This window comes from Rhodococcus xishaensis, assembly GCF_004011825.1.
Taxonomy (GTDB): Bacteria; Actinomycetota; Actinomycetes; order Mycobacteriales; family Mycobacteriaceae; genus Prescottella; species Prescottella xishaensis.
Genome location: NZ_RKLO01000001.1, coordinates 1 through 54,729, shown reverse-complemented (window position 1 = coordinate 54,729; position 54,729 = coordinate 1). Strand labels below are relative to the sequence as shown.

Here is a 54,729-nt window from a genome sequence, read left to right as displayed (position 1 = left end):
CGGGAATCGGTGCTGTACTCGCTCTGTCGGTGCTGGTAATCAATCCACTGGTCGGGGGCATACGCTACGTCTTCGTCGGCGAAGACGGCAATTACGAGTCCTTGGCGATCCTGATCGCTGCTGTCGCGGGCGTCACGGCAGCGACCGCGGGGTGGCTCGTCGCGCGGCGGACGCGTCGGGCGTGCCTGCGGGTCCTTCCACTGGCTGCGGTCCTCACCTTGGCCATGTATCTACTGATCGAATCCATCCGATCCGGCGCATTTGGCTACTCGAACGGGTTGGGCCAGGCGACCTTCGTGATACCCGCAGTGATCACCGCGTGGATCGCAGTCGCATACGACCGCCGGTTCGGCGAGGCAGCCGCCGCGGCGGAGCCCCCGGGTCCACCGACCCGAGCCTGAAGTCACGTTCTCGGACGCCTACTGCAGGAGTCAGCGAGCCCCGGGTCCGGTCACCCACTCCCACGTCGCGGTCCGAACGTCCGACCCCGGCTCACGGCGGAGTCGTACGCGTAGATGCCGCTCCGCAAGGTGCTCGACGATGCCCTCTCCCCACTCGACAACGACCACCGCACCGGCGAGGTCGGTGTCGATATCGAGGGCGTCGAGCTGGTCGTGCATGTCCACGGCACCGCCTCCACCGGCCTCGCCCAGCCGATAGGCATCTACATGGACAAGGGCGACCGGGGCGCCGCCGTCGGGTCGGGCGCCCGGACGGTGCTCACGGGCGATGATGAAGGTCGGTGACGTCACGCGCCCCTCCACACCGAGCCCCGCCGCGATCCCCCGGGTCAACGCGGTCTTCCCAGCCCCGAGCGGCCCGTCGAGCACGACGAGATCCCCCGCGACGAGGTCGCGGGCCAGTGTTCGTCCCAGCGCCTCGGTGTCCTCGGTGGTCGGTAGCGTGGCACTGCCTCGCGCGGTACCAGGGTCAGACGGCATCGGTCCGCTCCAATTCACCTGCCGGCGTGGCATTTTCTCGATCCTTGCGGCGCGACACAGCCCGCTGGACCAGCCGATCGATCTCATCGGAGGTTGCCTGCGGGAACTCGAGCTCGACCATATGGCCGGCACCGCGGACTCGCACCAACTCGGCCCGCGGCAGCCGCGCCGCGAGCGACCTCGAACTCGGGAACGGGATGACCATGTCGGCGTCACCGGACAACACCAGTGCCGGGGTGTCGGCGAGCACGGGCAGTGCCTCGGACTCGTCGTGCAGTTCCAGCGATTCGAGGAAGTTGACGATAGTCACCACGGACACTGTGTTGAGCATGCCCTCGGAGAACGCGACGAGCCGCGGGCACACCTCGGTGCCATACGATGCGGCGCGCAGGATCGGCGAGATGATCGCGCGCGCGGCGCCGCGCGCCCGCTGCACAACTTCCGGCGCGGTACGCACGGCAAGCCGGAACGCGTCGATCACGGGGTTGTCGAGATTGCGACCGAGCCCGGATTTGTTCAGGCCGGCTGCCGTCGTCGCGAGCAGACCGACGCCGATCACCTTGTCGTCGAACAATTCTGGGAACTGACGCGCCATCGCCAGAATCGTCATACCGCCGATCGAGTGCCCCACTAGCACCACCGGACCGGTCGGCGCGACGGCGTCGATCACCGCCTCGAGATCGCGCCCCAACTGTGCAATGGTGCAACTCTCGGCGGTCGGCATCCCCGACCCGCCATGCCCACGCTGGTCGTAGAACACCATCCGTACCGAGTCGCCCCACATCCGTTCGAGTTGCTTGCGCTGGAAGTGCCACGACTCCATGCGCAGGCAGTACCCGTGCACGAAGATCACGGTCAGCGGAGCGTCCGAGGGACCGACCTCGCGGACCAGCAGCGGAACATCGTCCTCCGTCATGACGACCCGGCTCCGGTCGCCGCTCATGAGTTCGAAGTCCTCGGATCCGTAGATCTCCGGTCCCTGGCGCTTCGTCACGGACTTCACAACCTCGAACCCCGCGAGTGTGCTTATCGCGGCGACGCCCACAACGCCGCCGAACAAGCCGAGCCTGTTCACGAGGTTCATGACGGACCGTCCGGCCCTCCGACGAAGGTTCGGACCGTCCGTCCGCGCACTGATGTCACCACCTCGTAGTGGATGGTGTCGAGCGCCTCGGCCCACTCCTGCGCGTGTGGCACACCGCGCTCTCCGTTCCCGAAGAACACCGCGATGTCACCTTCCCTGACGCCCGCCCCGTCCGGACCGAGGTCGACAACGACCTGGTCCATCGAGACCCGGCCGATGCCCGGACGTCGGTCGTCCCCGAGCCACACATCGAACCTCCCACTGAGCGCGCGCGGGATACCGTCCGCATAGCCGACCGGCAGCAACGCCACGATCGTGTCGTGCGGCGCAATCCAGGTGTGGCCGTAGGACACGCCCTCCCCTGCTGCAACCTTCTTCACCAGAGCCACCCTCGATCGGAACGTCATGACCGGTCTCAGGTCGAAGGTGCCCATCCGCGGCACCGGCGACAGCCCGTATATCGCAATTCCCGGCCGAACCATCTCAAACCGCAGGTCGGTGCGGGTGAGCGTGGCCGCCGAGTTCGCCATGTGCGCGGCCTCCGGCACAAGACCAGCGTGCTTGGCGTCATCGAGTGCTCGCGTGAACCGCTCGCATTGATCGTCGATCACCGGGTGGTGGGGTTCGTCGGCGTGCGCAAGATGCGAGAACATGCCCTTGACACGGATCGCGCGCTCGGCTTCCGCGCGAGCGAGATCCACCAGGAAGTCGTCCCATTCTTCGTGTGACACACCGTTGCGGTTGAGGCCGGTTTCGATCTTTACCGATACGGTGGCGGTCTCACCCACTCGGCGTGCCGCGTCAACAACCGCAGCGAGGTGGCGCGGCGACGACAGCCCCAGTTCCACCCCCGCCGTGATGGCGGGTGCGTAGTCGGCGTCGGACGTGTGCAGCCACGAGAGGACGGGTGCGGTGATGCCCGCGTGCTTGAGTTCGAGGCCTTCTTCGAGGGTCGCTACGCCAAGTTCACGTGCACCGGCGGCAAGGGCCGCCCGAGCCACCGGAACGGCACCGTGGCTGTACGCGTCGGCCTTGACCACCGCCATAACGGAGGCATCGCCGGCGTGCTCGTTCAAGATGCGAATGTTGTGCGCCACGGCGTCGAGATCGATCACCGCTTCCGCCTGAGGCGCTACCGCTGATGACGGGGACGCGACCACTGAGGACGGGGCTTCCGGGGCGGAGGCGGCGCGCGCGGTCTCCGGTTCGGTGTCAGGCTCCTGCGCGGTAGAGGTCACGGCGTTCGATCCTGCCACTGACCAAGACGGACGAAACTCGCGGGTACACCCCACGAGCTACGACATGGCTGCATATCCGCGAAGTATCCGGATCGCGGACCGCAGATGGGAAAGCAAGACCGACGCGGAGATCGGCGCGAGACCGCCGTCTCCGACTTCTTCGGAGCCTTCCTGCGCACCCAAATTGGCCGCGAGCGAGTGGGCCCGCGCTCCCACCGCCGCGGCGACGGCCGGTTCGAGGCCCGTCGCCATCAGTGCTCCGACGATGCCGGACAGGACGTCGCCCGACCCGGCCGTTGCCGCCCACGAACCGCCCGCCTCGTTGACGTGGACACCATCGTGCGGGTCGGCGATGACGGTGGCCCGGCCCTTGAGGAGAACCGTGACGCCCCACTGCTCGGCAAGCTCCCGGGTCGCCGCGACCCGGTCGGGTGCGGGCGCAAACCGGGCGAGACGTTCGAACTCGCCCGCGTGCGGTGTCAGCAGGGTCGGGGCATTCCGGCCCCGTAGCAGCTCGGGGCGAGCGGCGAGGAGGTTGAGCCCATCGGCATCGACCAGCACCGGAAGATCCGAGGCGAGAACGGTGCACAATTCGTCGAGGGCGTCGGCGTCCGTGCCGATCCCCGGGCCGACGACCCAGGACTGCACGCGTCCCGCCTCACGGGGCGAGGGCGCCGCGACGACTTCCGGCCAATGGTTGAGCACCTCCGTCGCCGCCCGGCCCGCGTACCGGACCATGCCGGCCGTGGCGGTGACCGCCGCACCCGACGACAAGACCGCCGCTCCCGGATATCGCGAGCTGCCTGCGACGACTCCGACGACTCCTTGGGTGTACTTGTCGTCCGCGGCACCGGGAACCGGCCATAGCCGGCCCACGTCCGTCGCGTCGAGCGCGACCAGGTCAGGCTCCGGCAGGTCCAAGCCGATCGGCACCAACTCGACCCGCCCACACCGTGCGGCCGCGAGGACGTGGACCGGTTTCAGCGCACCGAACGCGACCGTGACCGCTGCAGTCACCGCAGGACCATCGACTGCTCCGGTGTCGGGGTCGACGCCGCTGGGCAGGTCCACCGCCACGATCGGCGCGTCGAGCCGCGCGACGATCGCGGCGGCCGCAGGACGCAACGAGCCCTTACCTGAGGTACCCACGATGCCGTCGAGCACCAGATCCGGGTTCCCGGGATCCGGTGACACGCGCCCGCCCGCGGCCAACAGTGCAGCCAGGCCGGCGGAGTGGGCGCGTGCCGGGTTCAGCAGCACCGCGATGACCGCCGCACCGCGACGTCGCAGCATGGCCCCGGCCCACAGCGCGTCGCCTCCGTTGTCGCCCGAACCCACCAGAAGCGTCACCCGGCGTCCGACGATGCCCCCGGTGCGTGAGCGCAACTCGTCGGCCGCGATCCGTGCGAGGCCGTAGGCGGCTCGGCGCATCAGCGTGCCTTCGGGCAAACTCGCCAGCAGCGGCGCCTCGGCCGCTTTGACGTGTGCTGTCGAGTAGTAGGGCCGCATCTCTAGCCGTTCACTGTCCGGCCGGGTTGCGACCAATCGTCGACGCGGATCCCCGCAAGGCCGTCGCTACCGAACCTACCTGTCGAATAACGGGATTCGTCGGTGTCGCTCAGCGTCGCGACCACAGTTGTACCGACGTCGGAAGCCCGCGGATCGATCGTGCATTGGGTGCCGTCGGGTGCGGACTCACGGGTCGACATGGCGTTGAGACTACGCTCAATCCCATGAAGAAATCCGCCGGCGCGCTTATTGCCGGAATCGCTTTGATCGCAACTATTTCCGGGTGCACGACCGCCGCCACGGTCGACCGTCCGACCGACTCGGACAAAGCACCCCCGGTCGAGGTCACGAACATGTCGTTCTCGCCGTCATCGATCACCATCACGGCCGGCGAGACCGTGACGTGGGTCTTCGACGACCGTGGCGCCCCGCACGACGTCGTCGGCCTCGGCGACGCCGAATCGGTCCTGCGCAGCCCACTACTGACCTCGGGCACGTGGCAGTTCACGTTCACCGAACCGGGGACCTACGACTACACGTGCTCACTGCACCCGGACATGCGTGGAGTCGTCGTCGTGCAGTGACGCCGTTGCGGCGCAGTGGCGCCGACTCCACGAGCGAGCTGCCTCGACTGCTCGAGCTACTCGACGGTGACGGACTTCGCGAGGTTGCGTGGCTTGTCCACATCCAGTCCGCGAGCCTGAGCGACCTCAGCAGCGAAAACCTGTAGCGGCACCGTCGACAGCAACGGCTGCAGCAGCGTCGGTGCCGCCGGGAGCTCTATGAGGTGATCGGCGTGCGCACGCACCGCTTCGTCACCCTCCTCGGCAATCACGATCGTCGTCGCACCGCGCGCCTTGATTTCCTGGATGTTCGAAACCAGCTTCGAGTGCAGTACCGCCCGCCCCTTGGGCGACGGCATGATCACGATGACGGGCAGCCCATCCTGGATCAGCGCAATCGGGCCATGCTTCAACTCGCCGGCGGCGAAGCCCTCTGCGTGCATGTAGGCAAGCTCCTTGAGCTTGAGCGCACCCTCGAGCGCCACCGGGTAGGCCACATGACGGCCCAGGAACAGCACCGCCGGTGACTGCGCGAACTTGCGCGCAAGTTCCCGCACCGATTCCACCGTCTCGAGCACGCGGGACACCAACTCCGGCATCGCGGCCAAGTCGGCGTACTCGCGCGCAACCTCGTCCGGGTACTTCGTACCCCGCGCCTGCGCCAAGGCCAGTCCCACAAGGTAGTTCGCGGTCACCTGGGCAAGAAAGGCTTTGGTCGAAGCGACCGCGATCTCCGGGCCGGCGCGCGTGTACAGGACCGCATCGGCCTCGCGCGGGATCTGCGCGCCGTTGGTGTTGCAGATCGCCAGCACACGGGCCTTCTGGTCCTTGGCATGCTTGACAGCCTCGAGTGTGTCCGCGGTCTCACCCGACTGCGAGATCGCGACGACGAGCGTGGACCTGTCCAACACCGGGTCGCGGTAACGGAACTCGCTCGCAAGTTCGACCTCGACCGGCAGCCGAGTCCAGTGCTCGATCGCGTACTTCGCGAGCAGACCCGAATGGTAGGCGCTGCCACACGCAACGACGAAGACCTTGTCGACATCACGTAGCTCTTGGTCGGACAGACGCTGCTCGTCGAGGACGATGCTCTGGTCGACGAGGTGACCGCGCAGGGTGTCGGCGACTGCTGCCGGCTGCTCCTCGATCTCCTTGAGCATGAAGTAGTCGTGGCCGCCCTTCTCGGCGGCCTGCAGGTCCCAGTCGATCCTGAAGGGCCGGGTCGGGACGCCCGGATTCCCGAAGAAGTCGGTGACCGAGTACCCGTCGGCCGTGATGACCACTACCTGGTCCTGGCCCAGTTCGATCGCGTCCCGGGTGTGTTCGATGAAGGCCGCGACGTCCGAACCGACGAACATCTCACGCTCACCGACGCCGACGACCAGCGGCGTCGACCGGCGCGCCGCGATGATCATGTCGGGGTCGTCTGCGTGAGCGAACACGAGCGTGAACGCGCCCTCGAGACGGCGCAGCACCGACAACGCGCTCTGCAGGAAGTTGCCCTTCGTGGGCCCCTCTTCGAACGCGCGGGCCACAAGATGGACCGCGACCTCGGTATCCGTGTCGCTGAGCAGGTCGACTCCGGCCGACTCGAGCTCGCCGCGCAGCGTCGCGAAGTTCTCGATGATGCCGTTGTGCACCACCGCGAACTTGTCCGTTTTGTCCCGATGCGGATGCGCGTTACGGTCGGTCGGCTTACCGTGCGTCGCCCACCGGGTGTGCCCCATGCCGGCGGTACCGACGAACGTGTCCCGTCCGGCGTCGTCGAGCTCGGCCTGCAGGTTGGCCAGGCGTCCGGCCTTGCGTTCCGTCTTCAACGTGCCGTCGCCGTCGAGGATCGCGATGCCGGCGGAGTCGTAACCGCGGTACTCCATTCGCTGCAACGCTTCGGCCACGACATCCAGAGCCTGGCGGTGGCCGACGTAACCCACGATTCCGCACATGGTTAATCAGCGTACTTGGACGGCCGTGCGGAGCGAACTCGGTTCTCGATCAGATACCGTCACAACCGTGGCGCAGACACCTAAGTCCTTGGCATCCAAGCTGTCCAAGCGCGGCCCGCACCGGGTGCTGCGTGGCGACTTGGCTTTAGCAGGTCAACCCGGCGTGGTCTACACCCCGGCGGAGGGCTTCAACCTGCCCGCGGTCGCCTTCGCCCACGACTGGATGACCACCGCCGCGAACTATGCCGGCACGCTCGAGCACCTCGCCTCGTGGGGAATCGTCGCCGCGGCCCCGAGCACCGAAAGAGGACCGGTACCGTCGCACCTCGGCCTGGCCGCGGATCTGCGCACCACACTCGACATCTGCACCGGGGTACGGCTCGGCCCCGGTCGGATCAGCGTCCACCCCGACCGTCTCGCGTACGCCGGGCACGGGATGGGTGCAGGTGTCGCCGTCCTCGCCGCCTCGCAGGAGAGTCGCGCGAAGGCGGTCGCCGCCCTGTTCCCCGCCCCGATCACACCGTCCGCAGTAGTAGCTGCAGCCGGCATCGAGGTTCCCGGGCTGATCCTCGCCGGCGCGAAGGACATCGACTCTCTGGGCAGCGATGCCCTGGCGCTCGACGACGAGTGGAGGGCGGAGAGCCTGCTTCGGGTGGTTGACAAGGGTTCGAGCAATGGGCTCGTCGAGGGGCGGCGGATCCTCGGGTTCCTCGGTGTAGGCGGGACCGAGCGTCACACTCAGCACGTGGCACGTGCGCTACTTACCGGATTTCTGCTGCGACACCTCACCGACGACCGGGACTACGCAGTGTTCTCGGATCCAGACGCCCACTTCCCCGGCACTCATCCTGTGACGAGGGAAGAAACCGAGCACCTGGACCTGCGTGACGCGGCCGCTCACCGCATGGGCGCAAAGATCGGCCATCTCCTCGGGCGTTAGCGTTGGTCACAGCGGCCCGGCCTCGGCGAGAACAGGCGATTCACCGAGGGCCGATTCGTGGCGGCCCTCCGGCTCCGATCCGGCTTCCGCGAGGACCGGCCCTGACGATCTGCCTCCGCCCGCTGCGGGCTGTGACTCGAGTACTCGATGGGCAGACGGCGTGACCGTCGGCTCACCCACCCGTTCATCTGCGGGCGCCGGCGCGGGCGCGCAGTAGGTCGCCGGGGCATCCCTATCGGGAGCAGGCAGCCCAGGCTCGAGCCGGGAATCGGGATGAAGGCCGGACACTGTCTCGGGGTTCTCGTCCGCCAATCCGCCCCCGGGTTCGGGCGATGCAGGAGCTGTGGGTTCCGCCGGCTCTGAGATTTCCACCTGCTCTGTGGGTTCCGCACAGTCACAACACGATTCCGGCTCGACGTGCTGACTGCATCCCACCCCTGTGGATTCCCCTGTCGATTTCGACGGCTCCGACGTTTCCGTTTCGGCGACCTCGCGCACCATCTCCCCGACCGCGCCCACGATTTCGAGAGCGGCATCTGCGGCGGCACTCGCGATCGCGCCGGCCGCCCGCACCACCCCCTCGACGGCGGCGCCGTCGAGCGGGGGCGATCCGCCGCTCACCGACGGTCTGCGGACCACCGAATCCTCGATGTCGAGCAGCTTCGGCGGAACGGTCGCTCCACCGGCAACGGGAGGCACTTCGAAGCGGGTGAGAGCGGTTGCCTCGGCGGCTTCGGGCGCTACGGCCTGCGACACTCCGAACGCCGACGACGTCTGTACTCGACTCCGCTCGTGCCCAGCGACGAGTGCATCCGGGGTGGGAAATGCACTGTGGTCGATTCCGGCGAACGTGCAGGCCAGGTCTCGGTAGATGTCGTCGACAGCGGTCTGCGTTTCGTCGCACAGCGAGACGAACCGAGAAACTGTATCGCGCACGTGTGGCAAGAACATCGAGGTGAGCCGGTCGTCGCACGTGCTCTCGATGATCAGGCGATCGATCTCGTCCGGAGTGAGGGTCCCGGCCACCGACACGTCGAGATCGGCCACCCAGCCCGCCTTACGGGCCGCGGCGTCGCGCAGCGCCTCGGACGCCCCGATCAGCGCGCGCCGAACATCACGCACGCTGCGGCGCACGTCCTCCGCGCGGGCGAGATGGCTGGTCAGGTGCTCGCCAACCCGGTCCGCGGCGGTGCCGGTCCAAGATTGCTCGAGAATTCGCGCCATGCTCTCCTGATCGTCGAACTGGCGGTCCAGATCGGCGGCAACCTGGGTCAGAGTCTCGACGTCCGAGTCCAGCGCGCTCAGATCAATGCCCTGTTGTTCAAAGTAGCGAGCCTGAAGATCACAGTAGGCAGGGAACCGGCCGCACCCGAGCCGGTCGGCTACGGCCGCCGCACGGGGCAGGTACAGCGCGAAATAGCGCAGGCCCGCCGAACCGGCGTCGAGGATCGATTGCACTATCGCTCGTTCCACGCGGCGACTTCGCTCATGGCCGCCGAATCCTGCCGCGCGTAAGCATCGGCGGTGTCACCGAGGGCGCGTCCGGTGGCATCCGACGCAGACACCCAGGCGCCGATTGCGAGGGCCAACCGCAGATAGCCCTCGCGAATCCCCTGCTCGTGTGCGGGGTCGACACCGCCGGACGGCGGCGCGCCGAACTCGCATCCGCCGACAGTCGCGGCGGCTCGGTCGAGGGGTTCGACGCTCGCGCTCAACGCGCCTGCCGCCGCTCGTACTCTCGCGACATTGATCGAGACCACCTCTGCCATTGCTCCACCCTCCGCGCTGTCGATTCTGAGTCTTTGTCCTCTTCGACGCACGTGAAGGACCTGCGGTTCCCCTGGCGGTTCGGCGGGTCGACCGCCGGGTCTACGTGGACGCCACCTTCTCCGCCAAAGTCTCGGCGATACGCCGGGCCGTCTCGGGATTGGCGGCCTCGACCATGACCCGCACGAGCTGCTCGGTTCCAGATGGGCGCAGCAGCACCCGCCCGGTGTCGCCGAGTTCCGACTCAGCGGCGACGACCGCGTCCTGCACGTGCGCGGCGGCCGCGACGGCGGCCTTGTCCGTCACCCGGACATTGATCAGGATCTGCGGCAGCGAGGTCATCGCGCCTGCCAACTCGGCCAGCGACTTGCCGGTCGCCGCCATCCGCCCCATCAGGAGCAGGCCCGTCAGGACACCGTCACCGGTCGTTCCGTGGCCAGGGAGCACGACATGCCCGGATTGCTCACCGCCGAGGCTGAAGCCACCCGCGCGGAGTTCCTCGAGCACGTAGCGGTCGCCGACCGCCGTCGTGCGCACCTTGATACCGGCTTCCCGCATTGCGATGTGAAGACCGAGATTGCTCATCACAGTCGCGACGAGGGTGTCGTCCGCGAGTTCGCCGGATTCGCGCATACCGATCGCGAGGACGGTCAAGATCGCGTCCCCGTCGACGACGGCGCCGCTCGCGTCTACTGCGAGGCAGCGGTCGGCGTCGCCGTCGTGGGCGAGGCCGAGGTCGGCTCCGTGCTCGACGACCGCACGCTGCAGTGCCTCAAGGTGGGTGGATCCGCACCCGTCGTTGATGTTGAGGCCGTTCGGGTCCGCATTGATCGCGATGACGGTGGCGCCGGCCGCCCGGTAGGCGTCGGGTGCCACAGCCGATGCGGCGCCGTGCGCGCAGTCGACCACGACAGTGAGCCCGTGGAGTCGGGCGTCCAGCGCACCCGCGAGGTGGGCGAGATACCGGCTGGTGGCGTCGGATGCGACCTCGACCCGGCCGATGCCGACACCGGTCGGCCGACGTGTGGGGCCGGCCTCGATCGCGGACTCGATCCGCTCCTCGACCTCGTCGTCGAGCTTGTGCCCACCTGCGGCGAAGACCTTGATGCCGTTGTCGGGCATCGGGTTGTGCGAGGCGGAGATCATCACGCCGAGCGCGGCGCCGTACGAACCGGTCAGGAAAGCGACCGCGGGCGTGGGCACGACGCCGACCAGGATCACGTCGACGCCGGCCGCGGTCAGTCCGGCTGTGACGGCGGCTTCGAGCATCTCGCCGCTCGCGCGGGGGTCCCGTCCGACGACCGCGGTGGGCCGCGCAGACTCAACCGCGGCGGGTTTCTGCTTGTCGGAGCCCCGCGGCGCGAGCACCTCGGCTGCCGCGGAGGCTACCTGCAACGCCAGTTCCGCGGTCAGCTCTGCGTTCGCCAAACCACGCACACCGTCCGTGCCGAACATACGACCCATGTGAATCCGATCCCTCGTAATCCGGGTAGGCGATCCGGGTAAGTATCCCGGTAAAGCACAAGAGCAGGCGTCCGGTAGCGAAGATCTCTACGAACGCCTGCTCTCGGGGATGAACAGGTGCCGGAACCGGTACTGGTACCGATTCCGGCGACACATCAGCGCTTGGAGTACTGAGATGCCTTGCGGGCCTTCTTCAGGCCGTACTTCTTGCGCTCGACGGCGCGAGCGTCACGGGTCAGGAAGCCGGCACGCTTGAGGGCCGGTCGATCCTCGGCGGTGACCTCGACCAGAGCGCGGGCAATGGCGAGACGCAGGGCGCCGGCCTGGCCCGACGGGCCGCCACCGGTCAGGATGGCGGTGATGTCGAACGACTCGGTGCGCTCGACCGTGACCAGCGGAGCCTTGATCAGCTGCTGGTGCACCTTGTTCGGGAAGTAGGCCTCGAGGGTGCGGCCGTTGAGCTTGAACTCACCGGTGCCCGGCGTCAGGCGGACGCGGACAACAGCCTCCTTCCGACGGCCGACAGTCTGGATCGGACGATCGATGACGATCGGCGCCTGCGGAGCAGCCTCGTGCACCTCGGCGACCTCGGTCTCGGTGGAGTACTCCGAGATCTCGCCTTCCGCGATCTCGACGGCCTCGTTGAAGTCTTCGTTGCTCACTGGGCGACCTGCTTGATCTCGAACGGAACCGGCTGCTGCGCGGCGTGGGGATGGGTCGGGCCTGCGTAGACCTTCAGCTTGCCCGCGATGGCGCGGCCCAGCTTGTTCTTGGGGAGCATGCCGACGACGGCCTTCTCCACGAGGCGAGCGGGGTTCTTCTCGAGAACCTCGCCGACCGAACGAGCCTTCAGGCCACCCGGATGTCCGGAGTGGTGGTACAGGAACTTGTTCTCACGCTTGTTGCCGCTGATGGCGACCTTGTCGGCGTTGATGATGACGACGAAGTCGCCGCCGTCAACGTGCGGTGCAAAGGTGGGCTTGTGCTTGCCGCGGAGCAGGTTGGCTGCCTGCACGGCAAGGCGACCGAGCACCACGTCTGTGGCGTCGATGACGTGCCAGGTACGGGTCACGTCTCCGGCCTTCGGGGAATACGTAGGCACAGAACTTCCTCGTCTGTTCGTTTCTGCTGCTGGCCGGGCGTGCAGCACACACGGTTCCCGGCGGCCAGTTGAGACCCGGGAGCCACCTCCCACCGCACACGAGGGCCAGGTGGGGACGGCACGCCGACGTAGAACGATACCGGCTGGGGTCGACGAGGGTCAAAAGCGCCCGCTACCCGGCCAACGCATCGGCGAGGCGTTCGACGGCCCAGGTCAGGTCGTCCCGGCTGATCACGAGCGGCGGAGCGATCCGGATCGTGCCCTCGTGCGCATCCTTCGCCAGAACCCGCCGGGCAAGCAGCCGCTCGCAGATCACCCGCGCCGACGGCTGCCCCGGCGCCAACTCGACGCCGGCCCACAGGCCCCTGCCGCGAACCTCCGCGACGCGGTCAGGCGGCAATTGCCCGAGCAATTCGTGCAGGTACGCCCCGAGTTCGCGACTGCGCCGCTGGTATTCGCCGGTTTCGAGGAGCCGGACAACGGCACTGCCGACCACGCATGCAAGCGGGTTGCCGCCGAAGGTGCTGCCGTGCTCGCCGGGATGGATGACATCCATCACGTGGCGGTCCGCGACGACCGCCGACACCGGAAGGATCCCACCGCCGAGCGCCTTGCCCAGGATGTAGATGTCCGGCACCACGTCCTCGTGCTCACACGCGAACGTGTCACCGGTGCGGCCCAGGCCGCTCTGGATCTCGTCGGCGACCAGCAGGATGCGGTGTTCATCGCACAGTCTGCGCACGCCCGCGAGATAGCCGTCCGGGGGCACCAGGACGCCCGCCTCCCCCTGGATAGGTTCGACGAGGACCGCGACTGTGTTCTCGGTGATCGCGGCCGCCAACGCGTCGAGGCTGCCGTACTCGACCGACGGGAAACCCGGCGGGAAGGGACCGAAACCGCCCCGGGCGTCCGGATCCGTCGAGAATCCGACGATCCCGATCGTTCGACCGTGGAAGTTGCCTGCGCACGTAATGATCTCCGCCCGGCCGTCGGGCACACCTTTGACGTCGTATCCCCATTTCCGCGACAGCTTGAGCGCGGTCTCCACGGCCTCGGCACCAGTGTTCATCGGCAATACCGCGTCCTTGCCGCACAACCGCGCAACATCGGCGCAGAACGCGGCGTACCGGTCATGTTGGAATGCACGGCTGGTGAGGGTGAGCCGGCCGATCTGCTCGCGGGCGGTCGCGACCAGTTCCGGGTGCGCGTGTCCGAAATTGAGCGCCGAGTAGCCGGCGAGGACGTCGAGGTAGTCGACACCGTCGATCGCGCGCACCCATGCGCCGGATCCCGATGCGATGACGACCGGGAGCGGATCGTAGTTGTGTGCGCTGTGCTCGTCGGCCCGAGCGAGTTCGGCCACCGTCTCGGCCGTCACCGGAACCAGCGAGTCGGGCTGCTGTCCTACCGTCACGATCCGCCTCCCGGTCCGGCGCTTGTGCGCCACCGTATTCGGATCCCGCCAGTATCCGCCCCCCGACAGTCAGCGGCAATCGCTTCCGCGCCGTCGTAACCCGATCGGTGGCGACGCCACGGACGTCCGGATCCCCGGGTGCCCCGACGGCTCTCCTCCATCGGGGCACCCGTTCGGGCGTACCGGACCTACGCCCAGCTGTTGGCAGCGGCGGTGTTCACCTGCTGCATGTCCGCGTTGCCCTGGCCCACGACGCGACCGATCGCATCGAGGATCTGGTTGAGTTCGAGCGCGCTGGCGTCCCACTTGGCCTGCTCCGCCTGGTAGGCCTCTGCTGCCGAACCCTCCCACTCCGCGACCATCGGTGCGATGTGGGCCTTGAGGTCGTCGAGCTTGCCGTTCATCTCAGCCTGGATCGAGTCGATCCGCACTTTGAGCGCTTCGATCTGCCCGAACGAGTAACGCATGGTCATGACTGCTCCTGTCCGTACTGTTGGTTTGGGGCTCGTGGGATCGGGATCAGATGTTGAGGCTGTTCGCCACACCGCTGATCGAGCTCGTGTGATCCTGCTGTGCGACGTCGAACGAGACGCTGTTCGACTTGATACGCTCGCCGATCGATTCGAGCGCCCGGTTGAGGTTGTTTGCGCTGGCGTCCCACCGCTCCATGAGATTCTGGAACGCCATCGCCGCGGAGCCCTCCCAGCCGCCGCGGATACCGTCCACCTCGCCCCTGAGGGTGCTCAGCAGGCCCTGGATCTCAGCCCGCACATCGCTGACGCGACGCGAGGTGGCCTCCATGGTCTCGACGGTGGTCCTCATCTGATCGCTCACTTCGACTCCTTCTGGATGCACTCGGATGTGGATGCATTCGGACGCACTCCGCATCGTTGTCCCATTTTCCGCGTCCCGCCCACCGACCCCCCCGGGGGGCCCGCTGCTGCCAGTTCGCGCCTACATCTGGTTGGACGTATGCATGGGCTGATTCGGTTCCACCGATCCCGAAACCTTCACCGGGACGCCTCTGTTCAGTTCGATGTGACTGTTCAGTTCGACGCGACCTCGATACTGCGGACAGCTTGCTCGCAATCGGCAGCGAGCGACTCCCACTCCCCTTCTCGGAACTGACAGCCCACGCTCATCTGCAAGTCGTTCTCGACGAGGACGTGCCACCGCACGCTTGACTGGTCGTCGGGGGTCTCGAGGTAGGAGACCCCGACCCGTCCGGCGAACTCCTTCTCCGGATCGAACCCGGAGAAGGGCCCGTCCGGACCGCGTTCGACGATCCGCCGCTCGAGGGTACGAGCAATCGCGACCCGGTCGGAGCCGGCAGCGACATCGACCGAAATCACGACGATTCGACGCCCACTCACCCCGTCAGGCACCAGCTCGAGCCGTCCCGGTTCCGCCGCTCGCACTCCCCACTCTTCTGGTAGGTGCATGCTCGCGGACCCGATCTCGAAGCGTTCCAACGGTTCTGTCCGGCCCGATACGTCCGGCGCCCGGACCGGCCACAACGCGACGGCGACGGCGACGGCGACGCCGATAGTGGCGGCCACAACCACCGCGACTGTCGCCGGCGGAACATGCCACCGTCGATGCGGTGGCGCCGGGGTGCGCGTGGGGCCGGGGCTGACCCACGAGGCAGTGCGATCCTGCTGGTCGGTGGGCTGTGCTTCCGACCGTCTTTCGACCATCGTGGCCGGTGGGACCGACACGACCGTGGATCCGATTCCGGTAGTGAGGATTCCGAGGACGTCATCGGCTGCCGTGCCGATCACGTACACGGCCTCGATCGAACGCCCATCCGCGGCGTCACGCACCAACCGGTCGATCACCGTGACCTGAGCGGGGTCTTCGCTGAGGTCGAGAGTCCCTGTTTCCGGGGCTAGTGCACACGAGACGACATTCGGCGCTCCGTGCCGATCCAATTCGACCACAGTGGCGGTGGTCGACAGCGCAGCGCATTCGAGCACAATCCACCGTGTACCACTGCTCGGGACCGGCACCACCAGGGCGGCGGGCACCATGGCCACGTCGTCGGCACAGCGCCGCGCCGCCGCCTCGAACACACCCCGGCGTGGCATGCCCCAGTGCGAAGGGTGCGCGACCGTCAGTTCCGGAACGAATTCGGTTCCTCCCGAGACGGTTCCGATCGCACGATGGATGGCCGCCGCGAGGACGTCGACAGTCGCGAGGATCTGCGCTCCGAGGAGCAGGGTGTCGTCGTCGATACAGTCGAGACAATGCCGCACCGGGTCGTCGGGCACCCGAATGGCCCCGGAAGGCCCCTGCACCCAGACGACATCGTCCGCGAGGTACAGGATCGGCCGAATCACAGCGGCGGCAGCCACGCAAGCTGGACCAACGACGTCCCGGAGCGTGCGACGTAGGTGCCCCGACCGGACGGCATCTCGCTGGGGCGAACGGTCCCGATCAGGTTGCCCTCCTCCCGGCTGCCGCTCATCACCAGTGCCGCCGGGGCCAGGTCGCGCACCCGGGCGATCACCGGTTCGTACAGTGCGCGTGACGCACCCCCGGACCGCCGCGCGATGATCAAGTGGAAACCGACGTCCTTCGCGTGCGCGAGATAGTCGAGCAGGGGCGCCAGCGGGTTGCCGCTCGACGTCGCGACGAGGTCGTAGTCGTCGACGACGACGTAGATCTCCGGCCCCGACCACCAGGATCGCTCACGCAGCTGCTGCTGTGTGGCGTCGGGTCCGGGCATTCGACTCTCGAGGATGCTCGCGAGGTCGTTCATCATCGTCGCGAACGTAGTTGCCGACGCGGAATACCCGGCCAGATGATCGCCCTCGACGACGCCGAGCAGGGTGCGCCGGTAGTCGCCGATGATCAGTTTGGCCTGCTTCGGGGTGTTGGATTCCATCAACCCGAGACAGATTCCGCGGAGCAGGGTCGTCTTGCCGCACGCGCTGTCGCCGAACACGAGGAAGTGTGGCTGGTCCGCGAAGTCGAGGTACACCGGCGCGAGTTCGGCCTCGTCGATCCCGATCGGCACCGATAGGCACGCCCCGTTCGACATGGCGGGCACCGGCCAGTGCCCCGTGGCGGCGGCCACCACGTCCTCCCGCGGGACCCGATCGGGCAACATCCGCACCGGCGGCGCCGGCGGGCCGGAGCGCACCGCACCGAGGCGGGCGACGGCGTCGGCGACGCCGGCGCCGAGGTCGTCGCTACGACCGACGCCGTCCAATCGTGGCAACGCGACGAGCAGGTGCAGCCCCTCGCGGGTGATACCGCGCCCCGGCCGCCCGGACGGGACGGTCATGGCCTTGGCGCGACCGACGTCGGAATCCGTCGGATCACCCAGCCGTAGTTCGATTCTGGTGCCCAGTTGGTCCTTGAGGGCCGGGCGGATGTCGGCCCAGCGCGGGGACGCGATGATCACGTGGACGCCGAACGACAAGCCCTGCCCGGCCAGCGCGCCGATCTGGGCCTCGAGGGCCTCGAAGTCCTGGCGAATGCCCGGCCAGCCGTCGATGACGAGGAAGACGTCTCCGAACGGATCCTCGGCCGCGCCCGCCGCCGCAGACCCCTCGCCCCCCGTTCCGCGCAGCCGCCGGAACTCCGCCATCGACGCGATGCCGAGGTCGCGGAAGCGTCGCTCCCGCTGTCGCACGAGGGTCGTCATCTCGGCAACCGTGCGCCGCACCAGGTCGACGTCGAGTCGGTTCGCGACCGACCCGACGTGCGGCAACTGCGCCAGTCCGGACAACGTTCCGCCGCCGAAGTCGAGGCAGTAGAACTGCACCTGCTGCGGCGAATGTGTCGTGGCCATCGACATGATCAGGGTGCGCAGCAGCGTCGACTTGCCGGACTGGGGGCCGCCGACGACGGCCACGTTGCCGGTCGACCCGGCCAGATCGGCGACCAGAAGATCCCGCCGCTGGTCGAATGGCCGGTCGACCACACCGATCGGGGCCTGCAGCGAACTCACGTCGGCAACGGCTTCCGTGAACGTGGACGCCGGGACGATCTGGTCGAGGGTGGGAGCGACGTCGAGCGGTGGCAACCAAACCTCGTGGGCGGCGGGGCCACGCCCACGGATGCGGTCGACGAGGACCTCCAGGACCGAACGGGAGTCGACGTCACCTTCTTGATCCGGTTCCGGTTCGATCGGGACGACAGGTTCAGGCAGCACGGGAAGCGCGACGGGTGTCGCTGTGAACGGACGCGGACTCACATCGATGGCCGGTGCACTCCCGCCCGTGATCCGTTGGCTTCGTTCGCGCTGGTACGGGCCGGAGACGTAGGACGCCTGGAACCGCACGATCTCCGCCGAATCGCACTTGAGGTATCCGGCGCCGGGTGCCGCAGGCAGATGGTAGGCGTCCGGCACCCCGAGGACCGAACGGGACTCGTTGGCCGAGAATGTCTTCAGGCCGATCCGATAGGACAGATGGCTGTCGAGGCCGCGTAGCTTGCCCTCCTCGAGTCGCTGACTGGCGAGCAGGAGATGCATGTGCAACGAACGTCCGAGACGACCGATCGCGACGAACAGTTCTGCGAATTCCGGCTGTTGGCTGAGCAGTTCGGAGAACTCGTCGACCACGATGAACAATGCCGGCATCGGCGCGAGATCCGCGCCCGCGCCGCGGGCCTTCTCGTACTCGGTGACGTTCGCGAAATTCCCCGCGGCACGGAGCAACTCTTGGCGGCGGTTCATCTCACCGGCGAGTGCGTCCCTCATGCGGTCGACCATCGCCAGCTCCTCGGCGAGGTTCGTGATGACCGCGGCGACGTGGGGTGCATCCTCCAAGCCCAAGAACGTGGCGCCACCCTTGAAGTCGACGAGCACCAGGTTCAGAGCCTCCGGTGAATGAGTCGCGACGAGGCCGAGCACCAACGTGCGCAGAAACTCCGACTTGCCGGAACCGGTTGCGCCGATACACAGGCCGTGCGGTCCCATGCCGTTCTGCGCGGCCTCCTTGAGGTCCAGCTCGACGGGACCGCCGTCCGTCCCCACGCCGATCGGGACCCGGAGCCGATCTCGTCCGTGCCGAGGCATCCACGCGTGAACGGGATCGAACCCGCCGACATCACCGATGCCGAGCAGTCGACTCCAGCCGGCCGCGACGGGCGCGCCGTCGACCGCCTCATCCGCCTCCGTCTGGGCAGCAATCCGGTATGGGGCCAATCTCCGGGAACCCGACAACGCCTGCTGCGCGGTCAGCTCGTCGACAGTCGCGAACGTCTCGATCCCGGCACTGCTGCGTGCACCGAGCGAGCCGCTGTCAGTGACGAGCTGCAGGCCTCGGGTGGCCGTGAGCCGCGGGCAGTACCCGCTGAGGTCGAGCAGTGTCACCGAGTCCAGCCCCCCGTCGGTGACGACACGACTGTCACCCTCGAGGATGCCTCCGTCGACGACGACTACGATCTGCGGCACCCCGGCGGTGGGAGGCGCGCTCCGCGAAAACTGCCCCCGCATCGAGAATTGCTGTCCCAGAGCCGACTCGAGTTCGAGTACCGACCCGTAGACCATCCGTGCGGTGCCCACGCCGTCGACCGATTCCGGATGCTGCGCGTGCGGAAGCCACTTGATCCACTCCCATTCGGGCGCCGTGTCGGGCCCGCAGACGACTGCAACCTGCAACTGATCAGGCCCGTGGAACGAACACAGTTGCATCAACATCGCCCGGACCAATCCACGGGCACTCGATCGGTCTCCATCCACGGAGATCGCCGCGAATCCGCGCAACGAAAGGGCCGTCGGCAGCTCCGGGACCACCGAGTAGGCCCGAACGAATCGCCGCAGCGCCACCGCGGACACAGGCTCGAGGTCCTCGACCGGCCCGGTCTCCGGCGCGACGAGACGTGTTGCCAGACGTTGACTCCCCCGCCCGATCCGCACGTGGAGGTAGTCCGGATCGGTGGTTCGCCGCTCCCACATGCGAACCGTTCCCGTCAGCGTCCACAGCACCGACGGATCGGGATGGCTCCATTCGAGAGCAGTGCGTTGCTGTCTTCCGGTGTCGAGGGCGTCGCGACGCAACCGGTCGAGATAGCGCAGGTAGTCCTTGCGGTCCTCGTTCGACTCGGCCGCCTTGGCTCCGCCACCGCGGCTCGAGCCGGCCACCATGCCGAGCACGGACACGAGCATCATCACAGGGAACAGCAGCGACATGGGGTTCGCGGCCATGCCGGAAGTGAACATCAGTGCGACCATGCCGACCATGGCGGCAACCATGACGATCGGCAGCAGCTTGGTCATCAAGTTGCCGGGTGTGATACGTGGAATCTCTGGCGGCGTCTGAAGACTCACCTCACCGCCTGGCGTACGCGGAACTCCCCGACGTGCCCGACGCACGAAATGGATCGTGCCCATGCTGCCACCCCCAGAAGAAGCCAGCCCTGGAACGGACCGGTCACGTCGACCAAGCGGAGTCGCCCCCACGGGCTCCTGACTCGCGATTCGAGAAACTACCGCACGCACTCACGACACACACGGTGGAGGGGCAACCAGGAAGCCGGGTACAGTGCCGATGGTTTCCAAGCAGGCGGTCCGGACGGGGATCCCAACCACACAGTTCGGGGGGATGATCGTGACAGTTCTCGAAGCCGACTACACGGCCGGCGATAGTGCGCGGCGGCGGGGTCCGGCCGACATGGTCAGGTTGACCATTCTCGCGCCGCACACCCAGATCGACCTGGCGCTACCGAGTACGGTACCCGTCGAACTGCTCGTTCCGAGCATCGCCGATCTCGTGCAGAAGCACAGCTCCGCCAACGACTTCGACGCATCGGAGGAGCGCACCGAACCGGCCCGGTGGACCCTGTCACGACTTGGAACGCCTCCGCTGGCGCCCGCGCTGAGCCTGCAGGAGCACGGCGTACTCGATGGTGAGCTCCTCGTTTTCGACAGCGCGGAGGCCAGCGCGCCCCCTCCGCTGTTCGACGACATCATGTACAACGTCGCGATCGCCGACAAGGGCCATACTCGCCCGTGGACGCCGCAGATGGCGCGACTGACCGGGTCCGCGCTCGCAATCGCGGCAGCCGCAGCGGGTTCCTTCGCCTTGCTGCAGGTCGATGGTTCCGTCGCGTCGCTCGTCGGGGCGGGATGCGCGTTGCTGACCCTCGTGCTGTTCCTCGTCGCGGGAGCTGTCGGCAGTCGCGTCTACGGCGACACCGCTGCAGCCGTCACTTTGGGTGCCGCGGCGCTGCCTGTGGCGTTCGCGTCCGGTGTGCTGCTGGTGCCGGGCGAGCGGGATGCACCGCATGTACTGCTGGGATTGGTCATGGTCGGAGCCACGGCGGTGCTAGCTCTGCGCGCGTCTGGCGTCGGGCACACCGTCTTCACCACTGCGACCGCGGTGTCGCTGTTCGGTGCTACCGCCGCGCTCGCCGCGACGCTCACCGAACAGTCCGTGCGAACGGTGGGCGCGCTCCTCGCCGCCGCAGCCCTGATCGGGCTCGCGAGCGCACCACGCATCGCGATGTTGCTCGCTAGGCTCCCCCTTCCCCCGGTGCCGGCTCCGGGCACGTCCGTCGACCCCGCTGAAGACGACCCCGACGACGCGCGCAGCGTTCCGTCGTTCGAATCCGTTGAGGCACGTACAGACCGAGCACGACGATTCCTCACCGGTTTGGTGTGCGCGATGACTCTGCTCACCGGGTTCGGCGTACTCGCCGCATCCGTCCCGGTGACCGACTCCGGGATCTACTGGCCGGGGACCGCGCTCGCCGTCGCCGCCGCGACGGTGCTGCTCTTCCGCGGCCGTACTTACAGCTCGGCTGAGCAGGCTGTGCCGCTGATCGGCGGCGGAGGCACGATCCTCGTACTCCTCTGTGCCGCAACCGCACTTGCCGTCCCGGTCGCCGCACTCGGTCTGTTCGCAGTCGCGGCACTGGCTGTCGGTGCTGCGCTCGCACTCGGGATCCTCGCGCCGGAAAGAACCTTCTCGCCGGTGCAGCGGCGTGCCTCCGAACTGGTCGACTACGCCGCGATCGCGGCTGTCGTACCGCTCGTGTGCTGGGTCTCCGGCATCTTTGCGGCCGTCCGAGGGCTGTGAGCGTCATCGTGACCGGTCGGACTGCCACCCGCCGACTGCTGCGGGTGTCGGTGGCCGCGGCACTGGTTGCGCTCACCGCCTCTCTCGGTCCAGGTGTCGGGGGAGCCGTCGTCCCTGCGCCGATCGACCCGGCACGCTTGCCCCCGAACTCGGATCCAGCCCCATTGGCACCGACCGAGCAGCGCAACGCTTGTGCGGTGGCGGTACCCATGGGTGCCGACCCGGAGGTGCCTCAGGCGCAGCGCACGATGAACTTTGCGTCGGTGTGGCCGATCACCCGAGGACAGGGCCAACTCGTGGCGATCATCGACACCGGCGTCGCGGGTCATCCCCGGCTTCCGGGTCTGCGGCCCGGTGGTGACTACGTTTCCAACGGTGACGGCATCGGCGACTGCGATGCCCACGGCACCGTGGTCGCCGGACTCATCGCCGCGGCACCGATCCCCGGTTCTGGCTTCGCAGGTGGCGCCCCCGACGCCCAGATAATCTCCATCCGCCAGTCGAGCGCGAACTTCTCCGAAGCCAGGCGGCAGGACGACCCGAACGACGTACAGAACTCGACCGGCTACGGCAACACTCAGACGATGGCAATGGCCATTCGGCGTGCCGCAGAGATGGACGCGAAGGTCATCAACATCTCCGAGGTGGCGTGCCGATCTGCCGCTGACGGCATCGACGACGGGTCCCTCGGGGCTGCAGTCCAATACGCAGCACTCGTGCATGACGCAGTCGTGGTCGCTGCCGCCGGGAACTACGGGTCGGGTGGGTGCATGATCCAGAATCCACCCCTCGACCCCCTGAACCCTTCTGCCGACCAATGGGCTTCGGTTTCGATGATCGCGACGCCGGCCTGGTACGACGACTACGTGCTGACGGTCGGGTCGGTGAACCCGGACGGGTCCCCGTCGGAGTTCAGCCTTGGCGGCCCGTGGGTGGATGTGGCGGCTCCGGGCACCGGGATCGTCTCCCTCAGCCCCGATGGGCGCAGCCAGACTCAGCAGTGGGTCACCTCGCAGGGAGAGTCGCGTTCGTTCGACGGAACCAGTTTCGCTGCACCACTGGTCACCGCGACCGTGGCGCTGGTGCGCGCCCGCTATCCGCACCTGACTGCACAGCAGGTGATCTCGCGCATCGAATCCACGGCGCACGCCCCGGCCGAAGGGTGGAATCCATACGTGGGACACGGAGTGGTCGACCCGGTCGCGGCGGTGACCGCAGACCTGCCGCTGGACGGCGTTGCCTCCGACGCCGCCCGCTCCGTGCCTGTCGCGGCGCCTACGCCGGCTCCGACACCGGACACCCGACCGCGCACAGTGGCGCTGGCCGCGACGGGCGGGATCGCCGCGGTCGTGGTGCTCAGTGTGCTCGCGTCGTATCCGCTACGGCGCCGCCGCAAAATGTGACTGCGGCGGTGCCGCTCGACGTGACTGCGGCGGTGCTGCCGAATGTGACTACGACAATGGCGGAGCGGATTCAGTTCCCAGCCGCAACTGGTGCAGCCTTCTCGTCGGGGGCGACACCGTCGTGGGCGACGAGCGCTTCTTCCTTGCCGAGTGAGGGCCCGGGTGCGAGGAGTTCGACGATCCGCCACGGCGCGGGCGCGCCGGGCACCTCGAATCCCAGTGCCTTGGCGGCGTCGGCGTTCTTGACGCCGTACCGAACCCCGGTGTCCGCGATGAAGAACATCCCGCCCCTGCGGGAGCTGCCCGACTCGAGGCCGGTCGTCTGCACGAATCCGCTACCGCCGCTTCGCACGTAGACGGCATCGGCATTGTCGCCGGGACCGTCCGCTTGTGCCAGTCGGACGGTGCGAGCATCGCTGGGGACAGGGAGCCCGCGACCGGCCGACACCGCCAGCGTGGCGTCGACCCGACCGGAGTCGTCGCCCTCCACTGATCCGTGTGGGGTCCAAGTCAGGCAACTGACGGGCTCGTCCGCATCGCTGACGAGTCGCGGCGGGGCGCTCGGGAACGTCGCCACGTCCAATCCGCGCGAGGTGGGCGCCTGCCCGAGCGCGTCGGGAGCGACGGTGGGCACCTCGGCCTGTCCCTGGGAATCCGAGAAGTGAACCAGCACGGCGGTGGCCTCACTTACCTCCTGGACGCCGTCCCGCAGCACCACGTAGTACCGGGCGTCGTCTCCTCGCTTGACCTTGACGACGGATCCCACTGTTCTCCCCGCGATCTCGTAGTCAGGCACAGATCCCGCCCCGTCGATGTCGGGCGCCGCGATCGGCAGAGCCTCGGGGATCGCGTTCAGCATCCCTCGACTGATCGGACGCGGCTGCGCCCCTTCGAGTCCCAGTGCACGGGTGACTGCCTGGTCCCCCAAATCGATGGGAGCACGGTGTCCGTCGTACAGCAGGAACGTCTTGTCCGACTGCGACACCAGCAGCGCCTCCCCGGAGTCGAGTTGCCCGACCCGGTCATCCCATGCGGGTTCTCCGACGACGACTGTCGTTGTGACCGATCGCAGTCCGTCAGATGAGACGGTGTCGCACACCGTCCACGGTTGCCCTTCGGTGCCACCGCCCGCCGGGAGCGCCGACGGCGCACCGGGAATGCCGACAAGTGCCCCACGGGGCCTGGTGTCGATCTCAGATTCGTTGACCATCACTGGTTTCGCCGATTCCCCGACGATCAGCCGTGCCGACGCAAGGTTGAGCACCGGGTGCAGTGCGCCGTCCATGACGACGAACATCGCGCCCGAGTCCTTGCCGACGACGATCGACGCGTTGCCGATCTTGTCCTGTGGTCGGAACAGCGCGAGCGCAGCGGCGGCCGCCAGCCCGAGACATGCGATGGCCACTCCCACTCCGAGCGCCCGCGACTGTGACCGCATCGGGTCGCTGAGCATCCGCACGTCGCGCCGGACGAGCGCATGTTCCATTCGCCGAACGAGAAACCGGTATCCGCTGACCTGCCACCGTGTCGTCGGCTGTGCCGCCACGTTTCCTCCCCCATCCGGCGCCCGATACGACCCCACACAGTACAGTTCGCGAGAACGCACTCACGACGGGCGAGGTCCGTCTGGTTCAGGCATCGGGGAGGGACCGTGGACCGAATCCGTGCCGGACGCCGTCCGCACACGAGCACTGTCACCGTGGCCACCATCGTCATGGCGCAACTGCTGGCCGTTGCGGTCGGCCTGGTCGGGCTCTGGGCAGGCCTGCCGTTGTGGGCGGCCGCAGCCGTCGCTGTGCCGATCGGTGCGCTGCTGTTCGTTCGGGTGGATGGGCGTCTGCCAGTGTCGTGGGCGGAGGCCTCGTGGCACTACCTCCGTAAACGTCGACCCGGTATCGGGAAGGGTGCGGATTTTCACTCACCGACGGAGACGGTGGGGCTGCACTGGATCGACGGGCAGGTGTTGGCCGTGGTCGAGTTGCTGCCGCCAACGAAGAGCCGGACCCGGATAACCCCGGAGTTCGACGACTCTCCAGACCGACTGCCGCTGTCGGCACTCGCGGGCTGCCTCGCGCAGAACGACGTGGCCCTCAGTGGCATTGACATCGTCAGCCACGGCAGCCGTGCGGTCGCCGGAACACCCGCCGCGGAGGTCTACGACGCCCTCATCGGCCCACTGCCTGCCACTGCTCATCGGATCGTGTGGGTGGTACTACGTTTCGACGCCTCGGCGAACGCGGTGTCTGTAACTCGTCGCGGTGGCGGCGCCGAAGGCACGTCGCGCACACTTGCCGTTGCTGCACGCCGAGTGGTTCGCACCCTCACCGACGCCGGTTGCCGCGCCCGGATCTTGTCTGCGGCTGAGATCGACTCGGCCTGTGCCCGCGTCTGCCGCGGCGTGCACCCTGACGCGATGGATCAGGAATGGGATCACGTGCCGTTGGCCGGTGCCCACAACGTGGGCAACGTCTTGGACACACGCAAACTCTCACGCAAGCTGCTGACCGGGCTGTGGACCATGCCGAGCCTGGGCACTACCGTCGCGGTGCGCCTGCGTCCGGGCCGCGATTCGGGTTCGATTCGCGTGGGTGCCTCCTATCGCCGCACCACACACACGGCCCCTGAACCTGTGAAACTGCCGGGGCTGATCTCGGCGCAGGGCCGGCACCGCGATGCGCTGTTGGCGCACCTACCTGTGTCGTCGCCGGACCTCGACGCCCTCACTCCGCTGGGCGAGATCACCTTCGACCGCCTCGATTCGCTCTCCCTGTCGGTCTCGGGCTGCGGACAGCTCGTCGGCTCCGATGTGAACGGGACCGCCCTCGCCGCGCGGATCACCGGGCCCGGAGTCGGCGAGGTCCATCTCGCGGGCGAACTCTATCTGGCACAGCAAGTGGTGTTCCGGGCGGTCGCGACCGGAGCACGGGTCCTTGTTCACACCGACCGGCCGCACGCCTGGGCACATTTGGTCGGTTCCGTGGCGACACCTATGCGACTGCGACTGTCCGACGAATCACTCGGGTCCGAAGCGGGTTTCGACACGGTCGTCGTCGACGGCGTGCCCCCTCCAGCGGCACGATCCGGGGTGACGATCATCCATGTTCACTCCGATCCCCGCATGTTTCCGCAATCGATACCGGACGTCTCGATTGTGCAGCCGGGCGCGTGTGGCGATCGGGTCGTGGTGACCGTCGGCGATGAACGAATCGATGCGGCCCTGGTGACGATTCCGTCCGAGACCGCGTTCATCGCACGACCGGTTGCCGCCGGAGCGCGACCGGTCGCCGCGCGCTGACCGGTCAACCCGGGGACGGGGACTGCTCGCGCTGGGTTCGGAGTGCGTCGGCCTACGAACCGACCCCCGCCCACGAGGACTACTTCATGTAACAGCGGCCCCCTGACAGCGGAGGTCCCAATCCCTCCGGTGCCGGTTTCGTGCCCCGCAGGTGGACGCCGGCGCGCACCCGGGACCGAAATGTCCCGGCAGCACCTACGATCACCACCGCCCATGCGACCAAAGGAACAGGACCAAGGCGAACTACCTGGTCAAGGCCGCCCGTGACGGCAAGTGGCGGGTGGTCTCCATCCCCGAACTCTGGCTCACAAGCATTCCGCGCCGGCGAATCCGACCAGACGGCACGAGAGTCATCGCCGTTGCCACCGGCACAGCTGTCGAGGATGTGACCGTGGGCGTGACGATCGACGTCCCCCGCGTGGAGAACGCCGGTGGGCACGCTGAGGCGATCCGCCGTGGGCGAAGCGAAGCAGCCGCGCTCGAGGCCCATGCGGTCGCCGAGTCCAACTGGCTCGCACAAGACCTCCCGCGCATCCTCGCGGCACAAGAAAACAATCACGACGAAGACTCGACCCAGAACCGCTCGCGGGGCCAGGGGCCTCCGGGACCGGCTATGCATCCTCAAATGCACTGCGATACAGGGTTTCACCCTTTCGGGGCGCCGACCAAACGGTCAAATTTACGAACCGCAACGCACCTCTGCTAGCGTCCAAACGGCCATTTCGCATATCTCACAGGGGAGAGTTCATTGCGTATCATTCTGCGTTCTTGTGGGAACAGGAAGCGGCAATGGCAGACCTTGTAGTAGCACTCCTGTTCCTGATCGCGGCAATGGCGAGCGGTCTAGCCGCGTACATCGGGTTCCGGGGCTGGGTCACCGACCCAGACAAGGGCTACGAGGTGCCCGACAGGGTGCGTGAGAGTCCCGAACTGTCCCGCACCGCGAATGAACTCGTCGCCCGCTGGTGCACGGTGTCTTCTGTGCTCGCACTGATTCCAGCGGTAGCCCTGGTTCCCAGCATTCTCTCGGATATGGAGATCGAGCTCCCGCTCTGGAAACTTGCGGTCACTGCTGTCTACGGGTTGGTCGTCGGCACGATGGGTCGGTACCCGTTCGATCGAATCTCACGTCTGTGACTCTTCTTCCCGCGCCCCTCTGATCGACCCAGATCCGCGAATGGGCGCTAAGTTCGACCGCCGCCGCACAATTTCGTGCGGCGGCGGTCCGGTGGGGTGGAATGCTCGTCATCGTGATGTGGATCCGTAGTGAGCCGGAAGGGGTGCCGCGTCCCGTGGCGGCAGGGCTTCGGGCGGGTTGTCGGGCTCGATATCAACGGCCACAGCACCACCCAGACGTACGGCAGCCGTGATCTCCACGTCGCCCGCGTGTAAGAACTTTGGCCGCCAATATTTGGCGCCTCGGTTGGCGAAAACGTCCGGATCGGTCGCCGCGCGCTGACCTGTCAACCCGGATACGGGGACTGCTCGCGCTGAGTTCGGAGCGCGTCGGCCCACCAGGCCAACTGCGTGAGCATCCGCTCGACAGCGTCGTTCGCGGCACCGTCCTCGGGGTCGAAGTGCTTGCGGGCCTGATGGAAACTGACGGCCTCCCGGATCGAGACCATATGCAGTTCGGCTACTACCTGACGGAGTTGCTCGACCGCACGAAGCCCGCCCGACATTCCTCCGTATGCTACGAAGCCAACGGGCTTGGCCCGCCACTCGTACTTGACGGTGTCGAATGCGGTCTTGAGCGCCGCCGGGTAGCCGTGGTTGTACTCGCTGGTGACAACGATGAAGGCGTCCGCTCTGCCGATCCGGTCGGTGAACGAGTCGACCACTTGTGACGCCGAAAGATCCTGCGGTAGTGGGATCTCCGCCAGGTCGAGAACGGCGGTGTCGTAGGTGTCGCGGACGCGGGCCCGTTCGAGGAACCAATCGAGGACGACGGGCGCGAACCGCTTGACGCGAACGCTGCCGACGATCACCTCGAGTCGTAGCGGCCGATCCAGCTCCATGAGCGCCTCCCTTCCGATCCGATCGTAGAGTCAGAGTCCCCGGGTCAGCAGGATCGCGAGCTCCTGATACGCCGCTGCGTCACCCAGCCCGGTCGACGCCGCGACCTGCCGCTGCTGGATCCGTACCATCGCCGCGGCTGCTACGTCGCCGACGAAGGCCGCATGTGCGTCCCGCAGTTCGCCCGCCTCGACCCCCTCGGTGATGAGCTGCTGGACGCGTCGCGCCGCCAACCGCGTGTTGCGCTCGTAGACCTCCCGCGCCGCCGAGTCGCCGGCCAGGTCCTCCATGAACTGCGCTGAGGCGGGCCGCAATTGCTCCCCAACCGCCTCGAGATAGGTCCGGATACGCTCGCGGGCACCGACAGCCCCGGACAGGCTCGCCTCGATCTCCGCGGTTGCAGCGCGAAAGAAGTGCACCGTCGCGGCCCTCACCAGTTGCTCCTTGCTGTCCGCGAGACGGTACAGCGTCGATTTCGAGCAGTGCAGGCGAGCGGCGAGGTCGTCGAGAGTGAGGTGGGCGAATCCCTCGTCGAGGATCAGTGCCACGAGCTCGTCGAACAGCGCGATGCGCCGAGCCGTCGTCCTCACCGGGGTTGCCATACCCTAGACAGTACTGAAGTATCATTTTCAGTACTACTCATTCCTGACTTGATCATCTCGTCAGTCCAGCGAGGAGCCACCGTGCCCGTCGAACGCCTGCTGCCCACCCAGGAAGCCCACGATCTGATCGACCTCACCCGCGAGGTCGCCGACAAGGTGCTCGCCCCGATCGTCGACGAGCACGAGAAGAGCGAAACCTTCCCCGAGGGCGTCTTTCCCGCACTCGGCCGAGCGGGGCTGCTGAGCCTGCCGTACCCGGAGGAGTTCGGCGGCGGCAACCAGCCCTACGAGGTGTACCTACAGGTCCTCGAGGAGATCGCTTCGCGCTGGGCGGCCGTCGCCGTCGCCACGAGCGTGCACAGCCTGTCCTGCTTCGCTCTCGCCACGCACGGCACCGATGAGCAGAAGGCCAAGTGGCTGCCCGACATGCTCGGCGGCGAGACCGTCGGCGCCTACAGCCTGTCCGAACCACAGGCCGGATCCGATGCCGCCGCGCTGATGTGCCGAGCGACCGAGGTCGAGGGCGGATTCCGTATCAACGGGAGCAAGGCGTGGATCACCAGCGGTGGCCGTGCCGACTTCTACACCCTGTTCGCTCGAACGAGCGACGACGGCTCCCGCGGCATCTCCTGCTTCCTGGTTCCCAAGGACACCGAGGGTCTGAGCTTCGGCAAGCCGGAGGAGAAGATGGGGCTCCGGGCGATTCCGACGACTGCCGCGCACTACGACGACGCCTTCGTCCCGAGCGAGCGGCTCATCGGCAAAGTGGGCCAGGGCCTGCCCATCGCGTTCAGCGCACTCGACTCCGGACGCCTCGGCATCGCCGCCGTCGCGGTTGGGTTGGCCCAGCGCGCCCTCGACGACGCCGTCGCGTATGCCAAGGAACGCAAGGCGTTCGGCAAGCGGATCATCGACCATCAGGGCCTCGGCTTCGTCCTGGCGGACATGGCCGCCGCCGTCGACTCCGCGCGCGCCACCTACCTCGATGCTGCCCGCCGCCGCGACGCCGGACTTCCCTACTCACGCAACGCTTCCGTCGCGAAGCTCGTGGCGACCGACGCCGCCATGAAAGTCACCACCGACGCGGTGCAGGTGTTCGGCGGGTACGGCTACACCCAGGACTTCCCCGTGGAGCGGTACATGCGCGAAGCGAAGATCACCCAGATCTTCGAGGGCACCAACCAGATTCAGCGACTCGTCATCGCCCGCCAACTCGCGGGCTGAGTCGGCAGGCCCCGACGGCCGCCGCTCAGATATGAACGGCCACTGCGGCCACCGCCAGCCAGACCAGAAGTATCACTTTCACGACCTCGAACGCGACGTACAGGTGGTGTGCGTGGGATCGAGGAAGATCTTCTCCGGCCAGGATCCTGTCCGACCGGCGACTGAGCGGCGGGCGAATGCCTGCGACCTGGATTGCCAGAACGATCGTCAACGCCGCGAGCAGATTCCGTACCGCGGCGGTCGGGGTCGGCTCGGCCGCGATCGTCGCGATCCACAGCACCACCAGCACGACGACTTCCGCAATGTTCAACGCACGGAACACTCGCCGGCCGATGCCCAGCCCGATCGGGATCGTCACACCGGGCGCGCGGAACTTGATCGGGGCTTCCAGGAACGAGATCGCGACGACCATCCCGAGCCAGAAGGCGGGCGCGAGAACCTGAAGCGAGATCCACCACTGATTCATCGTCGCGATCCTCGATCGTCGAAGTGTTCGTTGCCATCGGACCTCAGATCCCCCGCACTGCCCGTGGGTGACGGCGCCGAGCGTCAGGCTACTCCTCTCCGCAGCAGCCCGATCCGCTCGGATCGATCACCGTGCGCTTCTCCCGAGTGGCTTCGTTGCGGGCGGCCAGATCCTCGTCCGCGGGATAGTCGACGCGCACGAGGGAGAGTCCGTGCGCCGGCGCGACGGAAACCGCGCTGGCGCGTTCGCGTTCGGCGAGTAGGCCCGCCATCCACTCGATCGTGCGGCGACCCTCGCCGACGGCCAGTGCCGCGCCGACGAGGCTGCGAACCATCGACCAGCAGAACGCGTCCGCGGTGACGAAAGCCCTCAGCTCGTGACCAGACTGCTCCCAGTCGAAGCGCTGGAGCTCGCGGACCGTTGTCGCGCCCTCACGCCGTTTGCAGAAGGCGGCGAAGTCGTGCAGGCCCAGCAGCTCCGACGACGCCTCCCGCATCGCGTCGACGTCGACCTCTCTGGGCCATGCGACCGTATCGCGTGCTCGGAGCGGCTCGGCACCGTACGGCGCAGTGGTCAGTCGATATTCGTAGTGTCGGCGGATCGCGGAGAACCGGGCGTCGAAGTGCGCGGGAGCGAACGAGACGTGCTTGATGCGAACGTCGCGGGGCAGGAACCGAGCCAGGCGCCGCACCCAGCGCTGCGGGTCGTCGGGCACCATGTCGGCGGGCACGTCCACGTGCGCCACCTGTCCGCTCGCGTGCACGCCGGCGTCGGTGCGGCCGGCCACCGTGAGCAGCACCGGGGTGCGGACGATCGTGCTCAGCTTCTCCTCGATCTCACCGCACACCGTGCGGTGGCCGGGTTGCCGGGCCCACCCGGTGAAGTCGGTGCCGTCGTACGAGATGTCGAGGCGCAAGCGAACGAACCCGCCGTCCCCTACGGGAACGACGGGTTCGTTCGATGCGGCATGTGCCGAAACCAAGTGGACTAGTCCTTCTTGGCCTCGTCGGCCTCGGACTTGGCCTCGTCGGCGCTGTCGACCTCGGCCTCGGTGGCCTCGGTTTCGCTGGCCTCGCTTTCGCTGGCCTCGGCCTCGGCCTCGACCACGTTTTCCTCGGCAGCCGGGGCGGCCTGCGAAGCGGCGACGCGACGGGCGCGGTCCGCCTCCGAGGTGACCGTCTGCTCCTTGACGAGCTCGATGATTGCCATCGGAGCGTTGTCACCCTTGCGGGGGACGGTCTTGATGATGCGGGTGTAACCGCCGTCGCGGTCGGCGTAGAACGGGCCGATCTCCGCGAACAGGGCGTGCACGACATCCTTGTCGCGGATGACCCTCAGAACCTCGCGACGGTCGGCCAGGGATCCACCCTTGGCCTTGGTCACGAGCTTCTCGGCGTACGGACGCAGGGCCTTGGCCTTGGCCTCCGTGGTGGTGATTCGGCCGTGCTCGAAGAGAGCAGTCGCCAGGTTGGCGAAGATCGCCTTCTGGTGCGACGCCGACCCGCCGAAGCGGGCACCCTTCTTGGGCTTGGGCATTGGAGCTCCTCTTGGGCTCGCCCAGCACATTTGCCCATGTGCCGGGTGATACGGGTTACAGCTGTTCGGTCTCGGCGTAGTCCTGATCGGTGCCTTCAGCCTCGCTGAAGGAACCGGTGTCGGCATCGCTCCACGTGCCGGTGGCGGCGTCGTAGCCGGCAACGGTCGTCGGGTCGAAGGACGCAGGGCTGTCCTTGAGGGTGAGGCCGAGCGAGTGCAGCTTGACCTTGACCTCGTCGATGGACTTCTGTCCGAAGTTGCGGATGTCGAGCAGATCGGACTCCGTGCGTGCCACGAGCTCGCCGACGGTGTGAACACCTTCGCGCTTGAGGCAGTTGTAGGAGCGGACCGTCAGGTCCAAGTCCTCGATGGGGAGTCCGAAGGAAGCGATGTGATCGGCCTCGGCGGGCGAGGGTCCGATCTCGATGCCCTCTGCTTCGACGTTCAGCTCACGGGCCAGGCCGAAGAGCTCAACCAGGGTCTTGCCCGCCGAAGCGAGCGCGTCCCGAGCAGTGATGGAGTTCTTGGTCTCCACGTCGAGAATCAGCCGATCGAAGTCGGTGCGCTGCTCGACGCGGGTCGCCTCCACCTTGTAGGTGACCTTGAGCACCGGCGAGTAGATCGAGTCGACCGGAATGCGGCCGATCTCTGCGCCGGACGCCTTGTTCTGGACGGCGGGGACATAGCCACGACCGCGCTCGACGACGAGCTCGATCTCCAGCTTGCCCTTGTCGTTCAGGGTGGCGATGTGCAGATCCGGATTGTTGACCGTGACGCCGGCCGGCGGAACGATGTCACCCGCAGTCACGACCCCGGGGCCCTGCTTGCGGACGTACATGGTGACCGGCTCGTCCTCTTCGGAACTCACGACCAGGCCCTTGAGGTTCAGGATGACGTCGGTGACATCCTCCTTCACACCCGGGACCGTGGTGAACTCGTGGAGGACGCCGTCGATGCGGATGCTGGTGACCGCGGCACCGGGGATCGACGACAGCAGGGTGCGGCGCAACGAGTTGCCGAGGGTGTATCCGAAGCCTGGCTCGAGGGGCTCGATGACGAACTTCGAGCGGTTGTCAGCGATTTCCTCTTCGGTCAGCGTGGGTCGCTGAGAAATGAGCATTGATTTTCCTCCTGTACGGGCGTCCGCCATATGACGCCCACGATGGGAAAGGCCCGGACCCGGGAGTGGCCGGTGATGCCGGATTCGACGTTACCGGCCGCCCCCAGGCTTTGTGCCTTACTTCGAGTAGTACTCGACGATCAACTGTTCCTGCAGCGGAACCTCGATCTGCGCACGCTCGGGAAGCTGGTGCACCAGGATGCGGAGACGGCCTCCGACGACCTGAAGCCAACCCGGGACCGGGCGATCGCCCTGGGTCTCGCGGGCGATCTGGAACGGCAGGGTCGCCAGCGACTTCTCGCGGACATCGATGATGTCGTACTGCGAGACGCGGTAGCTGGGGATGTCGACCTTCTTGTTGTTCACGAGAAGGTGCCCGTGCGTGACCATCTGACGCGCCTGACGGCGGGTGCGGGCCAAGCCTGCGCGGTACACGACGTTGTCGAGACGCGACTCCAGGATCTGCAGCAGGTTCTCACCGGTCTTGCCGGGGCGGTTGACCGCCTCCTGGTAGTAGCGGCGGAACTGCTTCTCCATGACGCCGTAGGTGAAGCGTGCCTTCTGCTTCTCCTGAAGCTGGAGCAGGTACTCGCTCTCCTTGATCCGCGCACGGCCGTGCTGGCCCGGCGGGTAGGGGCGACGCTCGAAGGCCTGATCGCCTCCAACCAGGTCGACGCGGAGACGACGCGACTTACGGGTGACGGGTCCGGTGTAACGAGCCATTTCTTACCTTCCTTTCCCGTACTAGACGCGGCGGCGCTTGGGCGGGCGGCAGCCGTTGTGCGGCTGGGGGGTGACATCGGAGATGGTGCCGACCTCGAGGCCTGCAGCCTGCAGCGAGCGGATCGCGGTCTCGCGGCCCGAGCCCGGGCCCTTGACGAAGACGTCGACCTTCTTGACGCCGTGCTCCTGCGCCTTGCGAGCAGCGTTCTCGGCGGCGAGCTGGGCAGCGAACGGCGTCGACTTACGCGAGCCCTTGAAGCCCACGTGGCCCGACGACGCCCAGGAGATGACGTTGCCGGCCGGGTCGGTGATCGACACGATCGTGTTGTTGAAGGTGCTCTTGATGTGAGCGGCACCGTGCGGAACGTTCTTCTTGTCCCTGCGACGCCCCTTCTGGGTCTTCCTCGGACCGGTGCTGCGTGACTTCGGAGGCATTACTTCTTCTTTCCTGCGACGGTGCGCTTCGGACCCTTGCGGGTGCGGGCGTTGGTCTTGGTGCGCTGACCACGCACGGGCAGACCACGGCGGTGGCGCAGGCCCTGGTAGCAGCCGATCTCGATCTTGCGGCGAATGTCCGACTGCACCTCACGGCGCAGGTCACCCTCGACCTTCACCGACTCCTCGATGTACTCGCGGAGCTTGGCGAGGTCCTCGTCGGACAGGTCCTTGCTGCGCAGCTCTGGGCTGATACCCGTAGCTGTCAGGATCTCCTTGGAGGTCGTACGGCCGATGCCGTAGATGTAGGTCAGTGCGATCTCCATGCGCTTTTCGCGGGGAAGATCGACACCTGCGAGACGTGCCATGTGGCATTCCTATCGGTGTGCGGAGGTCTGCTCCCAGTCCGTCCCCTGCGTCTGAAAAACTCTGCGGTTCACACTCACAGTGGGGCCCCGGCCTCCGTGCCGGGGGTGGACCGCTACCTGCCTTGGGTGTTGCTTCGGCCCGGGTTGCGGTTGGTGCTGAGAGGTCTTCTCTTTGCTTGTTGCCAAGCAGATCTCGAAGAAGCGGTGGCCGTGAGGACTAGCCCTGACGCTGCTTGTGGCGTAGGTTGTCGCAGATCACCATGACTCGCCCGTTACGGCGAATCACCTTGCACTTCTCGCAGATCTTCTTGACGCTAGGCTGAACCTTCACGTGCGTCTGATCTCCTGTTGTGTGTCCACCCGAGGGCAGACATAGTTCTCCCCGGCCGGGTGTGGCCGGGGAAGTTCTTACTTGTAGCGGTAAACGATGCGCCCACGCGACAAGTCGTAGGGCGAAAGCTCCACCACGACGCGGTCCTCGGGAAGAATGCGAATGTAGTGCTGACGCATCTTGCCGCTGATGTGCGCGAGGACCTTGTGGCCGTTCTCGAGCTCAATGCGAAACATCGCATTGGGCAGCGGTTCGACAACTCGTCCCTCGACCTCGATAGCCCCGTCTTTCTTAGCCATGTCCTCCGCGATCCGTTGAGTGGCGCAATGGGTTCATCGGCTACCGTCACCGGTATCCGCTACAGCGGTGGTCCTGAACGCCGACGCGGTCCCAGAAGGGGAACAGCGTCCTTTTCAGACGCCTATCCGAGACCTACGTACAGCACTTTTTTCGCCGACCGACCACGACAGTCCGACTGACGTCGGACACGCAAACGACCGATACGCAGGGCGCACCGTTGTTCCACCTTACCGGCAATTTCGAACCAGGCCAAATGCGGGCGGGATCTCCCGCTTCTCGACTTCGAGTTGCTTCACCCAGAAGGGAAGAACATCTGCAATGCGCGCGCTCGTCCAGCGGGTCACATCGGCGGCGGTGACGGTTGACGGCGAGGAGGTGGCCCGCATCTCGCCTCCCGAGGACGGTCAGGGCCTGCTCGTACTTCTCGGCGTAGGGGTTGACGACGATCCGGTGGCCGCTTCGAATCTCGCCCGTCGCGTATGGCGGCTGCGGATCCTCGACGACGAGAAATCCGCATCGGACGTCGACGCTCCGATCCTGGTCGTCAGCCAGTTCACCCTGATGGCGGACACCCGTCGCAGCCGGCGCCCGTCGTGGTCGCCTGCCGCGCCTCGCGCCGTGGCCGAACCCCTCGTCGATGCCTTCGCCGACGCGTTGCGCGGACACGGTGCGACAGTGGAGGTGGGACGGTTCGGAGCTCACATGCAGGTGAGTCTCGTCAACGACGGTCCGGTGACCGTCCTGCTCGACGGCTGATTGCGGGGCGATCTCAGTTGTCGCCGGATCGCAGTGTGAGAATCCGCGGTCCGTGCTCGGTGACGGCGACGGTGTGCTCCCAGTGCGCAGCACGACTGCCGTCGGTTGTAACCACTGTCCACTCGTCGCCGAGGACGCGCGTCTCGTGCGTGCCTAGCGTGAGCATCGGCTCGATCGCCAGGACCGATCCGATAACAAGACGCGGCCCCTTGCCGGGCCGGCCCTCGTTCGGCAGGAACGGATCCATGTGCATTTCGCGACCGATCGCGTGTCCGCCGTAGCCGTCGACGATCCCGTACCGGCGGCCGTGCGATGACCCCGCGGCGCGGGCACCGAGTTCGATTGCGTGAGAGACATCCGTCAGTCGGTTGCCTTCGACCATCGCCGCGATGCCCGCCTCCATGGACAACCGTGTCGCCTCACTGAGCTGAGAGTCGGCCTCGCTCAAAGTGCCGACTCCGAACGTCCACGCCGAGTCTCCATGCCAACCATCGAGAATGGCGCCGCAGTCGATGGACACCAAGTCGCCCTCGCCGAGGATGTCGTCGGCGGACGGGATACCGTGGACCACCCGGTCGTTGACCGACGAACAGATCGATCCGGTGAACCCGTGGTATCCGAGGAACGACGGCACAGCGCCGGCGCCACGGATCACGGATTCGGCGACCTGGTCAAGTTCGAGCGTGCTGACACCGGGCTTGGCCGCATCACGCACCGCCACCAGGGCGGCCCCGACGATCTCCCCTGCGGCCGCCATAGCATCGAGCTCACCCGGCGTGCGAAACGGAACGACCTTGCGTCTGCGGCCGAACGCCATTACTTGCCCAGCGCCGCGAGGGCGCGGGCGTTGACCTCTTCGACAGCCCCGACAGCATCTACAGTCACGACCTGGCTGGCGTAGTAGTCGAGCAGCGGCGCCGTCTCCTCCCGGTAGACGCGCATGCGGTTGCGGATGACGTCCTCCGTATCGTCGGCGCGACCGCGGGCGAGCATCCGCTCGACAACGACATCGTCGTCGACATCGAACGCGAGTACCGCATCGAGCTTGGCGTCGAGACCTGCAAGGATTTCTTCCAATGCCTTGGCCTGATCGACCGTGCGCGGGAAGCCATCGAGCAGGAACCCATTGGTCGCATCGGGCTCCGCGACGCGGGCCTTCACCATCCTGTTCGTGATCTCGCTCGGGACCAGATCGCCCGCGTCGAGGTACCTCTTGGCCTCGAGTCCGAGCGGGGTCTCCTCCCCGATGTTCGCTCGGAACAAATCTCCGGTGGAGATGTGCGGAACGCCCAGCTTCTCGGACAGAATCGCGGCCTGGGTGCCCTTACCGGCACCGGGAGGACCAAGGAGGACAAGTCTCACTTGAGGAACCCTTCATAGTTTCGCTGCATCAGCTGGCTCTCGATCTGCTTGACGGTATCGAGGCCGACGCTGACCATGATCAGCACCGCCGTACCACCGAACGGCAGATTTGCCACACCACCGGTGTTGCCGACCTCGAGGAAGAGGTTCGGCAGCACCGCGATGGTGCCGAGATAGATGGCACCCGGCAGCGTGATTCGGCTCAGCACATAGCTCAGGTAGTCGGCGGTCGGACGCCCGGGACGGATACCTGGGATGAAGCCACCGAACTTCTTCATCTCGTCGGCGCGTTCCTCCGTGTTGAAGGTGATGGCGACGTAGAAGTACGTGAAGAAGACGATCATCCCGAAGTAGATCAGGATGTAGACCGGGTTGGCCGGGTTCACCAAGTACTCGTTGATCCAGCGCTGCCACCAACTCGGATTGGGATTGGTAGCCGCACCGGAGAGCTGCGCGATGAGGTTGGGCAGGTACAGCAGCGAGGACGCGAAGATCACCGGGATGACGCCGGCCTGGTTCACCTTCAGCGGCAAGTACGTCGACGAGCCGCCGTACATCTTGCGGCCCACCATCCGCTTGGCGTACTGGACCGGGATACGACGTTGACCCTGCTCGACGAACACGACGCCGATGATGATCAACAGTGCCGCGATGCACACGAGCGTGAAGGTCACGCCGCCGCGGCCTTCGAGAATGTTGCGGCCCTCGACCGGAATGCGCGAGGCGATGCCGGCGAAGATGAGCAGGGACATGCCGTTGCCGACGCCGCGTTCGGTGACCAGCTCACCGAACCACATCACAAGCGCCGCACCGGCGGTCATCACGAGCACGATCATGACGAGCCCGAAGACGCTGTCGTCGGCAAGGATGGGCTCCGCACAGCCCTGTAGGAGCTGACCACGCGCCGCCAGCGCGACGATGCCGGTGGCCTGCAGCACGGCGAGGGCGATCGACAGGTATCGCGTGTACTGAGTCATCTTCGCCTGGCCCGCCTGGCCTTCCTTGCGAAGCTCCTCGAACCTCGGGATGACGACCGTGAGCAACTGGACGATGATGCTCGCCGTGATGTACGGCATGATGCCGATCGCGAACACCGACAGCTGCAGCAACGCGCCGCCGGAGAACAGGTTGATCAGGGAGTAGATGCCGGCGGACTCGCCCTGTGTCGCCTGTTCGAGACACGCTTGCACGTTGCCGTAGTCGACACCAGGCGAGGGCATCGTGGCACCCAGCCGGTACAGGGCGACCAGGCCGAGGGTGAAGAGGATCTTCCGCCTCAGGTCGGGTGTCCTAAAGGCCGAGACAAAGGCGGAAAGCAAAGATCCTCCTGGCACACGACACACGGCGAGTCGATCGAATGACCCGCCCCTTGGATTGCAGAACTCTAGAACTCTAGCAGTGACACATCAAACTACAGCCCCCGTCCGGGGGGCTGGCCCTGACCAGTATGCCCGGTCCGAACGCCCCGGAGCGACGGATGGCCGCAACTCGCCCAAGACGGGGTGTTGCGGCCATCCGACAGCTAACTGACGGGGAGGATCACAGCTCGGTGGCGGTACCACCAGCAGCGGTGATCTTCTCCTTGGCGGAGCCCGAGAACTTGTTCACCGTGACCTGGACGGCGACGGTGAGGTCTCCCTCGCCGAGAACCTTCACGAGCTCGTTCTTGCGCACCGCGCCCGCGGCGACGAGCTCGGCGACGCCGACCTGTCCGCCCTCGGGGAACAAGCGAGCGATGTCACCGACGTTCACGACCTGGTACTCGGTGCGGAACGCATTCTTGAAGCCCTTGAGCTTAGGCAGACGCATGTGCAGCGGCATCTGTCCACCCTCGAAGGCGGCCGGCACGTTCTTACGTGCCTTGGTGCCCTTGGTTCCGCGACCTGCGGTCTTACCCTTCGAGCCCTCACCGCGACCGACACGAGTCTTGTCGGTCTTGGCACCGGGAGCGGGCCGCAAGTGATGCAACTTGATGGTCATGGTTAGACCTCCTCAACCGTGACGAGGTGACGCACCACGTTGATCAGACCACGGTTCTGCGCGTTGTCCTCACGGACGACGGACTTGCGGATGCCCTTCAGTCCGAGGGTGCGCAGGCTGTCCCGCTGGTTCTGCTTGGTGCCGATGGTGCTCTTGACCTGGGTGACCTTGAGCTGTGCCATTACTTCACGCTCCCAGCCTGTGCGCGAGCGCGCAGCATACCGGCCGGGGCCACGTCCTCGAGGGGCAGGCCACGGCGGGCTGCAACCTCTTCGGGACGCTGCAAGCCCTTGAGGGCGGCAACCGTCGCGTGCACAACATTGATCGCGTTGTCGCTGCCGAGCGACTTGGCGAGGATGTCGGAGATGCCCGCGCACTCGAGCACTGCACGCACTGCGCCACCGGCGATCACACCGGTACCCGGGCTGGCCGGACGCAGCATGACGACACCGGCCGCCGCCTCGCCCTGAACCGGGTGGGTGATGGTGCTGCCGATGAGCGGCACCCGGAAGAAGCTCTTGCGAGCCTCCTCGACACCCTTCTGGATGGCCGCGGGAACTTCCTTGGCCTTGCCGTAGCCGACGCCGACGAGTCCGTTGCCGTCGCCGACGATCACGAGAGCGGTGAAGCTGAAGCGCCGACCGCCCTTGACGACCTTCGACACGCGGTTGATGGAGACGACGCGCTCGATCTGGTTCGACTTCTCGGCCGCGCTGTCACGACGGCTGTCGCGACGATCGCGACCGCCGCGGCTGTCTCCAGTGCTCGGCCCATTCTGTCCGGCGGGTCCGCTTCCGCCGTCACGCCTTTGACGTCCCGGCATCAGGCATTCCTTCCGTTGATAATGTTGGTCATCAGAACTTCAACCCGCTTTCGCGAGCGGCATCGGCCAGGGCCGCGATCCGGCCGCTGTAGGTGTGGCCACCGCGATCGAACACCACGGCCTCCACGCCGGCAGCCTTGGCACGCTCGGCGATCAACTGACCGACCTTGGCGCCGCGGGCCTTCTTGTCGCCGTCGACCGCACGCACGTCCGGCTCGACGGTCGACGCGGCGGCCAGCGTCTTGCCGGCCAGGTCGTCGACCAGCTGCACATGGATGTGACGCGACGAGCGGTTCACCACGAGACGCGGGCGCTCGGGGGTGCCGGAGATCTTCTTGCGCAGACGGAAGTGACGACGCGCCTTCGACAGACGACGCGTGGTGGACACGTCCTTGCCCAGCGGAATCCGCTTGGCCTTCTGGTTTGCAGTCTGGCTCATATCACTTACCCGTCTTTCCGACCTTGCGGCGGACCTGCTCACCCTCGTAGCGGATGCCCTTGCCCTTGTACGGGTCGGACTTGCGCAGGCGGCGGATGTTGGCCGCGATCTGGCCGACCTTCTGCTTGTCGATGCCGGAGATCGAGAACTTGGTCGGCGACTCGACGGCGAAGCTGATGCCCTCGGTGGCCTCGACCAGGACCGGATGGCTGTAGCCGAGCGAGAACTCGAGGTTCTGGCCCTTGAGCGCCACACGGTAGCCGACGCCGTGGATCTCCATCTTGGTGGTGTAACCCGTGGTCACACCGATGATCATGTTCTGCACGAGGGTCCGCGACAGACCGTGCAGCGCGCGGTTGCGGCGCTCGTCGTCGGGGCGGTTGACCTGCAGGGCTCCATCCTCGCCCTTGACGACCGAGATCGGCTCGGCGACGACCAGCGAGAGCGAGCCCTTCGGGCCCTTGACCGCGACGTCCTGCCCGTCGACGGTCACGTCGACGCCTGCAGGGACAGCGACCGGGATCTTTCCAATACGCGACATTCTGGTGGCCTCCCTTACCAGACGTAGGCGAGGACTTCCCCGCCCACACCCTGATTGGCCGCCTGACGATCGGTGAGCAGACCGGAGGACGTGGAGATGATCGCCACGCCCAGGCCGCCCAGGACCTTCGGCAGGTTGGTGGACTTCGCGTACACGCGCAGACCCGGCTTCGAGACACGGCGGACGCCGGCGAGGCTGCGCTCGCGGCTCGGGCCGTACTTGAGGTCGACGATCAGCGTCTTGCCGACCTCGGCGTCCTCGGTGCGGTAGTCCGCGATGTAGCCCTCGCGCTTGAGGATCTCGGCGATGTTCGACTTGATCTTCGAATGAGGAAGCCGTACCTCGTCGTGGTACGCCGAATTGGCGTTGCGCAGACGCGTCAAGAAGTCTGCGATCGGATCAGTCATGGTCATGGGTTGACCTGTGCACCTTTCTCGTTGGGGTTCCCATGCAACGCCGACCCGAGTCCCGCTGCTCGACGAGTCGAGGCGTGGAACCGGCCCGGCCGTGGGCCTACAACGAAGTTGGTTCTTACCTTCACCGTTCCGCGGGTGCGGAGCGGAAGTCTGCTGTGGCTGGTTACCAGGAGCTCTTGTGAACGCCCGGCAACTCGCCGGCGTGTGCCATCTCGCGTAGGCAGATTCGGCACAGGCCGAACTTGCGGAACACTGCGTGCGGACGGCCACACTTTTGGCAACGGGTGTATGCGCGCACCTTGAACTTCGGCTTCTTGTTGGCCTTGTTGACCAGTGCCTTCTTAGCCATGGGCTCAGTTCTCCTTGAACGGGAAGCCGAGGTGCTTGAGCAGCGCACGGCCTTCTTCGTTGTTGGTGGCGGTGGTCACGACGGTGATGTCCATACCACGCGGACGATCGATCTTGTCCACGTCGATCTCGTGGAACATCGACTGCTCGTTGAGGCCGAACGTGTAGTTTCCGTTGCCGTCGAACTGCTTCGGCGACAGGCCGCGGAAGTCGCGGATTCGGGGCAGCGCGATGGACACCAGGCGGTCGAGGAACTCCCACATCCGGTCGCCGCGCAGCGTCACACGCGCACCGATCGGCATACCCTCACGCAGCTTGAACTGCGCGATGGACTTGCGGGCGCGACGGATCTCGGGCTTCTGACCGGTGATCAGGGCGAGGTCGGAAACCGCACCGTTGATCAGCTTGGCGTCACGAGCAGCGTCACCGACACCCATGTTGACGACGACCTTGACGACACCGGGGATCTGCATGACGTTCGCGTAGTCGAATTCCGCGTTCAGTGCGTCGCGGATCTCCTCGCGGTACCGGCTCTTCAGGCGCGGCTGGATCTTGTTCTCGGTGGAGGTCATGTCAGATGTCCTTCCCGTTCTTCCGGGAAATGCGCACGCGCTTGCCGGTCTCCTCGTCGGTGCGGTAGCCCACACGCGTCGGGTTGCCGTCGGAATCGACGACCATGACGTTGGAGACGTGGATCGGGGCCTCCTGTGTCACGATGCCGCCGGAGGAGGCGCCGCGCTGGTTCGTCGAAACGGCGGTGTGCTTCTTGATGCGGTTCACGCCCTCGACGAGGACCTTGTTGGTCGCGGGGTAGGCCTGAATGACCTTGCCCTTCGCGCCCTTGTCCTTGCCGGAGACGACCAGCACAGTGTCACCCTTGTGCACCTTCATCACAGCACCTCCGGGGCGAGCGAGACGATCTTCATGAAGCGCTTCTCACGAAGCTCGCGACCGACGGGTCCGAAGATGCGGGTACCGCGCGGATCGTTGTCGGCTTTGATGATGACGGCGGCGTTCTCGTCGAACTTGATGTACGAACCGTCCGGACGACGGCGCTCCTTGGCGGTGCGAACGATGACGGCCTTGACGACCTCACCCTTCTTGACGCCACCGCCCGGGACGGCGTCCTTGACGGTGGCGACGATGGTGTCGCCGATCCCGGCGTAGCGACGGGACGAGCCACCGAGAACGCGGATGCAGAGGATCTCCTTGGCACCCGTGTTGTCGGCGACACGCAGTCGCGACTCCTGCTGAATCACTTACTTCTCCTTGACCTGGCTTGTTTCGACCTGGTGGCTCGTAGCGCGAATCACCAAGCCGTGCACGGCGGATTTCCGACCCGACGCGCGCGGTCCGTACCCACCGATGGTGGGGCCGCCGCTGCTTCCGCAGGGCAACCCCACCATCGTACTGGATACACTCTCAGGCTCTTCTACTTGGCCTTCTCGAGGACCTCGACGAGGCGCCAGCGCTTGGTTGCCGACAGCGGTCGGGTCTCCATGAGCTGGACGCGGTCGCCGATGCCGGCGACCCCGTTCTCGTCGTGTGCCTTGACCTTCGAAGTCCGTCGGATGATCTTGCCGTAGAGCGGGTGCTTCACCCGGTCCTCGAGCTCGACCACGATGGTCTTCTCCATCTTGTCCGAGACCACGTAGCCGATGCGGACCTTGCGGCTGCCGCGCTCTTCGGTGCTGTTGGAGCTCACTGTCTTTTCCTCACTCATGCCGCGTCACCTGCGTCCGGACCGGAGGCCAAGCCGAGCTCGCGCTCGCGCAGGACGGTGTAGATGCGCGCAATCTCGCGACGGACCGTGCGCAGCCGGCGGTTGTTGTCCAGCTGACCGGTGGCCATCTGGAAACGAAGGTTGAACAGTTCTTCCTTCGACTCGCGGAGCTTGGTGACCAACTCTTCGTCGTTCAACTCGCGGAGTTCTGCAGCGGGGCTTGTGGTTGCCATCAGAACTGCTCCTCCCTCGTCACGATCCGGCACTTGCACGGGAGCTTGTGCATCGCGCGACGCAGCGCCTCGCGTGCGACCTCCTCGTTCGGGTAGCTCATCTCGAACATCACCCGTCCGGGCTTGACGTTCGCGACCCACCACTCCGGCGAACCCTTACCGGAACCCATTCGGGTCTCGGCCGGCTTCTTGGTGAGGGGGCGATCCGGGAAGATGTTGATCCAGATCTTGCCGCCTCGGCGGATGTGACGAGTCATGGCGATACGAGCGGACTCGATCTGCCGGTTGGTGATGTAGGCGGGCTCGAGAGCCTGGATGCCGTACTCACCGAAGGCCACCTGGGTTCCGCCCTTGGCGGCACCCGAACGGCTCGGGTGGTGCTGCTTGCGGTGCTTGACCCGACGTGGGATCAACATGCGTCAGCCCTCCTTCTGTTCGGTCGAAGAGGGTGCATCGGCGGTCGCGGTCGCGGCACGACCGACCTCGGTGCTGGTCGCGGTGGTGCCGGTGGCACCGGAGCGACGCGGACGGCTCGGACGCTCGCGGCGCGGGCGCTCGGCCGGCGCAGCGGCAGCGAGCTCACGCTTGCCGCCGACGATGTCGCCCTTGTAGATCCACACCTTCACGCCGATACGACCGAAGGTGGTCTTGGCCTCGTACAGGCCGTAGTCGATGTCGGCGCGCAGCGTGTGCAGCGGGACACGACCCTCGCGGTAGAACTCCGAGCGGCTCATCTCCGCACCGCCGAGGCGGCCCGAGCACTGCACCCGGATGCCCTTGACGTTTGGCTGACGCATGGCCGACTGGATGGCCTTGCGCATGGCGCGACGGAACGCGACACGGTTCGACAGCTGCTCGGCGACACCCTGTGCCACGAGCTGGGCCTCGGCCTCGGCGTTCTTGACCTCGAGAATGTTCAGCTGGACCTGCTTGCCGGTCAGCTTCTCGAGCTCGGCGCGAATGCGATCGGCCTCGGTGCCGCGACGGCCGATCACGATGCCCGGACGCGCGGTGTGGATGTCCACCCGCACGCGGTCACGGGTGCGCTCGATCTCGACCTTCGCGATGCCCGCCCGCTCCATGCCGGTGGCGAGGAGCTTGCGAATCGCGACGTCTTCCTTGACGTACTCCGCGTACTGCTTGTCTGCGTACCAGCGCGACTTCCAATCGGTCGTGATGCCGAGACGGAAGCCGTGCGGGTTGATCTTCTGGCCCACTACTGACCACTTCCCTTCCGGCGGTTACGGCCCGACGTGTTGGACCGGCTCGCAACACTTTCCACGATGACGGTGATGTGGCTCGAACGCTTGCGGATCCGGAAGGCCCGGCCCTGTGCACGCGGCTGGAACCGCTTGAGGGTCGCGCCCTCGTCCACGTACGCCGTCGCGACGACGAGCGTGGAAGGATCGAGGTTCAGGTTGTTCTGCGCGTTGGCTGCTGCGCTGGCGATCACCTTGGCCACCGGCTCGGCCGCGGACTGCGGCGCGAACTTCAGGATCGCCAGAGCTTCGTCAACCGACTTGCCGCGGACGATGTCCACAACACGACGCGCCTTCATGGGGGTCACGCGCACGTGGCGCGCAACCGCCTTTGCGGTGGGGTTCTGGGTTTCAGTACTCATCGACGCTTGCTCTTCCGGTCGTCCTTGATGTGGCCCTTGAACGTCCTGGTCGGTGCGAACTCTCCGAGCTTGTGGCCAACCATCGACTCCGAAACGAACACCGGGACGTGCTTGCGTCCGTCGTGGACGGCAAACGTGTGACCGATGAAGTCCGGGATGATCGTCGAACGACGGCTCCAGGTCTTGATTACCTGCTTGGTGCCCTTCTCGTTCTGCACGTCCACCTTCGCAAGGAGGTGGTCATCGACGAACGGGCCCTTCTTCAGACTGCGTGGCATCCTTCACTCCCTCCTTGACTAGCGCTTCTTGCCGGTACGGCGACGACGGACGATGAGCTTGTCGCTCGCCTTGTTCTTGCGGGTGCGGCCCTCAGGCTTGCCCCACGGGCTGACCGGGTGGCGACCACCGGAGGTCTTGCCCTCACCACCACCGTGCGGGTGGTCGACGGGGTTCATGACCACACCACGGACGGTCGGGCGGACGCCCTTCCAACGCATGCGGCCGGCCTTGCCCCAGTTGATGTTCGACTGCTCGGCGTTGCCGACCTCACCGACGGTGGCGCGGCAGCGCACGTCGACGCGGCGGATCTCACCGGACGGCATACGCAGGGTGGCGTAGGTGCCTTCCTTACCCAGCAGCTGGATGCTGGCACCGGCGGAGCGGGCCATCTTGGCGCCGCCACCCGGACGCAGCTCCACTGCGTGGATGGTGGTACCGGTAGGGATGTTGCGCAGCGGCAGGTTGTTGCCGGGCTTGATGTCGGCCGACGGGCCGGACTCGACCGGGCTGCCCTGCACCAGGCCCCTGGGAGCGATGATGTAGCGCTTCTCGCCGTCTGCGTAGTGCAGCAGCGCGATTCGGGCGGTGCGGTTGGGGTCGTACTCGATGTGAGCGACCTTGGCCGGCACGCCGTCCTTGTCGTTGCGACGGAAGTCGATCAACCGGTAGGCGCGCTTGTGACCGCCACCTTTGTGACGGGTGGTGATGCGACCGTGGGCGTTGCGGCCACCGCGACCATGCAGTGGGCGAACCAGCGACTTCTCGGGCGTCGACCGCGTGATCTCGGCGAAGTCCGAGACGCTCGACCCGCGACGGCCCGGGGTAGTCGGCTTGTACTTACGGATTGCCATGAGTCTTCTCGTCCTCTATATCTCGTCAAGTCCCGGCGCTACGCGACCGGGCCTCCGAAGATCTCGATGGGCTTGCTGTCGGCCGAGAGGGTCACGAGCGCGCGCTTGGTGTCCTTGCGCTTGCCGTAACCGAAGCGGGTCCGCTTGCGCTTGCCCTGACGGTTGGCGGTGTTGACGCTGGTCACCTTCACGCCGAAGATCTTCTCGACAGCGATCTTGATCTGCGTCTTGTTCGAGTCCGGGTGCACCAGGAAGGTGTAGGTGCCTTCCTCGATGAGCCCGTAGGACTTCTCCGAGATGACCGGAGCCAGCAAGATGTCGCGGGGGTCGGCGATGGTGCTCACTTGCTCTCCTCCTCATTCTTGGCCGGGCCTGCGACGAAGGCGTTCAGAGCCTCGAGGCTGAACACGATGTCATCGCTGTTGAGCACGTCGTAGGTGTTGAGCTGGTCGGGCGCAATCGGGTGCACACCTTCCAGGTTCTGCACGCTCTTCCACGTCGCGATGTCTTCGCGGCCGACGACCAGCAGAAACTTCTTGCGATCAGACAGCTCGGCGAGGAACGACTTGGCCGTCTTGGTGGACGGGACCTGGCCGGCGACCAACTCGGTGATGACGTGAATCCGCTCGTTGCGGGCCCGATCGGAGAGTGCGCCACGCAGAGCGGCTGCCTTCATCTTCTTGGGGGTCCGCTGCGCGTAGTCACGCGGCTGCGGGCCGTGGACGGTGCCACCGCCGGCGAACTGCGGCGCACGGGTCGAGCCCTGACGTGCGCGGCCGGTGCCCTTCTGGCGGTACGGCTTCCTGCCGCCACCGCGGACCTCACCACGGGTCTTGGTGGAGTGGGTGCCCTGACGTGCGGCAGCGAGCTGCGCGACAACGACCTGGTGCATCAGAGCGATGTTCGCGGTCGTGTCGAAGATCTCGGCGGGGAGATCGACTGTGCCGGTGGACTTGCCGCCGGCAGCCTTGACATCCAGGGTCAGCTTGGTTGCGGTCTCGGTCATGCCGAAGCACCACCCTTCACTGCGGTCTTGACGATCACGAGGCCGCCCTTGCGGCCGGGGATCGCGCCCTTGATCAGCAGCAGACCGTTCTCCGCGTCCACCTTGTAGACCGAGAGGTTCTGCGTCGTGATGCGGTCGCTACCCATGCGACCCGACATGCGCATGCCCTTGAACACGCGGCCGGGAGTGGCGCAGCCACCAATGGAACCCGGGCGACGGTGAACAGCCTGCGCACCGTGGGAAGCACCCTGACCGGCGAAGCCGTGACGCTTCATGGTGCCGGCGAAGCCCTTGCCCTTGCTGGTGCCGGTGACGTCGACGAATGTGCCGTCCTCGAAGACCTCTGCGGTGAGTTCCTGGCCGACCTCGTACTCGGAGGTGTCGGCGACCCGGAGCTCGACGACGTGGCGGCGAGGGGTGACGCCGGCCTTGGCGAACTGGCCTGCGGTCGGCTTGTTCACCTTGCGCGGGTCGATGGCGCCGAACGCCAGTTGCACCGCGCTATAACCGTCACGTTCTTCGGTACGGATCTGGGTGACGACATTCGGCCCGGCCTTGACGACGGTGACCGGGACGACCCGGTTGTTCTCGTCGAAGACCTGGGTCATGCCGAGCTTGGTGCCCAGGATTCCCTTGATCTGATTAGTCATTTGATATCTCCGCTGCGTCTTCCCAAGCTCACTGAATGTTCACGTCGACGCTGGCCGGAAGGTCGATGCGCATGAGCGCATCCACCGTCTTCGGCGTCGGGTCGAGAATGTCGATCAGTCGCTTGTGAGTACGCATCTCGAAGTGCTCGCGCGAGTCCTTGTACTTGTGCGGCGAGCGGATGACGCAGTACACGTTCTTCTCGGTAGGCAACGGCACCGGGCCGACCACGCGTGCCCCGGTCCGGGTCACCGTCTCGACGATCTTGCGCGCTGACGCGTCGATCGCCTCATGGTCATAGGCCTTGAGCCTGATGCGGATCTTTTGTCCCGCCACGCTTAGTGTCCTTTTCTTGCCGCGTTTCGTAGAACCCGAACGAGTCGGGACTACCTCGTCTGCGCAGATCCCGACTGAACACGACACGAACAACTATTGCGCTCGAGACATCACTCGATCCGCTGCCGCTGTTCATCTGTCATGGTTCTCCGGTCCACGCGGTCGGGCGTGTCGCCCGGCCGCCCATTTTCGAGTCCCGCGATCCCCTGCAGGGGCCTCGAAACGCGCACCGGATGCACCCCCGAAGGGGTGCAACGTTGGGTTCTGCTTCCGTCTTGCATCGCCGTGACCAGGCTTTTAGGCCCGATGCTCGACCTTCATACAGCCCGACTCAGGTCACGACGAATCGCACCCGCAGTCAAGGCAACCCGATCAGTATGCCGTAGCGAACCCGAGAGTTCAAATCGTCACCACGGGGACATCCGAGTGGGACATTCGAGGTCAACCGCTTATCGGCGGCACCGACATTACTTCGAAGTAAGTTATAGACTTGGCGATGTTCTCGTCGGCGGCGCGGCCGTTGGCTTCTAGGGCCGTCGACGGTTGCCCAGCAACTACTTGACCTCCTCAATAATCGTGAAGTGTCCAGGTGCCGTCACTCGAAATATTCGATTCGATTGTTGCGCAACTCACAGCGATCGGTCCGGAGCCTCTTGCCCCGACCGTTCGCTGCAGATGAAGGCGGGCGCCCGCGTCCCCCTAAGGAGTACCCATGGTCCGGTCCGCCGCCCGCTCAGAGCCCCCCAACTCGGACAGTTCCCTGCGACGCCGTCCCCAACTCTCCGAGGACGTCGCCGTCCATGTACGGAACCTGATCATGTCGGGCCAGGTACGGCCCGGTGAGTTCATCCGACTGGACGAGACGGCAGCCGAACTCGGTGTGAGCGTCACACCGGTTCGGGAAGCGCTGCTGACGCTACGCGGTGAGGGCCTCGTCGAGTTGGTCCCCCACCGTGGGTACGTCGTCGCTCCCCTGAGCCGGAACGACGTCAATGACCTGTTCTGGCTACAGGGCCAGATTGCGGTGGAGCTGGCCATCCGGGCCGCCGATCACATCGACGAGGGAGTCATCTCCGAACTAACGGAGATCAACGACCAGCTCCAGAGCGCGGTTGAGCTTGGCGACGCCGCCCGCGTCGAGGAGCTCGAGTTCGACTTCCACCGCATCCTCAACAGGCTGGCCGGAGCGCGGAAGCTCTCGTGGTTCCTACTGGGTGCCACCCGTTACACGCCGGCCACCTTCTATTCGACGGATCGTGCGTGGGGCGACACCGCAGTGGCGAATCACACACGCTTGATCGCGGCCTTGGCCTCGAGGGACCCTGCCGCGATCGCGGCCGAGACCCGCGCCCATTTCGACGACGGCGCAAAGCGGCTGGTTCAGCACCTGCAAGCGATGGGGATCTGGGGCTGACCGGAGAATCGACGAGCGGCGAATGCGCATCCAGGTCCGTGACGCCGGTGCCGATCGTAGAACCTCACCCTGCTTGCGGCACGTGACGGCCGGGTAACATTTCCCGGACCCGGAGGGAATACACGTCGACAGGGCGCGTGGACCCTGAGTGGCGGACACCATGCAACCCAGGTGAAGTAGCGGAGAGTCGATGCCGATATCCCAGGACACAGCTGTGTTGGTCGACGACGTTCATAAGTCCTTTGGCGACGTCACGGCTCTACAAGGCGTCAGTTTCGAGGCCAAGCGCGGCACCGTTCTCGGCATCCTCGGCCCCAACGGCGCAGGGAAGACGACAACGGTCAAGGTGCTGTCGACGCTGCTACGTCCCGATCGTGGACGTGCGACGGTGGCCGGGCACGACGTAGTCACCGACGCCGCGGACGTTCGCCGTTCGATCATGATGACGGGCCAGTACGCCGCGCTCGACGAGACGTTGTCCGGTCGAGAGAACATCGAGTTGTTCGGCCGGCTGATGGGTCTCGATCGAGGTTCTGCGAAGAAGCGTGCAGAGGCCCTGCTCACGGAGTTCGATCTCCTCGAGGCGGGCAAGCGCGCTGTGCGCAACTACTCGGGCGGGATGAGGCGCCGCATCGACATCGCGTGTGGACTCGTCGTGCGACCCGAGGTCGTGTTTCTCGACGAGCCGACGACCGGTCTCGATCCGCGCAGCCGGCAGGGGGTGTGGTCGCTTGTCAGCGCGCTCAAGGAGCAGGGCATCACGGTGCTGCTGACCACGCAGTATCTCGAGGAAGCCGACCTGCTCAGCGACAACATCATCGTCATCGACCGTGGCGCCGTCATCGCGGAGGGTACTGCGGACCAGCTCAAGGCCCGCACCGGCACCAGCTTCTGTGAAGTGGTTCCGCTCGATGCCCAGCAACTCCCGTTGGCCGTGCAAGCGCTCGGCAACCTCGTTCCGCCGGAAGCGGGCGCGGACATTGCCGAAGCGAGCGACCGCCTGTCGATCCCGGCGCCCGATGGTGCCGCGACGCTGTCCGAGGCTTTGCGCCGACTGGACGCCGCGGGCATCGAACTGGCCGATATCGCTTTGCGGCGGCCCTCCCTCGACGACGTCTTCTTGTCACTGACCGGTCATGCCGCGCCGGAGAGCGAACAATGACGACACCCGAAGAGGGTGCCGCGCACCGACTGACCGCGTCCCCGACGTCCGAGCACTCAACGCTCACCGAACCCGCGAAACAACTCGATCCAGAGACAGATCGTCGTCCCAACCCGAACGGCTTCCAGCAATGGGTCGCGCTGACGGGACGCACGCTCAAGACGATGGTGAAGTCCGGTGAACTCGCGATCGCGCTCATCGCTCCGCTGATCTTCACGATCGGGTTCTACCTACCGCTGAAGTTCGTGATGGGGCTGCAGGGGATCGACTACGCGCAGTTCCTGATGCCGATCATCGTGTTGCAGGCGATGGCCTTCACCGCGATCTCGGCATCCCAGTTGGCCTCGCGCGAGGCGCAGACCGGTCTGACCACCAGGCTCAAGACGATGCCGGTCCTCGGTCCAGTTCCTCTGATTTCGCGGATGACCAGTGGTCTGGTGCGTTCGACGTTGTCTCTTGCTGCCGCCCTCGGCTACGGCTACATCATCGGTTTCCGGTTCAGCGCCGGGTTGTTGCAGGCCGCACTGTTCTGTTCCCTGGCTCTCGCGATCAGCCTCGCCTTCGCAATGGGCGCCGATGCCATCGGAACACTGTCGAAATCTCCCGAGGCAACGGCCCAGGCGCTGACCCTTCCTCAGTTGATCCTCGGCATGTTGTCGACCGGATTCGTTCCGGAAACCGGGTTCCCGGAGTGGATCCGACCGTTCGTACGTAACCAGCCGATCTCTCAATTCGCGTCCGCGATGCGGGACATGACCGAAGGTGGGGTGACCGCGTCGGCCCTGTTCCCGGCACTGGCCTGGTGTGTCGGCCTGATTGCGGTGTTCGCGCCACTGGGCGTGTGGGCAAGCATGAGGCGCCAATGAGCAACGCACCCGAAGCGACCGCAAACGAGACGGCAGTGACATCGACCCGGACCGCCGCATCAGGGCGCACCACATTCGATTTCCCGCTGCCCACCCAGCCCTGGCCCGAGTCCTCCCCCCGGGCACTGTTGGTTCACAGCCTCGTCCAGTGCAAGCGGTTGTTGATTCGCTGGTCCCGCGATCCGTCAACGATGATCCAGGCCCTGCTGTACCCGGCTCTCACACTCGTCATGTTCCGGGTCGTCATCGGAAACACGGTCACTGCGGCAACAGGACAGCCCGCGATCTACGGCCAGGTACCGATGATCATCCTGGTGGGCGCCATGTTCGGTTCGATCGTCAGTGCCATCGGTCTGCGGGTCGAACGAAAAACCGGACTGCTGTCGAGGTTTTGGACGCTGCCGATCCACCGGGCGGCGGGGCTCGTCGGCCGGATGATGGCCGAGGCGGTGCGTGTTTTCGCCACCAGTGTCGTCATCCTCGCGGTCGGGTTCGCGCTGGGCTTCCGAATGACGCAGGGCGTCCTGCCGAGCATTCTCCTCCTGGTGATTCCCATCATCTTCGGTATGGGCTTCGCGATGATGGTGACCGCGTTGGCGACCGTGTCCGGTGATGCGCCCCTGGTCGAAATGGTTTCGATCGCCTGCACTCTCCTGATGTTCTTCAACTCGGGGTTCGTGCCCGTCATGGCGTACCCGACGTGGCTGCAACCTGTGGTTGCCGCGCAGCCGATGTCGGTCGCGGTGGACGCCATGCGTGGGCTCGCGGTCGGTGGACCGGTCCTGGAACCGGTTCTGCAGACTCTCGCGTGGTCGTTCGGGTTGATCGCGGTCTTCCTGTACCCGGCCGTCCGGGGCTACCGGTACGCCGCTGCCAACGGCTGACAAAAGCACCGGCAACTGCGCCTCGAGAGCGACGCCGACCGCGTCCATCCGTGGCGAAACAAGTCGCAACGGCTCATCAAGCTCGGAATGGGAGGGCCGCTCCTCGGCTGAGGAGCGGCCCTCCCTTCTTTCCTATCCGGATGCGGCTATCAGGACTTCAGCCGCCGCTCGAGCACCGGTCCGATCACCCGCAACGCCTCGGGCGAGGTCATGTCCCAGTGAGTCACCGCCACCGGCACCACCTCGACGTCACCCTCGACCACGCCACTCCAGGCGTCGGCACCGTGCGAGCCGTCGAGGTCAGCACTGAAGTACAGCACGTCGCCCTTGAACCGATCCGTCGGACGGTAGGCGTTGGCCACGACGGACGAGTGGACAAAGCCGGCCACGACTCGATCGATCTGCTCGGCGTCGAATCTGCCGACAGGAAGCAGCAGTTCCTGCAGCGCTTCGACGGCGGTCTCCCGGTCCAACTCGTCCAGGGAAGGTGTATCGCCCAGTTGGATACCTAGGCCGCCAAGCATGTCGGCGATCCTGGGCGCAGTCCCTCGGTGGTCGGCGGCACCCTCTGTTGCGACGTCGCCGTCTTTCGCGGTGTGGCTGTCGCTTGCGAGGTGGCTGTCGAGCATCGCAAGCAACGCGACCTCGTCACCCGCGGCAGTCAGCTGGATCGCCATCGCGTGCGCGATTTCGCCACCCATCGACCACCCGAGCAGGTGATACGGGCCGCTCGGTTGCACTCGACGGATCTCGTCGACGTACAGCGACGCCCACTCCTCGATCGACGCGGGCAGTTCCCGGTCGCCGCTCAGCGCAGGCGACTGAAGCCCGTAGACCGGACGGTTCGGCTCGATACTTCCGACCAAGCCGGCGAAACTCCAGGACAGTCCGGTGACCGGGTGGATGCAGAAGAGCGGAGAAGCTTTGCCCTCGGCCCGCAGCGGAAGCAGGACATCGAATCCTCGAGAGTCTGCGCCTGGGACCGTTTCGGAGGACGAGATCCGATCCGCGAGAACAGCCACCGAAGGACTGTCGAAGAACCACGGGAGATGGACTTCGACACCGAGCTTCTTCCGGAGCACGGACGCGGTCTGCACCGCGATCAGCGAGTTACCGCCCAGGGCGAAGAACTCGTCATCCAAACCGACCCGCTCGACACCGAGCACGTCCGCGAAGGTGTCGGCCACGATCTCCTCGACCGGCGTCGTCGGTGCCCGGAACTCG

67 protein-coding genes (1 of these 67 only partly in view) are annotated in these 54,729 nt (G+C 66.3%); 14 read left to right on the top strand and 53 right to left on the bottom strand.

The genetic code is table 11. From position 1 onward, the window contains the following. On the top strand, positions 1–401 hold the 3' portion of the coding sequence (locus EGT50_RS00330) for a hypothetical protein (RefSeq protein WP_127950642.1). Its footprint begins 271 nt before the window's first position; the window shows 401 of its 672 coding nt (coding positions 272–672); the start codon falls outside the window, past its left edge; its stop codon occupies positions 399–401. Between the two features lie 30 nt (positions 402–431). Here EGT50_RS00330 and tsaE read toward each other — a convergent pair whose 3' ends face one another. The 5 genes from tsaE to EGT50_RS00305 form a co-directional block, all read right to left on the bottom strand. Beyond that, entirely contained in the window at positions 432–941 is a 510-nt protein-coding gene (tsaE, locus tag EGT50_RS00325; protein WP_127950641.1) for a tRNA (adenosine(37)-N6)-threonylcarbamoyltransferase complex ATPase subunit type 1 TsaE, read from the bottom strand. After that, a complete protein-coding gene (locus tag EGT50_RS00320; protein WP_127950640.1) occupies positions 931–2,025 on the bottom strand; it encodes an alpha/beta fold hydrolase in 1,095 nt (364 codons plus the stop codon). Before EGT50_RS00320 ends, tsaE begins: the two co-directional genes overlap by 11 nt. Beyond that, positions 2,022–3,185, bottom strand: a complete 1,164-nt coding sequence (alr, locus tag EGT50_RS00315; RefSeq protein ID WP_235870547.1) for an alanine racemase — start codon at positions 3,183–3,185, stop codon at positions 2,022–2,024. The genes EGT50_RS00320 and alr overlap by 4 nt, the downstream gene beginning before the upstream one ends. Positions 3,186–3,320: 135 nt before the next feature. Then, positions 3,321–4,772 (bottom strand): NAD(P)H-hydrate dehydratase, encoded by a 1,452-nt coding sequence (locus EGT50_RS00310; protein WP_127950638.1) that lies wholly within the window; start codon positions 4,770–4,772, stop codon positions 3,321–3,323. Between the two features lie 2 nt (positions 4,773–4,774). Further along, positions 4,775–4,972, bottom strand: coding sequence for a hypothetical protein (locus EGT50_RS00305; RefSeq protein WP_127950637.1), 198 nt, complete (start codon positions 4,970–4,972; stop codon positions 4,775–4,777). 24 nt (positions 4,973–4,996) lie between these two features. On the opposite strand from EGT50_RS00305, the gene EGT50_RS00300 reads away from it, so the two are divergent. Next, positions 4,997–5,356, top strand: coding sequence for a cupredoxin domain-containing protein (locus EGT50_RS00300; RefSeq protein WP_127950636.1), 360 nt, complete (start codon positions 4,997–4,999; stop codon positions 5,354–5,356). Positions 5,357–5,412: 56 nt separating this feature from the next. Here EGT50_RS00300 and glmS read toward each other — a convergent pair whose 3' ends face one another. After that, a complete protein-coding gene (gene glmS / locus EGT50_RS00295) occupies positions 5,413–7,278 on the bottom strand; it encodes a glutamine--fructose-6-phosphate transaminase (isomerizing) (RefSeq protein ID WP_127950635.1) in 1,866 nt (621 codons plus the stop codon). A gap of 67 nt (positions 7,279–7,345) precedes the next feature. Between glmS and EGT50_RS00290 the strand changes: the two genes are divergently transcribed. Next, a complete protein-coding gene (locus EGT50_RS00290; protein WP_127950634.1) occupies positions 7,346–8,218 on the top strand; it encodes a dienelactone hydrolase family protein in 873 nt (290 codons plus the stop codon). Between the two features lie 6 nt (positions 8,219–8,224). Here the strand turns inward: EGT50_RS00290 and EGT50_RS00285 are convergent, their stop codons facing one another. From EGT50_RS00285 to eccCa, 10 genes are all read right to left on the bottom strand, one after another. Continuing rightward, positions 8,225–9,676, bottom strand: a complete 1,452-nt coding sequence (locus EGT50_RS00285) for a hypothetical protein (protein ID WP_127950633.1) — start codon at positions 9,674–9,676, stop codon at positions 8,225–8,227. Continuing rightward, complete coding sequence (locus EGT50_RS00280) at positions 9,676–9,987, bottom strand: N-acyl-D-amino-acid deacylase (protein WP_127950632.1); 312 nt, start codon at positions 9,985–9,987, stop codon at positions 9,676–9,678. Before EGT50_RS00280 ends, EGT50_RS00285 begins: the two co-directional genes overlap by 1 nt. A gap of 100 nt (positions 9,988–10,087) precedes the next feature. Next, positions 10,088–11,449 (bottom strand): phosphoglucosamine mutase, encoded by a 1,362-nt coding sequence (gene glmM, locus EGT50_RS00275; RefSeq protein WP_127950631.1) that lies wholly within the window; start codon positions 11,447–11,449, stop codon positions 10,088–10,090. Between the two features lie 155 nt (positions 11,450–11,604). Then, on the bottom strand, positions 11,605–12,111 hold the full coding sequence (rpsI, locus tag EGT50_RS00270; protein ID WP_127950630.1) for a 30S ribosomal protein S9: 507 nt from the start codon (positions 12,109–12,111) through the stop codon (positions 11,605–11,607). Further along, positions 12,108–12,551, bottom strand: coding sequence for a 50S ribosomal protein L13 (gene rplM / locus EGT50_RS00265; RefSeq protein WP_127946144.1), 444 nt, complete (start codon positions 12,549–12,551; stop codon positions 12,108–12,110). Before rplM ends, rpsI begins: the two co-directional genes overlap by 4 nt. 172 nt (positions 12,552–12,723) lie before the next feature. Beyond that, positions 12,724–13,968 carry an ornithine--oxo-acid transaminase gene (gene rocD / locus EGT50_RS00260; protein WP_408014591.1) on the bottom strand — a complete coding sequence of 415 codons (1,245 nt, stop codon included), beginning with the start codon at positions 13,966–13,968 and terminating at the stop codon, positions 12,724–12,726. Positions 13,969–14,153: 185 nt separating this feature from the next. Continuing rightward, positions 14,154–14,438 carry a WXG100 family type VII secretion target gene (locus tag EGT50_RS00255; protein WP_408014564.1) on the bottom strand — a complete coding sequence of 95 codons (285 nt, stop codon included), beginning with the start codon at positions 14,436–14,438 and terminating at the stop codon, positions 14,154–14,156. Positions 14,439–14,484: 46 nt separating this feature from the next. Next, positions 14,485–14,799: a WXG100 family type VII secretion target gene (locus tag EGT50_RS00250; RefSeq protein ID WP_127950628.1), complete on the bottom strand. Its 315-nt coding sequence runs from the start codon at positions 14,797–14,799 to the stop codon at positions 14,485–14,487. A 212-nt stretch (positions 14,800–15,011) separates the two neighbouring features. After that, positions 15,012–16,319 carry a type VII secretion-associated protein gene (locus EGT50_RS00245; RefSeq protein WP_127950627.1) on the bottom strand — a complete coding sequence of 436 codons (1,308 nt, stop codon included), beginning with the start codon at positions 16,317–16,319 and terminating at the stop codon, positions 15,012–15,014. Beyond that, positions 16,301–20,311 (bottom strand): type VII secretion protein EccCa, encoded by a 4,011-nt coding sequence (eccCa, locus tag EGT50_RS00240; protein WP_127950626.1) that lies wholly within the window; start codon positions 20,309–20,311, stop codon positions 16,301–16,303. The genes EGT50_RS00245 and eccCa overlap by 19 nt, the downstream gene beginning before the upstream one ends. 211 nt (positions 20,312–20,522) lie before the next feature. Here eccCa and eccD point away from each other — a divergent pair, with 211 nt between their 5' ends. Both eccD and mycP read left to right on the top strand, forming a co-directional pair. Beyond that, the gene (gene eccD, locus EGT50_RS00235; protein WP_127950625.1) at positions 20,523–21,998 is read left to right on the top strand and encodes a type VII secretion integral membrane protein EccD; all 1,476 of its coding nucleotides are present in this window, start codon (positions 20,523–20,525) and stop codon (positions 21,996–21,998) included. Positions 21,999–22,006: 8 nt separating this feature from the next. After that, a complete protein-coding gene (gene mycP / locus EGT50_RS00230) occupies positions 22,007–23,401 on the top strand; it encodes a type VII secretion-associated serine protease mycosin (RefSeq protein WP_235870497.1) in 1,395 nt (464 codons plus the stop codon). A 70-nt stretch (positions 23,402–23,471) separates the two neighbouring features. Here mycP and eccB read toward each other — a convergent pair whose 3' ends face one another. Further along, positions 23,472–24,947 carry a type VII secretion protein EccB gene (eccB, locus tag EGT50_RS00225; RefSeq protein ID WP_127950623.1) on the bottom strand — a complete coding sequence of 492 codons (1,476 nt, stop codon included), beginning with the start codon at positions 24,945–24,947 and terminating at the stop codon, positions 23,472–23,474. A gap of 105 nt (positions 24,948–25,052) precedes the next feature. On the opposite strand from eccB, the gene eccE reads away from it, so the two are divergent. The 3 genes from eccE to EGT50_RS17315 all read left to right on the top strand — a co-directional run bounded on the left by eccE (position 25,053) and on the right by EGT50_RS17315 (position 28,088). Beyond that, complete coding sequence (gene eccE, locus EGT50_RS00220) at positions 25,053–26,696, top strand: type VII secretion protein EccE (protein ID WP_127950622.1); 1,644 nt, start codon at positions 25,053–25,055, stop codon at positions 26,694–26,696. A 789-nt stretch (positions 26,697–27,485) separates the two neighbouring features. After that, complete coding sequence (locus EGT50_RS00215) at positions 27,486–27,833, top strand: hypothetical protein (RefSeq protein WP_127950621.1); 348 nt, start codon at positions 27,486–27,488, stop codon at positions 27,831–27,833. Between the two features lie 129 nt (positions 27,834–27,962). Further along, positions 27,963–28,088 carry a hypothetical protein gene (locus EGT50_RS17315; RefSeq protein WP_268960644.1) on the top strand — a complete coding sequence of 42 codons (126 nt, stop codon included), beginning with the start codon at positions 27,963–27,965 and terminating at the stop codon, positions 28,086–28,088. Between the two features lie 71 nt (positions 28,089–28,159). Here the strand turns inward: EGT50_RS17315 and EGT50_RS00210 are convergent, their stop codons facing one another. Beyond that, the gene (locus EGT50_RS00210) at positions 28,160–28,714 is read right to left on the bottom strand and encodes an NADPH-dependent FMN reductase (protein WP_127950620.1); all 555 of its coding nucleotides are present in this window, start codon (positions 28,712–28,714) and stop codon (positions 28,160–28,162) included. A 30-nt stretch (positions 28,715–28,744) separates the two neighbouring features. Next, on the bottom strand, positions 28,745–29,314 hold the full coding sequence (locus EGT50_RS00205) for a TetR/AcrR family transcriptional regulator (RefSeq protein WP_127950619.1): 570 nt from the start codon (positions 29,312–29,314) through the stop codon (positions 28,745–28,747). Between the two features lie 81 nt (positions 29,315–29,395). Between EGT50_RS00205 and EGT50_RS00200 the strand changes: the two genes are divergently transcribed. Continuing rightward, on the top strand, positions 29,396–30,538 hold the full coding sequence (locus tag EGT50_RS00200; protein ID WP_127950618.1) for an acyl-CoA dehydrogenase family protein: 1,143 nt from the start codon (positions 29,396–29,398) through the stop codon (positions 30,536–30,538). 25 nt (positions 30,539–30,563) lie between these two features. Here the strand turns inward: EGT50_RS00200 and EGT50_RS00195 are convergent, their stop codons facing one another. The 9 genes from EGT50_RS00195 to infA all read right to left on the bottom strand — a co-directional run bounded on the left by EGT50_RS00195 (position 30,564) and on the right by infA (position 35,816). Beyond that, positions 30,564–31,004, bottom strand: a complete 441-nt coding sequence (locus tag EGT50_RS00195; RefSeq protein ID WP_127950617.1) for a hypothetical protein — start codon at positions 31,002–31,004, stop codon at positions 30,564–30,566. 88 nt (positions 31,005–31,092) lie between these two features. Continuing rightward, entirely contained in the window at positions 31,093–31,986 is an 894-nt protein-coding gene (gene truA, locus EGT50_RS00190) for a tRNA pseudouridine(38-40) synthase TruA (RefSeq protein ID WP_127950616.1), read from the bottom strand. Between the two features lie 5 nt (positions 31,987–31,991). Then, positions 31,992–32,540: a 50S ribosomal protein L17 gene (gene rplQ, locus EGT50_RS00185; RefSeq protein WP_127950615.1), complete on the bottom strand. Its 549-nt coding sequence runs from the start codon at positions 32,538–32,540 to the stop codon at positions 31,992–31,994. A gap of 55 nt (positions 32,541–32,595) precedes the next feature. Next, entirely contained in the window at positions 32,596–33,660 is a 1,065-nt protein-coding gene (locus EGT50_RS00180) for a DNA-directed RNA polymerase subunit alpha (RefSeq protein WP_127950614.1), read from the bottom strand. A gap of 117 nt (positions 33,661–33,777) precedes the next feature. Next, entirely contained in the window at positions 33,778–34,383 is a 606-nt protein-coding gene (gene rpsD / locus EGT50_RS00175) for a 30S ribosomal protein S4 (protein ID WP_127950613.1), read from the bottom strand. 21 nt (positions 34,384–34,404) lie between these two features. Next, complete coding sequence (rpsK, locus tag EGT50_RS00170) at positions 34,405–34,818, bottom strand: 30S ribosomal protein S11 (RefSeq protein ID WP_127950612.1); 414 nt, start codon at positions 34,816–34,818, stop codon at positions 34,405–34,407. Next, positions 34,818–35,186, bottom strand: coding sequence for a 30S ribosomal protein S13 (gene rpsM, locus EGT50_RS00165; protein ID WP_127950611.1), 369 nt, complete (start codon positions 35,184–35,186; stop codon positions 34,818–34,820). The genes rpsK and rpsM overlap by 1 nt, the downstream gene beginning before the upstream one ends. A gap of 217 nt (positions 35,187–35,403) precedes the next feature. Next, positions 35,404–35,517: a 50S ribosomal protein L36 gene (gene rpmJ, locus EGT50_RS00160; protein WP_025347279.1), complete on the bottom strand. Its 114-nt coding sequence runs from the start codon at positions 35,515–35,517 to the stop codon at positions 35,404–35,406. Positions 35,518–35,594: 77 nt separating this feature from the next. Further along, complete coding sequence (infA, locus tag EGT50_RS00155) at positions 35,595–35,816, bottom strand: translation initiation factor IF-1 (protein ID WP_003418601.1); 222 nt, start codon at positions 35,814–35,816, stop codon at positions 35,595–35,597. Between the two features lie 319 nt (positions 35,817–36,135). Between infA and dtd the strand changes: the two genes are divergently transcribed. Then, entirely contained in the window at positions 36,136–36,573 is a 438-nt protein-coding gene (gene dtd / locus EGT50_RS00150; RefSeq protein WP_127950610.1) for a D-aminoacyl-tRNA deacylase, read from the top strand. Positions 36,574–36,586: 13 nt separating this feature from the next. Here the strand turns inward: dtd and map are convergent, their stop codons facing one another. The 24 genes from map to rpsJ all read right to left on the bottom strand — a co-directional run bounded on the left by map (position 36,587) and on the right by rpsJ (position 49,179). Continuing rightward, the gene (map, locus tag EGT50_RS00145; RefSeq protein ID WP_127950609.1) at positions 36,587–37,390 is read right to left on the bottom strand and encodes a type I methionyl aminopeptidase; all 804 of its coding nucleotides are present in this window, start codon (positions 37,388–37,390) and stop codon (positions 36,587–36,589) included. Further along, a complete protein-coding gene (locus EGT50_RS00140) occupies positions 37,390–37,935 on the bottom strand; it encodes an adenylate kinase (protein ID WP_127950608.1) in 546 nt (181 codons plus the stop codon). The genes map and EGT50_RS00140 overlap by 1 nt, the downstream gene beginning before the upstream one ends. Beyond that, positions 37,932–39,254 (bottom strand): preprotein translocase subunit SecY, encoded by a 1,323-nt coding sequence (secY, locus tag EGT50_RS00135; protein ID WP_127950607.1) that lies wholly within the window; start codon positions 39,252–39,254, stop codon positions 37,932–37,934. Before secY ends, EGT50_RS00140 begins: the two co-directional genes overlap by 4 nt. A 220-nt stretch (positions 39,255–39,474) precedes the next feature. Continuing rightward, entirely contained in the window at positions 39,475–39,915 is a 441-nt protein-coding gene (rplO, locus tag EGT50_RS00130) for a 50S ribosomal protein L15 (RefSeq protein WP_127950606.1), read from the bottom strand. Positions 39,916–39,917: 2 nt separating this feature from the next. Then, on the bottom strand, positions 39,918–40,097 hold the full coding sequence (gene rpmD / locus EGT50_RS00125; protein WP_127950605.1) for a 50S ribosomal protein L30: 180 nt from the start codon (positions 40,095–40,097) through the stop codon (positions 39,918–39,920). Then, complete coding sequence (gene rpsE, locus EGT50_RS00120; RefSeq protein ID WP_127950604.1) at positions 40,097–40,738, bottom strand: 30S ribosomal protein S5; 642 nt, start codon at positions 40,736–40,738, stop codon at positions 40,097–40,099. Before rpsE ends, rpmD begins: the two co-directional genes overlap by 1 nt. A gap of 31 nt (positions 40,739–40,769) precedes the next feature. After that, the gene (rplR, locus tag EGT50_RS00115) at positions 40,770–41,177 is read right to left on the bottom strand and encodes a 50S ribosomal protein L18 (protein ID WP_127950603.1); all 408 of its coding nucleotides are present in this window, start codon (positions 41,175–41,177) and stop codon (positions 40,770–40,772) included. 1 nt (position 41,178) lies between these two features. Next, positions 41,179–41,718 (bottom strand): 50S ribosomal protein L6, encoded by a 540-nt coding sequence (rplF, locus tag EGT50_RS00110; protein WP_127950602.1) that lies wholly within the window; start codon positions 41,716–41,718, stop codon positions 41,179–41,181. 14 nt (positions 41,719–41,732) lie between these two features. Next, positions 41,733–42,131, bottom strand: a complete 399-nt coding sequence (gene rpsH / locus EGT50_RS00105) for a 30S ribosomal protein S8 (RefSeq protein ID WP_127950601.1) — start codon at positions 42,129–42,131, stop codon at positions 41,733–41,735. 166 nt (positions 42,132–42,297) lie between these two features. Further along, entirely contained in the window at positions 42,298–42,483 is a 186-nt protein-coding gene (locus EGT50_RS00100) for a type Z 30S ribosomal protein S14 (RefSeq protein ID WP_127950600.1), read from the bottom strand. A 4-nt stretch (positions 42,484–42,487) separates the two neighbouring features. Then, entirely contained in the window at positions 42,488–43,054 is a 567-nt protein-coding gene (gene rplE / locus EGT50_RS00095) for a 50S ribosomal protein L5 (RefSeq protein ID WP_127946094.1), read from the bottom strand. A 1-nt stretch (position 43,055) separates the two neighbouring features. Further along, entirely contained in the window at positions 43,056–43,373 is a 318-nt protein-coding gene (gene rplX / locus EGT50_RS00090) for a 50S ribosomal protein L24 (protein WP_127950599.1), read from the bottom strand. After that, on the bottom strand, positions 43,373–43,741 hold the full coding sequence (gene rplN / locus EGT50_RS00085; protein ID WP_127946092.1) for a 50S ribosomal protein L14: 369 nt from the start codon (positions 43,739–43,741) through the stop codon (positions 43,373–43,375). The genes rplX and rplN overlap by 1 nt, the downstream gene beginning before the upstream one ends. Positions 43,742–43,914: 173 nt before the next feature. Further along, on the bottom strand, positions 43,915–44,205 hold the full coding sequence (rpsQ, locus tag EGT50_RS00080; protein ID WP_127950598.1) for a 30S ribosomal protein S17: 291 nt from the start codon (positions 44,203–44,205) through the stop codon (positions 43,915–43,917). Next, a complete protein-coding gene (gene rpmC / locus EGT50_RS00075) occupies positions 44,202–44,438 on the bottom strand; it encodes a 50S ribosomal protein L29 (RefSeq protein WP_127946090.1) in 237 nt (78 codons plus the stop codon). Before rpmC ends, rpsQ begins: the two co-directional genes overlap by 4 nt. Further along, positions 44,438–44,854, bottom strand: a complete 417-nt coding sequence (gene rplP / locus EGT50_RS00070) for a 50S ribosomal protein L16 (protein WP_127946089.1) — start codon at positions 44,852–44,854, stop codon at positions 44,438–44,440. Before rplP ends, rpmC begins: the two co-directional genes overlap by 1 nt. 3 nt (positions 44,855–44,857) lie before the next feature. Beyond that, the gene (gene rpsC, locus EGT50_RS00065; protein ID WP_127946088.1) at positions 44,858–45,655 is read right to left on the bottom strand and encodes a 30S ribosomal protein S3; all 798 of its coding nucleotides are present in this window, start codon (positions 45,653–45,655) and stop codon (positions 44,858–44,860) included. Beyond that, positions 45,655–46,059 carry a 50S ribosomal protein L22 gene (gene rplV, locus EGT50_RS00060; protein WP_127950597.1) on the bottom strand — a complete coding sequence of 135 codons (405 nt, stop codon included), beginning with the start codon at positions 46,057–46,059 and terminating at the stop codon, positions 45,655–45,657. Before rplV ends, rpsC begins: the two co-directional genes overlap by 1 nt. Then, a complete protein-coding gene (rpsS, locus tag EGT50_RS00055; protein WP_127946086.1) occupies positions 46,056–46,337 on the bottom strand; it encodes a 30S ribosomal protein S19 in 282 nt (93 codons plus the stop codon). The genes rplV and rpsS overlap by 4 nt, the downstream gene beginning before the upstream one ends. Before the next feature lie 18 nt (positions 46,338–46,355). Next, positions 46,356–47,189: a 50S ribosomal protein L2 gene (rplB, locus tag EGT50_RS00050; RefSeq protein ID WP_127950596.1), complete on the bottom strand. Its 834-nt coding sequence runs from the start codon at positions 47,187–47,189 to the stop codon at positions 46,356–46,358. Positions 47,190–47,227: 38 nt separating this feature from the next. Beyond that, entirely contained in the window at positions 47,228–47,533 is a 306-nt protein-coding gene (gene rplW, locus EGT50_RS00045) for a 50S ribosomal protein L23 (protein ID WP_127946084.1), read from the bottom strand. Beyond that, positions 47,530–48,195, bottom strand: coding sequence for a 50S ribosomal protein L4 (gene rplD, locus EGT50_RS00040; RefSeq protein ID WP_127950595.1), 666 nt, complete (start codon positions 48,193–48,195; stop codon positions 47,530–47,532). The genes rplW and rplD overlap by 4 nt, the downstream gene beginning before the upstream one ends. Next, on the bottom strand, positions 48,192–48,845 hold the full coding sequence (gene rplC, locus EGT50_RS00035) for a 50S ribosomal protein L3 (RefSeq protein ID WP_127950594.1): 654 nt from the start codon (positions 48,843–48,845) through the stop codon (positions 48,192–48,194). The genes rplD and rplC overlap by 4 nt, the downstream gene beginning before the upstream one ends. 28 nt (positions 48,846–48,873) lie before the next feature. Continuing rightward, positions 48,874–49,179 (bottom strand): 30S ribosomal protein S10, encoded by a 306-nt coding sequence (rpsJ, locus tag EGT50_RS00030; RefSeq protein ID WP_003938093.1) that lies wholly within the window; start codon positions 49,177–49,179, stop codon positions 48,874–48,876. Between the two features lie 712 nt (positions 49,180–49,891). On the opposite strand from rpsJ, the gene EGT50_RS00025 reads away from it, so the two are divergent. The 4 genes from EGT50_RS00025 to EGT50_RS00010 all read left to right on the top strand — a co-directional run bounded on the left by EGT50_RS00025 (position 49,892) and on the right by EGT50_RS00010 (position 53,505). After that, a complete protein-coding gene (locus EGT50_RS00025; protein ID WP_127950593.1) occupies positions 49,892–50,593 on the top strand; it encodes a GntR family transcriptional regulator in 702 nt (233 codons plus the stop codon). Between the two features lie 190 nt (positions 50,594–50,783). Continuing rightward, positions 50,784–51,755, top strand: a complete 972-nt coding sequence (locus tag EGT50_RS00020; RefSeq protein WP_127950592.1) for an ATP-binding cassette domain-containing protein — start codon at positions 50,784–50,786, stop codon at positions 51,753–51,755. Next, the gene (locus EGT50_RS00015; protein ID WP_127950591.1) at positions 51,752–52,621 is read left to right on the top strand and encodes an ABC transporter permease; all 870 of its coding nucleotides are present in this window, start codon (positions 51,752–51,754) and stop codon (positions 52,619–52,621) included. The genes EGT50_RS00020 and EGT50_RS00015 overlap by 4 nt, the downstream gene beginning before the upstream one ends. Next, positions 52,618–53,505 carry an ABC transporter permease gene (locus EGT50_RS00010; protein WP_127950590.1) on the top strand — a complete coding sequence of 296 codons (888 nt, stop codon included), beginning with the start codon at positions 52,618–52,620 and terminating at the stop codon, positions 53,503–53,505. Before EGT50_RS00015 ends, EGT50_RS00010 begins: the two co-directional genes overlap by 4 nt. Positions 53,506–53,654: 149 nt before the next feature. On the opposite strand, the gene EGT50_RS00005 is transcribed toward EGT50_RS00010, so the two are convergent. Beyond that, positions 53,655–54,729, bottom strand: a 1,075-nt coding sequence (locus EGT50_RS00005) for a thioesterase domain-containing protein (RefSeq protein WP_235870496.1), incomplete at its 5' end; no start/stop codon positions are given.

What these genes read in the sequence shown, in the direction of transcription:
- tsaE (WP_127950641.1), bottom strand. Translation starts at nt 941, where the DNA reads ATGCCGTCTGACCCTGGTACCGCGCGAGGCAGTGCCACGCTACCGACC.
- EGT50_RS00320 (WP_127950640.1), bottom strand. Translation starts at nt 2,025, where the DNA reads ATGAACCTCGTGAACAGGCTCGGCTTGTTCGGCGGCGTTGTGGGCGTC.
- EGT50_RS00310 (WP_127950638.1), bottom strand. Translation starts at nt 4,772, where the DNA reads ATGCGGCCCTACTACTCGACAGCACACGTCAAAGCGGCCGAGGCGCCG.
- EGT50_RS00305 (WP_127950637.1), bottom strand. Translation starts at nt 4,972, where the DNA reads ATGTCGACCCGTGAGTCCGCACCCGACGGCACCCAATGCACGATCGAT.
- EGT50_RS00300 (WP_127950636.1), top strand. Translation starts at nt 4,997, where the DNA reads ATGAAGAAATCCGCCGGCGCGCTTATTGCCGGAATCGCTTTGATCGCA.
- glmS (WP_127950635.1), bottom strand. Translation starts at nt 7,278, where the DNA reads ATGTGCGGAATCGTGGGTTACGTCGGCCACCGCCAGGCTCTGGATGTC.
- EGT50_RS00280 (WP_127950632.1), bottom strand. Translation starts at nt 9,987, where the DNA reads ATGGCAGAGGTGGTCTCGATCAATGTCGCGAGAGTACGAGCGGCGGCA.
- glmM (WP_127950631.1), bottom strand. Translation starts at nt 11,449, where the DNA reads ATGGGTCGTATGTTCGGCACGGACGGTGTGCGTGGTTTGGCGAACGCA.
- EGT50_RS00255 (WP_408014564.1), bottom strand. Translation starts at nt 14,438, where the DNA reads ATGACCATGCGTTACTCGTTCGGGCAGATCGAAGCGCTCAAAGTGCGG.
- eccCa (WP_127950626.1), bottom strand. Translation starts at nt 20,311, where the DNA reads ATGGGCACGATCCATTTCGTGCGTCGGGCACGTCGGGGAGTTCCGCGT.
- eccD (WP_127950625.1), top strand. Translation starts at nt 20,523, where the DNA reads ATGATCGTGACAGTTCTCGAAGCCGACTACACGGCCGGCGATAGTGCG.
- EGT50_RS00215 (WP_127950621.1), top strand. Translation starts at nt 27,486, where the DNA reads ATGGCAGACCTTGTAGTAGCACTCCTGTTCCTGATCGCGGCAATGGCG.
- EGT50_RS00210 (WP_127950620.1), bottom strand. Translation starts at nt 28,714, where the DNA reads ATGGAGCTGGATCGGCCGCTACGACTCGAGGTGATCGTCGGCAGCGTT.
- EGT50_RS00205 (WP_127950619.1), bottom strand. Translation starts at nt 29,314, where the DNA reads ATGGCAACCCCGGTGAGGACGACGGCTCGGCGCATCGCGCTGTTCGAC.
- EGT50_RS00195 (WP_127950617.1), bottom strand. Translation starts at nt 31,004, where the DNA reads ATGAATCAGTGGTGGATCTCGCTTCAGGTTCTCGCGCCCGCCTTCTGG.
- rplQ (WP_127950615.1), bottom strand. Translation starts at nt 32,540, where the DNA reads ATGCCCAAGCCCAAGAAGGGTGCCCGCTTCGGCGGGTCGGCGTCGCAC.
- EGT50_RS00180 (WP_127950614.1), bottom strand. Translation starts at nt 33,660, where the DNA reads ATGCTCATTTCTCAGCGACCCACGCTGACCGAAGAGGAAATCGCTGAC.
- rpsD (WP_127950613.1), bottom strand. Translation starts at nt 34,383, where the DNA reads ATGGCTCGTTACACCGGACCCGTCACCCGTAAGTCGCGTCGTCTCCGC.
- rpsK (WP_127950612.1), bottom strand. Translation starts at nt 34,818, where the DNA reads ATGCCTCCGAAGTCACGCAGCACCGGTCCGAGGAAGACCCAGAAGGGG.
- rpsM (WP_127950611.1), bottom strand. Translation starts at nt 35,186, where the DNA reads ATGGCACGTCTCGCAGGTGTCGATCTTCCCCGCGAAAAGCGCATGGAG.
- infA (WP_003418601.1), bottom strand. Translation starts at nt 35,816, where the DNA reads ATGGCTAAGAAAGACGGGGCTATCGAGGTCGAGGGACGAGTTGTCGAA.
- dtd (WP_127950610.1), top strand. Translation starts at nt 36,136, where the DNA reads ATGCGCGCGCTCGTCCAGCGGGTCACATCGGCGGCGGTGACGGTTGAC.
- map (WP_127950609.1), bottom strand. Translation starts at nt 37,390, where the DNA reads ATGGCGTTCGGCCGCAGACGCAAGGTCGTTCCGTTTCGCACGCCGGGT.
- rplO (WP_127950606.1), bottom strand. Translation starts at nt 39,915, where the DNA reads ATGACCATCAAGTTGCATCACTTGCGGCCCGCTCCCGGTGCCAAGACC.
- rpmD (WP_127950605.1), bottom strand. Translation starts at nt 40,097, where the DNA reads ATGGCACAGCTCAAGGTCACCCAGGTCAAGAGCACCATCGGCACCAAG.
- rpsE (WP_127950604.1), bottom strand. Translation starts at nt 40,738, where the DNA reads ATGCCGGGACGTCAAAGGCGTGACGGCGGAAGCGGACCCGCCGGACAG.
- rplR (WP_127950603.1), bottom strand. Translation starts at nt 41,177, where the DNA reads ATGAGCCAGACTGCAAACCAGAAGGCCAAGCGGATTCCGCTGGGCAAG.
- rplF (WP_127950602.1), bottom strand. Translation starts at nt 41,718, where the DNA reads ATGTCGCGTATTGGAAAGATCCCGGTCGCTGTCCCTGCAGGCGTCGAC.
- rpsH (WP_127950601.1), bottom strand. Translation starts at nt 42,131, where the DNA reads ATGACCATGACTGATCCGATCGCAGACTTCTTGACGCGTCTGCGCAAC.
- EGT50_RS00100 (WP_127950600.1), bottom strand. Translation starts at nt 42,483, where the DNA reads ATGGCTAAGAAGGCACTGGTCAACAAGGCCAACAAGAAGCCGAAGTTC.
- rplE (WP_127946094.1), bottom strand. Translation starts at nt 43,054, where the DNA reads ATGACCTCCACCGAGAACAAGATCCAGCCGCGCCTGAAGAGCCGGTAC.
- rplX (WP_127950599.1), bottom strand. Translation starts at nt 43,373, where the DNA reads ATGAAGGTGCACAAGGGTGACACTGTGCTGGTCGTCTCCGGCAAGGAC.
- rpsQ (WP_127950598.1), bottom strand. Translation starts at nt 44,205, where the DNA reads ATGAGTGAGGAAAAGACAGTGAGCTCCAACAGCACCGAAGAGCGCGGC.
- rpmC (WP_127946090.1), bottom strand. Translation starts at nt 44,438, where the DNA reads ATGGCAACCACAAGCCCCGCTGCAGAACTCCGCGAGTTGAACGACGAA.
- rplP (WP_127946089.1), bottom strand. Translation starts at nt 44,854, where the DNA reads ATGTTGATCCCACGTCGGGTCAAGCACCGCAAGCAGCACCACCCGAGC.
- rplV (WP_127950597.1), bottom strand. Translation starts at nt 46,059, where the DNA reads ATGAGTACTGAAACCCAGAACCCCACCGCAAAGGCGGTTGCGCGCCAC.
- rpsS (WP_127946086.1), bottom strand. Translation starts at nt 46,337, where the DNA reads ATGCCACGCAGTCTGAAGAAGGGCCCGTTCGTCGATGACCACCTCCTT.
- rplB (WP_127950596.1), bottom strand. Translation starts at nt 47,189, where the DNA reads ATGGCAATCCGTAAGTACAAGCCGACTACCCCGGGCCGTCGCGGGTCG.
- rplD (WP_127950595.1), bottom strand. Translation starts at nt 48,195, where the DNA reads ATGACCGAGACCGCAACCAAGCTGACCCTGGATGTCAAGGCTGCCGGC.
- rplC (WP_127950594.1), bottom strand. Translation starts at nt 48,845, where the DNA reads ATGACTAATCAGATCAAGGGAATCCTGGGCACCAAGCTCGGCATGACC.
- EGT50_RS00025 (WP_127950593.1), top strand. Translation starts at nt 49,892, where the DNA reads ATGGTCCGGTCCGCCGCCCGCTCAGAGCCCCCCAACTCGGACAGTTCC.
- EGT50_RS00020 (WP_127950592.1), top strand. Translation starts at nt 50,784, where the DNA reads ATGCCGATATCCCAGGACACAGCTGTGTTGGTCGACGACGTTCATAAG.
- EGT50_RS00015 (WP_127950591.1), top strand. Translation starts at nt 51,752, where the DNA reads ATGACGACACCCGAAGAGGGTGCCGCGCACCGACTGACCGCGTCCCCG.
- EGT50_RS00010 (WP_127950590.1), top strand. Translation starts at nt 52,618, where the DNA reads ATGAGCAACGCACCCGAAGCGACCGCAAACGAGACGGCAGTGACATCG.